This is a genomic window from Sediminibacterium soli, assembly GCF_009939225.1.
Taxonomy (GTDB): Bacteria; Bacteroidota; Bacteroidia; order Chitinophagales; family Chitinophagaceae; genus Sediminibacterium; species Sediminibacterium soli.
In genome coordinates, this window is the sequence record NZ_JAACJR010000008.1 from 693,493 (window position 1) to 751,163 (window position 57,671).

Here is a 57,671-nt window from a genome sequence, read left to right on the forward strand (position 1 = left end):
TCACCACCGATAATGTATTCAGTCAGCTGATCAGGCGGCCGAATATCCGCCAGAAATTCCTTGGCGTGGATGAAATGAAATTCATGATCACCAAAGAATGGAAAAACAAGTTCTCCGTTCAGCCTTTTGTGTTACGTACAAAATACGATACCCATACCCCCCTGCTGCCGCGCAGGCAACTTGTAACACATGCACTGCAGGATGAGATCATCAGCACCGAATTCGGTCTTAAGCTACGGTATGCGCCGGGCGAAAAATCCATCACCACGCACCGCAAGGAAAGAAAGCTGAAAACCAACCACCCGGTGTACGAACTCAGAACCGTACTCGGTGTGCCTGGTGCATGGTCTTCGAATTACCGCTACGAACGTGTTGCGGCAAATATTACGCATAGCTTCCGCATACCCAGGTGGGGAAAGGTCAATTACATGGCGTATGCGGGTAAAGTGTATTCGCAGGAGTCGCTGCCGTTTATGCTGCTGGAAATACATCCCGGCAACGAGATCTATTACTACAACAGACAATCGTTTAACCTGATGAACCGTTTCGAGTACGTCAGCGATCAGTATGCCGGTATCAATATTGAGCATAACCTGGAAAAAAAATTCATTAACCTGCTTCCGTTCATGCGCAAAAGCAATATGCGCCAGTTCTGGAACCTGAAAGCCGTGTGGGGCGATCTTTCCGACGGTAACCGAAAACTCAATATCCAGGATTACTACTATGAATACCGCATGCGCTCTCTGAGAGGCGGTGTATATACCGAACTGGGAACCGGTTTCGAAAATATCTTCAAACTGCTCCGCATCGATCTTGTGTGGCGCTATGCACCCATGCGCAATATTCCTGCAGGACTGCCCCCTTCTCTTTTCAAATCAAAGACCAATGATTTTGGCGTGTTCGGAAGCGTTAGGTTCCAGTTTTAACCGGGCCTCATGCAGTTTGTTAAACAGGGCAAATGAATCATTGTCTTCGTTTCACCGCTCCGTTTCGCAACAGCTGCTTAGTGCTTATCTTTAAGCATGCAAAGAATACTATCCTGTATCTGGCTGCTGTTGTTTGCCGCGGGTGCCGGTACCGCCGGGGCAGCAGATATACGTTTACAACCCGGCATGGTGATCAGGCAATCGGGCAGGGTTGTGCAGGACAGTTACCATCTCAATGCCGACAGCTCGCTTCGCACGGCTTTGATCGAAATTGAAGGACAGGATATCGTGATCGATTTCAACAACGCGGTGCTCCAGGGCTCGGGCGACCGGTGGCGGCCCGATGCATTTTACGGGCTGGCTGTGCGTATCAGGAAGGGATCAAAGAACATCACTGTCAGGAATGCGCGTATCCATGGGTATAAGATCGCCATCCTTGCAGACAGCGTACAGGGACTGGTGATCGATCACTGCGACCTGAGTTATAACTGGCGCCAGGAATTGAAAAGCAACCGCGAACGGGAAGACATCAGCGACTGGATGAGCTACCATAAAAATGAGCAGGATGAGTGGATGCGCTACGGTGCTGCGCTGTACCTCAGGCACACAAACAAAGCCGTAGTATCCAACAATACCGTAACCGGCGGGCAATGCGCGCTGATGATGACGGATTGCGGGAACGCAGAAGTATACGACAACGATTTTTCATTTAACTCGGGTATCGGCATCGGTTTATACAGGAGCAGCGGGAACAGGATCTACCACAACCGGCTCGACTTCAATGTACGCGGTTACAGTCATGGCAAATACCAGCGGGGACAAGACAGCGCCGCCATACTCGTATTTGAGCAATGCAACAACAATGTGTTTGCATTCAATACCGCAACACACAGCGGCGACGGTTTCTTTTTATGGGCGGGTCAGACAACAATGGACAAAGGCACAGGCGGCTGTAACGATAATTTTATTTACGGCAATGATTTTTCGTTTGCCCCCACCAACGGCATCGAAGTTACCTTCAGCCGCAACCTGATCATGAAAAACAGGATACGGAATTGCGATCATGGAATATGGGGCGGATACAGTTTTGATACGGATATCACTGACAACAGTTTTGAAAACAACCGCATCGGCATCGCCATCGAACACGGACAGGGTATCAACATTGCATTGAATGGTTTTAACGGAGATAAAACGGGTATCAAGCTCTGGTCGAGGGAAAAACAGCCGGCCCACTGGGCCTATGCCAGGCTGCACAATACCGAAAGCAGGAATTACTGGATTGCCGCCAACCGTTTTACCAATAACCCCGTTGCGATCGATATCATGGGCACCGATACGGTGGTGCTGCAGGGTAATACCAAACTGAATGTATCTCAAAACCTGGTGGTGGGCGACCGCGCGGAAGACATCGATACCTCGCGCGATGAGGAAATGCTGGATATCGAATACCAGAAAGACGAGCGGCTGCAAACGATCAAAGCCACAGAACTGCCCGCCGCTGTATTGCCTTCGGGTAAAGAACAGATACGCATCACGCCCTGGGGGCCCTATGATTTCCGTTACCCGCTGCTCTGGCTGAAAAACATCGACAGTACCGGCACCTATCATTTCGAGGTATTGGGTGCAAAAGGCAGCTGGGAGATTGCTTCGACAAAAGGTTTCAGCATACAGAGAACGGGAGAAAAAACATTTCCTTCCGGCCTCAGCGCAAAACCGGATTCGGCCCTGGTGAACAGAAGTATCGATCTGCGGTATACAGGGCCCGGCTTTACGGATGCATACGGCCGGCGGCATGACAGCGGCGAAGCCCATGTTTTTTCGTACACCGAATTTGATCCCCATCCGCAATGGAATATCGCCTGGTACAAATGGGATGCAGCATACGACCCGGCAAAAGGATACGATCGTTTTCAGCAGGTAACGGCAACCGAACCGTTTACGACATCGGTTGCAGCAAAACTGGATTATACCTGGTGGGGAGCGGTTTCAAAAGGATTACCTGCCGACTCCTTCGCTACCGTAGCGGCCACTACGGTGTTCCTGCCCGGGGATCTGTACGAAGTGGCGGTTACCGCTGATGACTACGTTAAGGTTTTTATAGACGGGAAAGAAGTGATCGACGCCTGGGATGCGAAATACACACTGCGTGACGAAGACACGCACCACCGCATACAACTGCGGTTACCCGAAGGCGATCATACGATCCGGGTGATACACGCGGAAGACAAAGGACTTGCCACACTGATGTTCTATATACGGCCGGTAAACGATAAGAAGAAGCCCCGGTAAACAGTTACCGGAACTTCTTCTGCATTGCATTTATCGTAAAGTAACAGAACCCACATCGGTTACAGCGCCGTTGGTAACAACCACATTGCTGATGGTTGTATCGCGGTACGAACCTGCTGTAGCTCGGAAACCAAGTTTATAGGTGGCAGCCGGAAGTCCGCGCAACAGGAATGCACCGGTAGCCGCATCGGCAGGCGTTGATGAAATGGTATCTGCTGCATTCTGGATGGCAAACACCCATCCTTTTGCGGCAACAGGAAGCGTAAATCCTTTAATGCCGCCAGAGGTAGCCACGGTAAACGGACGTATCACGGGTTTCAGGATATAAGACCCCGAACCGGTTTGTACGATGGAACGGGCAGCATCAAAATCGATCCATATCTTATAGTCAACACCTGCAATAAGCGTTGCGTTGATATTGAGTTTAAGACCGGATTGCTGGGCAGAAGGCGTGGTCAGCGGGTAAGCAACACCGTTTATCACCACGCTGTTGTTAGTACCCAGTACCAGGCGAAGCTGGCCGACATTGCCGGCGGGCAGGGTAATAGAACCCAACAGGGTATCGATGCCATTTTTAAAATCGAGCAGGTTATAGATGCCCGCACGGCCGAGCTTGAGGGTTTGCCAGCCATCTTCCGAAGCATCTGATGATACTTTCACCTGTACGGATTGAATATCCAGGTATACACGGTCGTAGGCGGCGGGACCGTCAACAAGGTATACTTTCATAGAAGCGGTACCACCAGCCGCACCGGAATTCTCGTTCTTGCTGCATGACCATAACAATACAGACAGGAAACCTGTGAGCACAAAAGCGATCTTTTTCATTTTTCATACGTTTAGACCCCATCCTATCAAAAAATCATGCCGAAACCCGTATATATTGGATTGTTTTTAAAAATACTAAATTTTTTAGTATTTTTACCTGACTGAATCCATTCTATGCAGGTTGCCCAGACAGATATAATCGCCAGGCTGCGAAAAGATATTCTTATCCGTGAGGGTCTGAAAATAAATGCAGCTGCCGCCCTGCCGGATATCGGCCTGGGATCTATGAACCAGGCTTTCCCCGATAAAACCTTCCCTACGGGTTGCATACATGAATGTATTTGTGACGACCGGTCGGGTAAAACAGCCACTGCCGGGTTTATTGCGGGCATTGTATCGGTACTGATGAAAGAAGGAAGTGTATCGGTATGGATAGGACCGGCCAATACCATCTTTCCGCCCGCACTGGCTGCATTTGGCATAGACCCCTGCAAAATCGTTTTTGTTGAACTGCACCGGGAAAAAGACAGGCTCTGGGCCATGGAAGAAGCGCTTGCCTGCGAAGGCCTGTCCGCAGTGGTCGGCGAGATCGCGCAGCTCGATTTCACCGCTTCCCGGAGATTGCAGCTGGCCGTGGAAAAATCGCATGTAACCGGTTTTGTGATCCGGCAAACAGAACGGTTACAGACCACCGCCTGTGTTGCGCGATGGAAGATCCGCTCCGCTGGCAGCAGTTTACCGGAGGGTATGCCTGGCCTGGGTTTTCCGCGCTGGCAGGTTGACCTGCTCAGGATACGCAATGGCCGCCCCGGCTCCTGGCAGTTTGAATGGAACCGGCAGCATTTTATGGAGCAGAAACCATCCTCTTCTGCCATCTATGCCCGAAAAAAGATCGTGTGATGCAGAAACGGTACGTAACAATATGGTTCCCTTACCTGAAAACCGATTGGGTTGTTCTCCGCAACAAAACATTAGCAGAAAAAAATTTTGTGCTTACCGTTAACGACCATGGGCGTAAACTGATCACGGCGGTAAGTCCGGCAGCGCACAGGCAGGGCATATATCCCGGTATGGTGGCAGCCGATGCCTGCGCCTTGTTCCGCGATCTGCTGATCAGGGAGGATGCGCCCGCCGAAGCGGCCAAACTGTTATCCCGTCTTGCAGAATGGTGCATCCGTTTCACACCCTCGGTTACCATCGACGGACAGGACGGGCTGCTGCTCGATGCAACGGGTTGTACCCATCTGTGGGGCGGAGAAGAAAATTATATCGATACATTACAGCAGCGACTGGCAGGTTTCGGTTTACATACCCGCATAAGCATGGCAGATACGATAGGCGCCGCATGGGCGTTAAGCCGGTTTACAACAACACGATCGGTGCTTCCCGGTCAGCAGGTTGAGACGCTCCTGCCCCTGCCGCCGGCCGCTTTGCGTTTGGATACCGTTGTTGTGGAACGACTGGAAAAACTGGGATTACGCAGCATCGGTCATTTTATACATATGCCCCGTTCCGTGCTGCTGCGCAGGTTTGGAAAAGACTGTGTTCAGAAAATCCGGTTCGCACTGGGAGAAGAAGAAGAAATACATGAACCCATTCACCCGCTGCAGCTTTACCAGGAACGGCTGCCCTGTCTCGAACCCATTTTTACACCCGCAGGTATCGATATCGCATTGAGAAAACTGCTCGGTATGCTCTGCGACCGTTTACGCAGCGAAGGCAGGGGATTGCGTACCGCCGTCTTTACAGGTTACCGCATAGACGGCAAAACCGTATCGATCACGATCGGTGCCGGCAGGGCTTTGCATAATGAGATCCACCTGCACAAACTTTTTCTGCTGAAGTTCGGAGCGTTTGAACCGGGACCGGGTATCGAACTGTTTACCCTCGATGCAACAAAAACAGATGAGATCACCATTTCACAGCTACAGTTGTGGGGCGCCGGGGCAGGTTTGCATAATACCGCTTTATCAGAATTACTCGACCGCATGAACAACCGTTTTGGTGAAGGACATATTCACCGTTACCTGCCCGATGAACACCACTGGCCCGAACGCTCGGTAAAAAAAAGTTCATCGCTGCTTGAAAAAACCGCTACCGGCTGGCGGCCGGGCAGGCCAAGACCCCTGCACCTGCTGCCCGTACCTGAACGCATAGAGGTAGCTGCACCCATTCCCGATTACCCGCCCATGCATTTCAGACACAAAGGAGTTTTACACAAAACGATGAAAGCAGACGGTCCCGAACGTATTGAACAGGAATGGTGGCTGCAAACAGGACTGCACCGCGATTACTATTGTGTGGAAGACGAAACGGGTAACCGTTTCTGGCTGTTCCGTCTCGGGCATTACGATGAAGAACAACCGCCAGGCTGGTTTCTGCACGGATATTTTGTGTGATGGAAACGAACGATATGGCATATACAGAACTACAGGTAACCAGTAATTTTTCTTTTCTCCGCGGAGCATCGCACCCCCATGAACTGGTGGAACAGGCGGCCGCCCTGGGTTATACCGCGCTGGCCATAACGGACCGCAATACACTGGCAGGTATCGTTCGGGCGCATGTGGCTGCCCAAAAAAACCAGATCAGGCTGATCGTAGGCTGCAGGCTCGATCTGCAGGATGGCCCCTCCCTTCTCGCCTATCCCACCAACCGGAAAGCATATGCCGCTTTGTGTACGCTGTTGTCAACCGGAAATCTTCGCACGGAAAAAGGAAAATGTATTTTATACAGGACCGATGTATATGCCTGTGCAGACGGTATGAAGCTGATCGTGCTGCCTCCGGCAGAACTCAACGCATCATTCGGTTTTAACGACGACTTTACAGAAGCACTGGCCGAATACCGCCGGCAATTCGGAAACGGCCTGTACATAGCCGCAACACGCTGTTACCAGGGCGATGACATGAAATACCTTTACCAGGCACACCGGCTTTCGCAGCAATATAAAGTGCCGATGGTGGTTACGAATGATGTACACTACCACTCGCACGAACGGCGCGAACTGCAGGACATCATCACCTGCGTTCGTGAAAAATGCACGATACACAACGCCGGTTACAAACTGCATCCCAACGCCGAACGCTTCCTGAAAGAGGAAAAAGAAATGCGGCGTCTGTTCCGGAAATATCCCGAAGCCATAGACCGCACAAAAGAGATCGCAGATGCCTGCCGCTTTTCGCTTGAAGAATTGGCGTATGAATTTCCCGACGAGATCATACCCGACGGACGCAACCCGCAGGAGCAGCTGGCTGCATTGACATGGGAAGGCGCAAGAGAAAAATACAACAATGCCATTCCGAAAAAAATCATCGACAATATTGAATACGAACTGGCATTCATTGAAAAAATGGAGTATGCTCCTTTTTTTCTGGTAGTGGAAGATACCGTACGCGAGGCCAGAAGAAGAAAGATACTCTGCCAGGGACGGGGCTCTGCAGCCAACTCAACGGTTTGCTATTGTTTGGGCATCACCGCGGTGGATCCAACCAAACACGACCTGCTGTTTGAACGTTTTATTTCGGATGCAAGGAATGAACCGCCTGATATCGATGTGGATTTTGAACACGAACGCCGCGAAGAGATCATCCAGTATGTATACCAGAAATATGGCCGCGACCGCGCAGGCATCGTAGCCACCGTAACCCAGCTGCACCAGAAAGGTGCGATACGCGATGTAGGCAAAGCCATGGGATTGTCTGTTGATACCATCAGCGCACTGTCGGGCACTGCATGGGAGTTCACCGACGAATGGCTGGCAGACCGTTCCGTAAAAGACACGGGGCTGAACCTGGCAGACAAACACCTGCAGAAAGTGCTGCAGCTCACAGCCCAGCTTATTTCTTTCCCCCGGCAGCTGGGGCAGCATACTGGAGGTTTTGTGATCACACGTGGCAAGCTGCATGAATTGTGTCCCATACTCAATGCCCGCATGCAGGACAGGACCTGTATCGAATGGAACAAAGACGATATCGATGCATTGCGTTTTCTCAAGGTGGATATACTGGCGCTGGGTATGCTTACCTGTGTGCGTAAGGCATACGACCTCGCAAAAAACCATTATGGCCTGGATCTTACGCTCGACAATATTCCGCAGGAAGACCCCGAAGTGTATAAAATGATTTCCCGGGCAGATACGATCGGTGTTTTTCAGATCGAAAGCCGTGCGCAGCAATCGATGCTGCCCAGACTAAAACCCAAAGAATTTTACGACCTGGTCATAGAAGTGGCCATCGTAAGACCCGGGCCGATACAGGGAGATATGGTGCATCCTTACCTGCGCAGACGCAACGGGCAGGAAAAAGTGGACTATCCTTCTCCTGAACTGGAAGACATACTGAAACGCACCATGGGCGTGCCATTGTTCCAGGAACAGGCAATGAAGATCGCCATTGTTGCCGCAGGCTTTACCCCGGCAGAAGCAGACGAATTAAGAAGGGCCATGGCCACATTCAAGGCCCAGGGACAGGTAACAAAATTTGAGCGGAAACTGGTCAAAGGCATGCTAGCAAAAAACTATACGGAAGAATATGCGCGCCGTATATTTCAGCAGCTGAAAGGTTTTGGCTCGTACGGATTCCCTGAGAGCCATGCGGCAAGTTTTGCCCTGCTTGTATACATCTCTTCCTGGCTCAAATGTTTTTATCCCGATGTATTTGCCTGTTCCCTGCTGAACAGCTGGCCGATGGGTTTTTACCAGCCCGCACAGCTCATTATCGATGCGCAGAAACATGGTGTGCAGGTAAGACCGGTTGACATCAACCATTCTTTCTGGGACAATACGCTGGAAGAAAAAGCAGGCACGCATTGCGCTTTGCGGCTGGGGTTCCGGCAGGTAAAAGGCATACATGAAGAAGATGTAAACAGGTTGCTTGCCGGCCGTAGCTATCCGTATGCCGGTATCAACAGCCTGCGTGAAGCAGGGTTATCTGATAAAACGCTTCACAAACTGGCCGATGCCGATGCATTCCGTTCCATGGGTATCGACCGCCGCCAGGCTTTGTGGGAAATATCCGTGCAGGACAGACCCATCGCCCTGTATGCCGGTCAGACAAACGACCCGGAAAACGAAAAAAAAGTTTCTTTACCGGCCATGTTATTTTCCGAACATGTGATACAGGATTATGCGGCAACGGGTTTTTCTGTAAAAGCGCACCCGGTAAGTTTTTTACGGCAAACCCTTACACAATTGCATACCCTGTCCTGCGCACAGTTAACCACCGCAAAAGACGGGGATTATGTAAAGATCGCCGGACTGGTACTGGTAAGACAAAGACCCGGCACGGCAAAAGGCGTTGTATTCATGACCATTGAAGACGAAACCGGCAACGCGAATGCGGTGATATGGGAATCCGTTTTTGAAAAATTCCGGAAAGAAATACTCGGCGCCAAACTCATCCTGTTAGAGGGGAAATTACAGGTGGAAGGCGAGGTCATACACCTGGTGCTGCACAAATGCTATAATATCTCCCGCCTGTTGCGGAAACTGACGCCCTCCGGAAATGCGGAACTGACACAGCAGCCTGTCTCTTACATGCAGCCACAGACAGCCACAGAGCAGCCCCCTGCAAAAAATGTGTTTCACGGCGGAAGAAATTTCAAATAATACGGCAGACAAAACTGTAACTATTTCTGCCGGCAGCGTTTACCCATAGTACGGGCATCCTTTGCTCGATAGTTAGTAAAACCCGGGGGCAGTGTCTACTGCTCCTTTTGTATAACCGGGTGATGGTAATGGTAAAAAAAAAAACAATTATCCGGTACGATACAAACGCCGTACCTGCCCTGTTCCAACATTGATCTTCATCAGGCCGGCGCTTGTCGGGGGTCATATCCCATGCGCCGGGCGCTGTCTATTTTCGTTTCATGAATCATACCCCGCCGCCCGAACTCATCCACAAATACAACCGGCCCGTACCGCGGTATACCAGCTATCCCACGGTTCCTTTCTGGAAGAACGATCTTCCGGAGAATGCCTGGCAGGCGCGTTTTGTAAACCGGTTCGGGGAAGCCAATACCACCCATGGCCTCAGCCTGTATATTCATCTCCCGTTTTGCGAATCGTTATGTACCTACTGCGGATGCAATAAGAAGATCACCCGCAACCACGAGGTTGAGCCGGTTTATATAGCTGCGGTAAAAAAAGAATGGCAGATGTACCGGGGGCTGATGAACCAGGCGCCAAAGATCAGGAGTATACACCTGGGTGGTGGTACGCCTACTTTTTTTTCGCCCGGGCACCTGGAAGAACTGATCAGTTTTATCATGGAAGACAGCCTGGTTGCCGCCGACCACCAGTTCAGCGTGGAAGGCCACCCGAACAATACCACCGAAACGCACCTGTCTGTACTGGCCAGGCTGGGATTTACCCGCGTCAGCTACGGTGTTCAGGACAACGATCCCGAAGTACAGCATATCATCAACCGCATCCAGCCGCTTGCCAATGTTGCGGCGGCTACCGCCCATGCTCGCAGCAACGGGTTTTCATCGGTAAATTTCGACCTGATCTATGGGTTGCCGAAACAGACACTGCAGAGTATGGAAAAAACCATGAACCAGGTGATCTCGCTGCGCCCGGACCGCATCGCTTTTTACAGTTATGCGCATGTGCCATGGACCAGCAGGGGCCAGCGCTTGTTTGACCAGTCGGACCTGCCCGGCGCTGAAGAAAAAACGGCGCTGTATGCCAAAGGCAAAGAAGTGCTGCTGGCCGGCGGATATGCCGATATCGGTATGGACCATTTTGCCCTGCCATCGGACGAACTCTTCAAAGCACGCCAGGAAGGAAGGCTGCACCGCAATTTTATGGGATATACCGACCAGACACCCGGTCTGTTGCTGGGCCTGGGCGTATCCAGTATCAGCGACAGCGGCGATGCGTTTGCGCAGAACCATAAAACGCTACATGATTACTACGAAGCCATAGCCCGGGAGCGCTTCCCTTTTGCAAAAGGATACCTGCTGACAGAAGAAGACCACTGTTTCCGGAACAACATACTGGATATTATCTGCAAAGGCCGCACAGGTTTTCTGCCATCGCAATACACCAACCTGCAGCAGTACAGTTTTCCGGCACTGGCCGAACTTGAACAGGATGGGTTGGTCAAATGGAACGATACAGGACTAAGTGTTACCGAAGCGGGTCATTATTTCCTGCGCAATATCTGCGCTGCCTTTGATATGCACCTGCAACGGTCAGGGCAAGACGGACAAACACAGCCACAGTTCAGCAAAGCGATCTGAGGATACTATTGCCGGGATTACACAGATGGGCATCCGTGCAATCCCTGGCGATTAAGCTTAGTTGGCGGGTATGGCATAAAGCGCTCCTGCCGGCGGTCTTTATTTTACTGTCAGACTTGTGCTGATGGCAATCCGGTTCCAGCCATTAATGGTTACCACAGCCATAATGATCTGCGCGAGATAGCTTTCATCAAATAATTTTTCAGCCTTCCTGTATGTTTCTTCGCTCAACCCCTGCCGGCTGATCAGCGTAACCTCCTCGGTTATCGCCAGAATGGTGCGCTCTTCCTCTGTAAACAGTTCCGTTTCCCGCCAGGCGTTGAGTAAAAAAATCCGTTGCGAAGTTTCACCCTGTTTCAGGGCGTCCGATGTGTGCATATTGATGCAGAAAGCACATCCATTGATCTGAGATGCGCGGATCTTGATCAGTTCCAGATGGGTTTTAGAAAGCTGGGAATGCTGGAGGTAATTTTCCAAGGCATACATTGCCTTATACGCTTCGGGCTGCAGTTTCTGAATGTTGATTCGATTTTCCATGTTGGTTTTTTATCTGTTTCAGCAAAAGTAAAAACGCCGCCCCGGGAAAATCTTAAACTGGCTTAAGAGCGCCGCTTCTTTTTGATCTCGCTTAAATATTCGGGTGTCATATTCAGATACGATGCCAAAAGCTGCTGCGGAACCCTCCCGGCAAACTCAGGAAAGCTTTCGCTGAAATGATGGTACATCTGTTCCCTCGAAAAATCGTGAAGGTATTTTGTCCGGAGTTGCGTGGCGGCATACGCTCTTTGATAGATAAGTCTGAAATACCGCTCCAGCTGTGGGAATCGCGCGAGCAGTTTTTCCTGGCTGCCATAATCGATCTGTACAACATCTGACTTTTCAACCGCCTGGATTTCGAATGCTGTCACCGTCTGTTTCTCAAATGCCAGATAGTCTGTTATCCACCAGTTTTCAATGGCAAATTGAATCGTTTGCTCCATTCCTTTCTCGTCTATGTAAAACATTCTCAAACAGCCTTTCACGACAAAAAAATGATACCGGCATTTTGTGTTTTGTACTACCAGGCTCTCCTTTTTTGCAAAGGTGCCTGAACGGAAGAAGCTTATCATTTCTGCCTCGTCTTCTGCGTCTACAGGAATGTACTTTCTAAAATGTTTGATCAGCTTTTCAGACATATCTTTACTATTCAGCGCGGTTAGGGCAAACACTATTTTTCAAGACACTAATGGAATTGCATGCTGTATCATCTGATAAATGGTTTTGCCACAGATTACGCAGATTGGCACAGATTATCGGTGTGATTGGTTTCCATACAATGCTTTATTACTGAAATGGGTGTTTGAACTGCGGGTATTTTTTCTTCCGTTCGTTCAATTCCTGCATCCTCAGGTCATCTTCTGCCGGATCGTATACTTTATCCTTCCCAAAGAATACCCGGTTCTCATGAAAGTAGACCAGGCACCAGTTCAGCGTTTTGTCAAAGATCATGACATCACTCCCAAAGAAAATATGGTCTATATACTTGATCATCATTTTCCAGGTCATCATCATCGGAGGCTCAGCATCCATTAAAACAAACACCCAGGTAGAAAACGGGATCCCTCTGTTGAACAACCATTTCTTAAGATCCTGGTTTGATCCCGGCATGCCGTATAATTCATCATATTCTTCAACAGTTTTGAAATTCCCTTTGGCAAAAGGGTCCCAGAAACCGCCGGTGACAAGATGGGCTGCCGACGCAAATTCAAAAATATATTTTTCGGCAGCCTTATCTAAAAACACGATCTGCTCCTGGTGGGTTTCGGGAATCGCCGCAAACGCTGTTGCAGCACCGATAAAGTTCCGGTCGGGCGGTGGGATGCGGAAGTTCTGTATGTTATTGATATCTACCATCCGGTTATAGTTACCTGCAATCTAGTATCTTTTGTCAATTAAGTGTTGATTCATCACCCCCACGGTACCGTGGGGGGGCTACCTCCTCAAAGTCGGACAAATAAAAAAGGACACAATATCTGCGTCCTTTTTTGTGCGGAAGAGGAGATTCGAACTCCCATCCCCACGGTACCGTGGGGACTACCTCCTCAAAGTCGGACAAATAAAAAAAGGACACAATATCTGCGTCCTTTTGTGCGGAAGAGGAGATTCGAACTCCCACGGCTGTTACCCCGCTACCACCTCAAAGTAGTGCGTCTACCAATTTCGCCACCTCCGCGTGCGTAGGGGTGCAAAAATAAGGGAACGGGATATAATCTCAAAAATGGATTATTGCGCTTTTTCCGCACAATTGAACATCCACTGTACGCCGAACTTGTCTGTGCAGCTGCCGAAATAATCGCCCCAGAACATCTCTTCCAGCGCCTGTGTTATCTTACCGCCTTCGGAAAGTTTGGCAAACAGGTCCTGTGTTTCCTTGCGGGTATCGGGCGAGAGATTGATGGAGAGGTTATTACCCATATTCACGGTAAAGCCCATCGACTCGGGGGCATCCGTGCCCATCAGAAAATGACCGGCAAGGATGGGGAGCGCCACATGCATCACCAGGTTCTTATCGGCTTCGGCCATCGGCGGCATGCCTTCCATAGGCGGAATATCGCCCATACGCATGACACCATTACCCCAGAACTCGGTGCCAAAAACGGATTTGTAAAAATTGAATGCTTCCTCTGTATTGCGAGGGAAATTCAGGTAAGTGCTTACGCTTGCCATATGATGAAGTTTTCGTTAGAAATTTTTCTGACAGAAAGAGAATCATCAGCTGCAAATACCAGGCCATCACATGCGTTCCGGCACTGTAATACCCAACACACCCATTCCCGTACTGATTGTCTGTGAAGTTAGCCTGGCCAGTTGTAAACGCAGTGTTTTCTTTTCGTTACTTTCTGCATTCGCAATGGAATGCTCGGTATAGAATGAATTAAAGGTTTTGGCCAGGTTGAATACATAGATCGCCACTTTGGACGGATCGTGTTCGTCTGCCGCATCTCTGAGTACCACAGGGAACATCTCCAGATGGATGGCCAGCGCACGCTCCAGCGGCAGCAATCCCTCACCGGCATCCCCGATGGTATCGCATTCGGCTTTACGCAGGATACTCCGGATCCTTGCATGGGTATATTGCACAAACGGCCCGGTGAAGCCATGAAAATCGATGCTCTCTTCCGGGTTGAACACCATTTTCTTTTTGGGATCCACACGCAACAGGAAAAATTTCAGCGCGCCCAGCCCGATCGTATCATACAGACCGGTAAGTTCCATATCCGTAAAATCCCGCACCTTGCCCAATTCCTCCGTTTTCTGCTTGGCGATCGATACCATTTCATCCACCAGGTCATCCGCATCCACTACGGTTCCCTCGCGGCTTTTCATTTTACCGGTGGGCAACTCCACCATGCCATAGCTGAGGTGGTAAATGCCGTCGGCAGATGGCAGACCCAGTTTCTGACAGATCAGCTTCAATACTTTGAAATGATAGTTTTGCTCATCACCCACCACGTAAATGCTCTGGTCTGCGTGAAACTCCTGCTGTTTCTGCTCTGCCAGACCAATATCCTGTGTTATATAAACAGACGTGCCGTCTTTTCTTCTCACCAGTTTTTCATCCAGTCCATCGGCGGTAAGATCGATCCATACACTGCCATCGTCTTTCTGGTAAAACACGCCTTTTTCGAGACCCATATTCACCAGGTCTTTTCCCAGCAGGTACGTATTGCTTTCGTAATAGGTTTTGTTGAAATCGCTGCCGATGCGCTGGTAAGTGGCCTGAAACCCTTCGTATACCCAGCCGTTCATATCCCTCCACAACTGCATTACCTCGGGTTTGCCCGCTTCCCAGTCGAGCAGCATCTGCTGCGCCGCCCGCATAACCGGGGCTTCCTTCTCGGCTTCCTCGGTGGTTTTGCCGGCCGCCTTCAACGCATCCACCTGTTTTTTATACTCGTCGTTGAACCGCACATAGTAGTCGCCCACAAAATGATCGCCTTTTGTATGCGTTGTTGCCGGTGTGGTGCCGTTGGCAAACAGCTGCCAGGCGATCATGCTTTTGCAGATATGTATGCCCCTGTCGTTCACAATACAGGTTTTCACCACTTCATGCCCCGTTGCCTTCAATATTTCGGCAATGCTTCTTCCGAGAAAATTATTACGGAGATGCCCGAGGTGCAGCGGTTTATTGGTATTGGGTGAGGAATACTCCACCATCACTTTTTTCCCGGTCGGCTGTGCAATACCGTATTGCTCGTCGGCTGCATGCCGCTGTAGAAAATCGAGCCAGTATTTTTCCGTGATGACCAGGTTCAGGAATCCTTTGATCAGGTTAAAGCCGCTGAACAGCGCGGGGTTCTTTTCCAACAGTTCCGTACCAAGTTGCTGGCCAAGCGCGTCGGGCGACAGCTTCAGCTGCTTTACCAGTGCAAACAATACCACGGTGTAATCGCCTTCGAATTCGGGTTTGGTGGCATTTACGAGTATTTCGGAGGGGAACAGGTCCAATCCGTACAAATCCTTGATTGCCTGTGAAGTAGCCTGTTTGACCTGTGCAACAACGCTCATTATTAACATTTTCGGCTGGCAAAAATAGCTAATTACGACTACCTTCGCAACGCAAATGCGCAAGCTGCATGAATCCATACAAAAACTGATCCTGGGCGTGATAGATATGTTCTATCCCCTGTTCAGCAAATTCATGCCGCAGCAAACCTTCCGGTATGCAGCCTGTGGCGGCGGTAATACGATGCTTGATATCACCCTGTTTTTTATCTCGTACAATTTTATCCTGCAGAAACAGCCGGTGCATCTTCCGTTTCTTACCATCGGCGCGCATATCGCCGCGTTCCTGATCGGTTTTGCAGTCACTTTTCCCGTGGGTTTTTACCTGAGCCGTTACGTGGTATTCCAGGAAACAACGGCCGGCAAGCGCGAGCAGCTGACAAAATATTTTACCGTGGTGCTGGGTTGCCTGTTATTAAACTATGTATTCCTGAAACTGTTCGTGGATTTTTTCCACTGGTACCCCACCCCTTCCAAAATTGCCACCACCTTGTTCGTGGTAACCTTCAGCTATCTCTCCCAGAAAAACTATACGTTCAAACCGGCTGTCAGCCTGGTGGATCCGGTGGAAGAAACGCGGTAGCGGATCACGCCCAGCCCGAATTGCGGTTACCGATTCAGCGGGTCCCGTTTCATTTTGTCCGACCAATACGGCCCGGATACCATTTTTAATAAACGCTTACCAAATTCCGGCAGGCTACTTGTGGCATCAGGGATAAAAAGAAGTATATGAAACCTGTTGCACTCATCCTTGCGGCGGTTCTATTGTTTACCGGCATCCACCCGGCTGCGGCACAGCATCCGGATGAACCGACGGTCAGCCAGAAAATCGGCCGGAAGCAATTTGTATTTGTTGCGCAGACGGTGCTGCCCTTACGCAGTATGGTGCGGCAGATAAGCGGTTTGTACGAGCTGCGCATTTCGGGAGACAGCGTGCTGGCCGACCTGCCCTATTTTGGCAGGGCCTATTCGGCGCCGATGGATATGACGGGCGGCGGTATCCGTTTTACCTCGGTAAAAAACGCTTATACGGTTAAAAACCGGAAAAAAGGAGGCTGGGATATCGCCATCCGCATCAACGAACCCAATGATGTGCGCGAACTGAACCTGAGTGTTTTTCCCAACGGAACCGCTTCGCTGCGGGTAACCAGCACCAACAGGGATCCTATTTCCTTTAACGGCTTTATTGCAACCGGCCGGTAACCGGCATCATCATCCCGGGCATTGAAAAACAAAATCGTGGTGCTCCTGCCCGAACGCCATCCGTTTGTTGCATAGTTCTGCTTACTTTGTAAAAAAAACGGAATGGCCGATTTTATCATAACCTGTCCCAGCTGCAATACCCAGTTCGAACCCGGTGATTCCATACGGGAGGAAGTGGAGAAAAAACTGCGCGGACAAATGCGCGACTGGCAGAAGACCAAGGACGAGGAGTTCAGGCAAAAAGAAGCTTTACTGCAGCAGCAGATCAGATTAAAAGACGAGGAAACCGAAAAACGCATTGAAGCGGAGAAAAAGAAATTACAGGAAGAAATACAGGTTTCCATACGGCAGTCGATCAGCAAAGAATACGAGAACCAGCTGATCCTGCTTCGGCAGAATGCGGCTGACAGTGAAGAAAAGCTGAAAGATGCCAGGAAGAAAGAACTCGAATTCCTGCAGAAAGAACAGTCGCTGAAAGCACGCGAGGAAGAGCTGCAGATCACGCTGCAGCGGCAGCTGCTGGAAGAAAGGGAAAAACTCAAGGAACAGATACAGACAGAGGAAAAAGAAAGATCGGGCCTGAAGGAGCAGGAGTTTCAGCTGAGGATGCGGGAAAAGGACAAACAGCTCGAAGACCAGAAAAAACTCGTTGAAGAAATGCGCCGCAAGGCCGAACAGGGCAGTACGCAGATGCAGGGCGAGGTGCTGGAACTGATGCTGGAAGAATTGCTGCAGGCCACTTTTCCTTTTGACAAAGTGGAAGAAGTGGGCAAAGGCGTTCGCGGTGCAGACTGCATACAGACCGTGCGCAACCAGTTTGGCAATGAAGCGGGGCGCATCATCTACGAGAGCAAACGAACCAAGGATTTTTCGCACGACTGGATTGAAAAACTGAAAGCGGATATGCGTACGCTGGGCGCAGATATTGCGGTGATCGTAACACAGGCATTGCCGAAAGATATGGAACGCTTTGGAGAGAGAGACGGCGTTTATATCTGCACATTCACAGAAGTAAAAAGCGTGGCGCTGCTGCTGCGCAATGCCATACTGCGGGTACACGATGCCAAAAAAGGACAGGAAAACAAAGGCGATAAAATGGCGATGCTGTACGACTACCTGATCGGCACCGAATTCAGCGAACAGTGGAAAGCGATACGCGAAGGGTTCCTGAGTATGAAGCTGAGTATACAGCGCGAAAGGGATGCCATGGAAAAACTCTGGAAAGCAAGAGAGAAACAGCTGGAAAAGGTATTGCTCAATGCAGCCGCCATCAAGGGCTCGGTGGAAGGCATCGCCGGGAACGATGTAAACCTGAGCCTGCTGGAAGACAACGATCCATTATTGCTTGAATAACCTGTTTGACAATATCGAACCGAACGAACAACCCGACCGGCCGTCGAAAAAGAAACCTATTTTCCCGGTCAATGAGCAGCTGCGCCAGTACCTGGTTCAGTATGGCCGCGAGGTAACCCTTCCGGTAAGTTACCAGGACCTGCAGCGGTACCGCTATACCACCTCCTTAAAAGATAAGCGCGGCAACGAAACCGCCTGGGAGAAAGCTTCCTATGATATGAACGACTGGGAATGGCTGCGCACCAACCTGGTGCGCATATACGCCATCCTGAAAACGGAAGGCGATATGAGCTTTATCAACCACCTCGATGTGGCGCGCATCGATTTCTGTTATTTTGGCAACAGCCAGCCTTTCCGCATCCGTATCGTTAATAAATTCAACGATAATTACGACCACTATTACATCAAACAGGCCGATGCCAACCGTGTGTATGGACTGGAGCTGGAGCACCTGCTATCGCCCAACCGCATGACCTATTTTACGGATAAGAATACGCTTATAGAAGAGCATATACCCGGTGTACCCGGCGATGTGTTCATCACGGATTACCTGGATAATCCCAACACCAACCTGATCCGTTTGGCAAAAGAGTTTGTTAAGTTCAACGAACGGTGTTTTGTGCACCTGCTGGGTGATATGCGTTCGTATAATTTTGTTGTGAACGTGATCCCGGATATCGAAGATTTTCAGTACAGGATACGCGCCATCGATTTCGACCAGCAATCCTACGAGGGAAGAAAAAATCTTTACCTGCCGCAGTTCTTCAAAGAAAACAAACCCCTGGTCGACATCGTGCTGAAACACCTCGACAAAGAATCCATTGCCCAATACCAGGCAGAAGAAAGAACGATGATGACCTTCAGGCTGGTTTCCTCACGCTACCGCGTAAAAGAACTGCTCGACATCATGAGCACGGATGCTATTTCCAAAGACGAAAAGATAGAACAGCTGAAACTCGAACTGAGCACCCATTTTTCAGGCCCCGCTTTTCTGAAAGTAAGAACCATGGGACAGCTGGTAAAAACACAGCTCAAGCAATCCCTTCGCAAAAGCCTGCTCCTCGTTAATAAAACCAAGAGCCGTATTGCGGATTGATTGGTGTAAGCAATGGCTTATTGTTATACTGTTTAATGGTCTCAAGGGCATAATGACACAGCTCTTTAATCCTCACCTAACCGCTCACCACCCAGCAAAGACTCATTTCGGGGTACATGATATAGGATAATTGCACGGGGATTTTTCTGCCGGCGCGTATAAAAAATGCGTCGATGAGCCCCTGGCCGCCAAATACAAACGGTTCCAGGCGCAGCATTTCGCTGAAGTCCACATCGCCCCGGCTCCACCATTTGTACATGGCTTCCTTGGCGCTCCAGAGCAGGGTAAGCAAGGCGATCTGTTTACCGGGCGGGCAGGTATGAACCAAATGCAGCTCCTCGGGGTGCAGGAATTTGTGTTGTATATGCTGCACGCGGGGCGTCAGCATTTCAATATCGATACCAACCCTTTGCGTAGGACTGGCGATGGCCGCCGCAAAACCGCCGCAATGCGAAATGGAAAAATGGTACTGTTCGTCGCGCAGAAAAGGTTTGCGTGTATCGGCCACCTCGATCTCCGCATGCGGGAAATCGGGGAACAGGAAAGGCAGTAAATACCGGCCCGCCAGGTGCTGTAACCGCTTATGCGGGTGGGTGATGGCCCTGGTGAGTGCCACGCTGCGGAGGAAAAAATCTTCCGGCTCCTCGATCTTCCAAACGGCCAGGCGTGTATGTCCGTTGATATTTTGTTGATAAAACAGCGGCACGAGCAGATGAATTAGATTGCAGATTTAAGATTTATTTGCATTTCTACCTAAACGTCCGTTATGATCCTCACCGATACACGCATACTCGAAGAAATGGCCAAAGGAACGATCAAGATCGAGCCGTACAAACGGGAAGACCTGGGCAGCAACAGTTACGATGTGCACCTGGGCAAATGGCTGGCCACCTATATTGATGCGGAACTGGACGCCAAAAAGCACAACAGGATCGATTATTTTGAAATACCCGATGAGGGCTATGTGCTGCAGCCGCATGCTTTTTACCTCGGTGTAACCGAAGAATATACCGAAACCCATGCGCATGTTCCTTTTCTCGAGGGAAAATCGTCCACCGGCCGCCTCGGCATCGATATCCATGCCACTGCGGGCAAAGGCGATGTGGGTTTCTGCGGCAACTGGACGCTGGAGATTTCCTGCAAGCAACCGGTGCGTATTTACAAGGGCATGCCCATTGGCCAGCTTATCTATTTCCCCGTTGAAGGAGAGATCGAGGTAAAATACAACCAGAAAAGCAACGCCAAATACTCCGGTCAGCCCAATAAGCCCGTGGAGAGCATGATGTGGAAGAACAGGTTTTAACTGCCGGTGCCGGCCGGGTTTCGTATCCGCATCCAGCTTCAAAACCGATCTCAACGGCTCCCTATCGGTTAAGCCACCAGATGGTGCCGTTGAGAATTTTGGCAAAACTTACCCAGGCAATATAAGGCGCTAACAGCCAGGCCGCCGCAAGCGATACACGGCTGAACTGCACGATGGTGAAAATGAGCAGCACCCATAAGGCCACGATGTCGGCAAACGCCAGCCCGATGTTATGCAGTTTGAAAAACAGAAAAGACCAGATAAAGTTCAGCGCATACTGGATGATGAACAAAAGAAGCGCCCTGTCTCTGTCCCTGCCCGCGGGCTGCTTCCATACCAGGTAAACGCTGATGCCCATCAGCGTATATAAAAAAGTCCATACCGGGGCAAATAACCAGTTGGGTGGGTTGAACGAGGGTTTCTCGATGCCGGCATACCAGCCACCGATCTCCCCCGCGTTGAACAAAAGACCTCCCAGCGCACCCAGCCCTACGGTAAGCGTAACGGAGATAATGAGTTTTACATAGGGAGAGCGCATATATTTTCTGGTTGGTGTTAAAAAAAATATGCCGTTATGCACCGCTACAATTTGCCATACTTACGCTGGTAAGCCAGCAGCAGACCGATCACCTCATCATAACTGCGGATACCTTCGAACTGTTTATTCATCTTCAGGTACTGGTCGTACAGGCCGGATACTGCGGGCGATACGCGGTTACGTCGTTTGTCGAAAAACGCACGGATCTCGCGCCGGTCTTTTTTTACCAGCGTATCCAGCCGCTGCCGGTTCCATTTGATGGTGGAATCAAATTCCGTTCTGTCTTTTTCCTTTGCCAGCAACGCCAGCTCTTCTGCCTGCGCATAAGAAAAAAGATCCAGGTACACCGAATAGCGGAAATAGGCGTTCTCCGATCTGGCGGCTGCAAGGTACCCTACAAAATTCGCCTCGCTCTCGCTTGCATAGCCCAGCTGATGGGCCATCTCGTGGCATACGATATAGGGTATCAATATACGCGGTATATCAGCCCGCACCTGTGCTTCACCGGTAAAGGGGTTATAGTAACCGGAGAATCCCATATAATCGCCCAAACGCGTGAACAGGCTTTTTTTAACAGACCGGTTACGGTAATTCAGGAATTCGTATTCGAGCGAGGCAAGCTGGTAAGCCCTGAAAGCATCGCGGAAAAGCGCATCCAGTTCCGGCCGGGGCAGTACCGTATCGGGCAACTGCCTGCGCGCTTCGTTCACTTTATCGATCAGCCGGTTGGTCAGGTTCACCAGATCGCCTTTGTTATAGGCCATTTTTTTAATGGCAAGCTGGTGAGCCACACCCAGCCTGTCGTAATTCAGTCCCCATAAACATTTGAATACGATATATGCCCAAAGCAGAAAATGAAGGCTCCGGTATACCGACCGCGCAAACCAGCCCGGCCGGAGCTTTTTCCGGTACAGTTCCACAAAAAAACGGGCAAGACCGATCAGAACGCGTAAGGAAAAAACGATATATATCAGATCTCCCAGGCTGAATGGCATCCACCGGGTGCATAACCGCAGCAGTACAGAAATGGCAGGATACAGTGTTTGGGAATAGGCGTTCTCCACAAATAAGGGAAAGAAACCCAGCACGGTGACCCCGACAGCCAGCAAAGCAATGGGGAGCAGCCGCAGCCAGTACGGTTTTTCCGGCTTATTTTTGGGGATCATACAACAAATGTAACTGAGTACCACCATTCTACCTGTTAACATGGTATTTGCTTTGGTATTTCCGTTGTTTTGAACTACCTTTGCAAGCCCTTAAAAAACGGTTATGAATCAGCGCCGGGAATTTGAGATAGCTTTTGTGGGTCTGAAACCGGGGATTCATGTATACGAGTACCGAATTGAGGACAAGTTCTTTGCACCCTATGGCAAGCAGGATTTTGAACACTGCGGGGCCGATGTAAAGCTGACGCTTGATAAAAAGACGGGCTTTATGCAGCTCCGGTTCGATGTGGGCGGAAGCGTGGAAGTAACCTGCGACCGCTGCGGAAACCCGCTGCCGGTTCAGCTCTGGGACGAGTTCAACATTCTGGTAAAGATGGTTGACAATCCCGATGAGATGAATGCGCAGGAAGACGATCCGGATGTATATTATATCAGCCGCGGCGAAAGCCACCTGTATGTGTCAGACTGGATCTACGAATTCATCAACCTGAGCATACCGTTGCAGAAGATGTGCCTGGAAGAAGAAAAAGGCGGACCGGGATGCAACAAGGAAGTGCTGGAGAAACTGAAGGAAATGGAGGCGGGGACAAAACAACCGGAATCGACCAATACCGTTTGGAAGGGACTGGATAAATTTAAAAACCTGGATTGATTTTTTGATACTATAAACTTTGAGATATGCCGAATCCAAAACGCAGACACTCACAACAGCGTAGCGCAAAGAGAAGAACGCATTACGTAGCGCAGGAAGTGACCCTGAGCAAAGACAACACAACAGGCGAAACACATGTACGCCACCGTGCACATGTGAGCGAAGGTAAATTGTACTATAAAGGAAAGCTGGTAGCTGAGAAAGCTCCCCTGAAAGCGTAACCTTTTCTGTACAAATTAGCTTAGTTTGCCGTTATGAACATTGGCTTAGACATGATGGGAGGAGATTTTGCACCGCTGGAAGCGGTGAAGGGTCTGCAACTGTACATGCAAGGCAATGATCATGCGGCTTCTGTGTTTTGTATCGGCGACGAAGCCATCGTAAACCCACTGCTGGAAGAGTATGGGTTATCGGCATCCCCCAATCTCCGGGTGGTACATGCGCCGGAAACCATCGGTTACCATGAGCCGCCCACCAAAGCGCTGAAAGAAAAACAGCGTTCCTCCATCGCCATCGGTTTTTACCTGCTTGCCACCGGCAAAATAGATGCTTTTATCAGTGCGGGCAATACCGGCGCCATGCTGGTGGGTGCCATGTTCAATATCAAGGTCACCGAAGGCGTGCTCCGCCCCACCATTGCCACCATCATCCCCAAACTGGATGGCAGTACGGGTCTGTTACTGGATGTGGGTCTTAATTCTGACTGCAAGCCCGAACAGCTGAACCAGTTTGCCATACTCGGCAGCCTGTACGCAAAGCATATGCTGGGCGTTGCGCAGCCAAAAGTGGGGTTGGTAAACATGGGAGAAGAAGAAGGTAAGGGTAATATGCTGGCCCAGGCCACCTATCCCCTGCTTGCCGAAAACTCGCATATCTATTTTATCGGCAATATAGAAGGGCGCGATATACTGAACGAGAAAGCAGATGTTATGGTCTGCGACGGTTTCACCGGCAATATTATCCTGAAATTAGCCGAAACCTTTTACGATATTACCCGCGAACGCGGTTATGGCAACGACGGCTACTTCAGTCGCTTCCATTACGAGAATTATGGCGGCACGCCCGTGCTCGGCGTGAACAAGCCGGTGGTTATCGGCCATGGTATCAGTACCGCCAAAGCCTTCCAAAACATGATCCACGAAGCCGAAAAAATGATCCAGAGCGATCTTTGCGGTAAGATGGCGAATGAATTTAAAAGCTAGCTTTTTTCGGGGTTGATTGAGTCAGCGTGAGTTGCGAGGATTTCATGGACCTGGCTGGCGGCAGGCAGGTAAAAGATTGTTCTGTTGTCTTTTCTCTCAGCTAGCTGATCGGTTTTTTTCTGCAGCTGCTCTTTCTCTCTCTGCGATAAAAAGAGAGCTGCCAACGAACAACCACAACTGCTCCATCCAGACCCTTTCCATCCTCGGCTATTACCGCTCATCACATTGCTATCTTTTTCTTATCAGGTAAAATTTCATTTAATTATTTGACTGTCAATTATTTATTGTATAACATGATATTATGCAGTAAAAACTACCACCCTTTAGATGGTACTATATATTGCATAGTACTAAGAAAGATAGTATCTTTGACTTATCAAAATCAACCAAAAAACCTTTTACTATGAAAAAGTTCCTCTTCCCCGCAAACGTGATAGCAGTACTGATCCTGGTTCCCGCCCTTGTTTTTGGTTACCTGCATTACCAGGCCAAAGCCGAAAAAGAGGCCACCGAAACCGCCGCCGAACCCCTGAACCACGAAAGCAGTTCCATCATCACACTCGTTAAAAGTTTCTGAGGATTACGGATTAGTGGATTAGGGGGCAGCGCATGGGAATTTGCCTGATCGATCAGGGCTTCATCTCGGAAAAAATCCGGAATCCGATAATCCGCCAATCCACTAATCCATCGTTCCCATCGTCCGCAAACGCCTTCCCTCCCCACAATACTTTACCTTTGCCAAAAAGGTTCGTCATGTGGCTTAATAATATCCTCGAAACGATAGGCAATACTCCGCTGATCAGGCTCAACAAAATCACCAAAGATCTTCCCTGTACCGTACTTGCAAAAGTGGATTATTTCAATCCGGGCAATTCCATCAAAGACCGCATGGCGCTGAAAATGGTGGAAGTGGCCGAGCAGCAGGGCAAACTCAAACCCGGCGGCACCATCATCGAAGGCACCAGCGGCAACACCGGTATGGGACTTGCCCTTGCCGCCTGCGTTAAAGGATACAAATGCCTGTTTGTGACCACCGATAAACAGTCGAAGGAAAAAGCCGATATCCTCAAAGCGGTGGGCGCCGAGGTAATCGTTTGTCCTACGAACGTGCTGCCCGACGATCCCAAAAGCTATTACAGCGTAGCCAAACGCCTGGCAAAAGAGATACCCAATTCCATGTACATGAACCAGTACGATAACCTGGCCAACCGGCAGGCGCATTACGAAAGTACCGGTCCGGAAATTTGGGAACAGACAGAAGGCAGGATCACGCACCTGGTGTGCACAGCCGGAACCGGCGGCACCATTACGGGCACTGCCATGTACCTGAAAGAAAAAAATCCCAACATACAGATATGGGCCATCGATGTATACGGTTCCCTGCTTACCAAATATTACAGAACAGGTGAGATCGATATGAACGAAGTGCATCCGTATATCTCCGAGGGATTTGGGGAAGATTTTGTTCCGGAGAACTACGATATGGGCGTGATAGACGCGTTTGAACAGGTTACGGATAAAGACGGCGCCATTATGGCAAGAAGGATCGCGAAAGAAGAAGGACTTTTCTGCGGTTACAGTGCGGGCAGTTGCCTGCAGGGTTTGATGCAACTGAAAGATTCACTCAAAAAAGACGACCTGGTGGTATGCATCTTCCACGACCACGGCAGCCGTTACGTAGGCAAGATCTATAACGACCAGTGGATGATGGAACGCGGGTTTCTTGATGTAAAAACATTCAAGGACATCGTAAACGGCCGCGCGGCAAAAAGACTGGTGACCATTTCTCCGGACTGCCTGGTATCGGATGCAGCGGAACTGATGAAGAAATACGATATTGAACAATTGCCTGTGATGAAAGACAATGCGCTGATCGGCGCCGTAAGCGAGAACGGGTTGTTCCAGAAATTATTCGGTGACCAGGAACTCAAAAATGCAACCGTACAGAGTGTGCTCGAACCTGCTTACCCGGTGGTTGATTTTGATACGCCGGTGGAAAGACTGGGCAACCTGATCACCAGGGAGAACGGCGCGGTACTGGCCAAAGATGAAAAAGGCGAATTCCATATCGTGACGAAGTATGATGTGATACAAAGTCTTGCGAAATAGTTTGCATTGTCACATGGCTGCATTGTTACACTGTAAATGACCGACTGGTCTTCCGGCAATGTAACAATGCAGCCATAACAATATACCCATTTAACCGCTCAGCCATCACCTCCCTATGATCTCAACAAGGCATAATGTTTTCATGGCGGTGGCGCAACACAAAAGTTTTTCCAAAGCCAGCCAGGCGATGTACATCTCGCAGCCTGCCATCAGCAAGCATATTAAATCGCTGGAAGAATATTACAAAACCAAACTCTTCGACCGCAAAGGTATACAGATAGAACTGACCGCAGCTGGCAAGCTATTGTATGAACGCCTGCTGGAAATGAAGAAACTGCAGGAGCAGGCTGAGTTCGAAATATCCACCATCAACGACCGGCAGCAGGCCAAAGGCATGCTGAAACTGGGTGCAAGCACAACAGTTGCGCTTTATATACTTCCGAAAGTATTGTCGGCCTTTAACCAGCTGTACCCGCAAACCGAGATCAGTTTGCTGAACCGCAATTCGGAGATCGTACTCGATGCGCTGCTGAATGAAGAGATCAACCTCGGCATCATAGAAGGAAGAAGCAAACTGACCCAGGTGGATTACCAGCCGTTCCTGAGCGATAACGTACTGGCCGTTTGCAGCCGGAAAAGTCCGCTGGCAAAAAGAAAAACATACCAGCTCAGCGAGATCACGCATATGCCGGTAGCCATACGCGAAAGAGGCAGCGGTACACTGGCGGCGCTCAAATATTCACTCGAAAAGAAAAAGATCAAACTCAGCGATCTCGATATCAGGGTAAGGCTCGGCGGAACAGAAGCGCTGAAAAATTTTCTGCTCGAATCCGACTCGCTTGGTTTCTTACCCGAGAGATCGGTGCACAGGGAATTATCCAACGGCGAATTATCGGAGATCTATTTCGAAGGCTTCAGTATACAGCGCAATTTCTACTTTATACAGCGCAAGGGCGAGACCAGCGAGCTGAACAAGAATTTTATCGGACTGGCCAAAAAGATATATAACTTTTAGTTATAGACTATCACCACAAAGATTTATACAGGTTATAACTGCCCGGTAACTTTGCAGTATGAAATCTTTTGATATCAATACACTCCAGGAAGGCATACAACAGATAAGGACTACCACGGTTCAGCTGATAGATGAAGGGTATAACAGGATCGCATCCTATATTCTCTATCCACAGTCTTTTGCCGGTTTTACCGGTCTGAAAAAGCTGATCGAAAAAGATTACAGCGAATCCGAACCGCAGGAACAGCTTGCCGGTTCCCTGGTGAGTTCCTGATCACCATTTCCGTAACTGGTCTTTTTTGAAGAGCCAGGTAGGTGTGGGTATGTCTTTGTCTGCATCCAGCACATACCAGGGGCCAAGTGCCGGATCGTATGTATTCAGTACGATGTGTATGTCCTGCGCGGGCATATATCCTTCGGCCAGCATAAACAGCTTTTTTCCCGTTACGCGGCTGACGGCCATATCGACAACCATTTCGGCATGTCCGGGTGAGCCACCCCTGATCAGTATATCTCCCGGTTTCATTTCCGCGAGACCTGTTCTGTGCAATTGTTTTTCCAGTGAATAGGTGCCGCAGCTTGCGAACACGGTTTCCATAAAGCTGAGAAAACAGCCGCGCAGTCCGGTACGGCAGGTTTTCATCCGCTCAGGAAACCGGTAGGCCTTGCCACTGCCGTCGTAAAATACAATGCTGTCGTATTGCTTCTTTACGTAAAAATATTCCGCGCGTAAACGCATGGCGGCATCGGCGCATTGCTGCAGGTCTTTTTTGCCGGTGGATACAGCTATCACCGCGTAATGCAGGTCCTGCCGCTGTTTGGGCCGGCCATCGAAAAGGTAAACGGTTTTGTCTTTACGCAACGGAAGATCGCGCAGGTAAGCCGCAAAAGAACCGGGTGTAACGGCTGCCCTTTCGTACCCGGCAGGCAGGGGTATGGCCGCTACGGTGGTCATATGGACCGCAAAATTTCCAACCTGGGCTTCGGATATATTTTGCAGGAAACAGAACAGGAAAAGAAAAAAGAGCTTTCTCATAAGTTGTTTTGACGGAGATGCCGGTCCGCCTGTTTTTCATACGGCCAACTGTTAATACTGAACTATTTTTACCGTATGCCATCCTACACCGACCAGTTGGGAAATACCCTTGTTCTTACCGCGAAACCACAGCGCATCATTTCGCTGGTGCCCTCGCAAACAGAGTTGCTGTACGACCTGGGGCTGGATAAGGAAGTGATCGGCATCACCAAATTCTGTGTGCACCCGGAGCAGTGGTTCCGGAACAAGACAAGGATCGGCGGCACAAAAAACATCGATATAGAAAAGATCCGCCGCCTGCAACCCGACCTGGTGATTGCCAACAAGGAAGAAAACCTGCGGGAACAGGTAGCAGCCCTTACCGGTATTGCGCCTGTATGGACAAGCGATATCGCCAAGCTGGATGATGCCATCGGTATGATACGCCAGCTGGGCACGATCACCGGAACAGCGACAAAAGCCATGGAAATCGGCCGGCAGCTGCAGGCCGATTTTGCTGCGATCGGACTAAGAGCCGCTAACCGCCGTGCAGTCCGCACTGCCTACCTGATCTGGAAAGATCCCTGGATGAGTGCCGGTGGCGATACCTTTATCAGCGATATGCTGCAAAGAGCAGGGTTCAGGAATGTATTTGCGGATCGAACCCGCTACCCCGAGATTACGATCGACGATATCAGGCAGCGGGGTGCGGAGCTGGTATTGCTCTCGTCCGAACCCTACCCTTTTAAACAATCCCATCTGAAAGAAATGACTGTTGCCCTGCCAGGTGTGGAGATAAGACTTGCTGACGGGGAGATGTTCAGCTGGTATGGCAGCAGGTTGCTGCACTTTAAAAAATACCTTGAAGAATAGTTTATTTGCGGCGGGCTGGGATTTTTTTTAACACAGAGGCGCAGAGATACAGAGAAACACAGGCAAAACCTCCGTGACTCTGTGTTAAAAAAACCTCCGCTACCCGGGGAGATTGTTTTTATGGGCCACCCTGCCATGCTTCGCCCGTCAACCCGCCAAATGCTAATGACTGTTTGTGATAACTAACCTATCTTGCCGGTCCCAAACCTCAATTAAAAACAAAAAGCCAAACCATGAAGAAATACAGGGCCGGCGTCCTTTTCGGTAAGGAACTGGAAGAATTGTACAATGATGCCAAAGCGAATGAATTTGCGTTACCCGCGGTGAATACCATCGGCACAAACACCATCAACGCCACGCTGGAAACCGCCGCAAAAGTGAACTCACCGGTGATCATCCAGTTCTCCAATGGCGGTGCGCAGTTTATTGCAGGAAAGAGCATGCCCAACGACAATCTCCAGGGAAATATCGCCGGTGCCATTTCCGGTGCGTTGCATATTCACAATGTTGCCAAATATTATGGCGTACCGGTGGTACTGCATACCGATCATGCCGCCAAGAAATGGCTGCCCTGGATCAGTGGCCTGATCGATGCAGGCGAGCAATTCCATAAAGAAAAAGGACAGCCTTTGTTCAGCTCTCATATGCTGGATCTGTCAGAAGAGCCTATCGAAGAAAACATCCATACTTCCGTTGAATTCTTCAAACGCATGGCCCCGCTGGGTATGGGTATAGAGATCGAACTGGGTGTTACCGGCGGTGAAGAAGACGGTGTTGACAACAGCGGTATCGAGAACGATAAATTATATACCCAACCACAGCATGTGGCCTATGCTTTTACCGAGTTAAGCAAGGTGGGCAACCTGTTCACCGTTGCAGCTGCCTTTGGCAATGTGCACGGCGTATACAGTCCGGGTAATGTGGAACTGCGTCCCGTGATCCTCAAGAACAGCCAGGATCATATCGAGCAAGAACTGAAAGCAGGCCCAAAACCTGTGTATTTTGTTTTCCATGGCGGCAGCGGTTCTCCGCAACACCAGATCCGCGAAGCGATCAGCTATGGCGCCATCAAAATGAACATCGATACCGACCTGCAATGGGCTTTCTGGGAAGGCATCCAGCAGTTCTACCAGAAAAACGAAGGTTACCTGCAGGCACAGCTCGGCAATCCCGAAGGAGCGGATAAACCGAATAAAAAATACTACGATCCCCGCGTATGGCTGCGTAAGGGAGAAGAAAACTTTGTGAAAAGACTGGAAGTGGCGTTTGAGGATCTGAATTGTATTAACAGGAACGCATAGGTACAGAATATCGGATTGGTGGATGTTGAATTTTCGGATTCTATTCTCCGGGGTAAAGAACAGATTACCGCAGCGGCGCGGAGGGGCGGAGTTTTGCAGAGGGAGAGGAAAAAATTCCGGAAAATTTTAGGTTGATAAATAACGATTTGGAAGAAAAGCCATCCTGTAATAGGGATGGCTTTCTGTTTTGGTGAGGCTATCAGATTTTGGGGTTCCTGCGTCTCTGCGCTAGAGAATAGATTACCGCAGCGGCGCGGAGGGGCGGAGTTTCGCAGAGAGAAATATCTGCCGGTCCGAAATCCTTTTATTGTCCCGGAACTAACGGTCTGCCCGTATAATACTTTTGTTTCAGTAAATTGCAATAGCCAGGGGTGTTACTCAGGTCATGGATTTTTTCTCTGCGGAACGCTGCGGTTTCTCTGCGTCTCTGCGGTAAAGAACAGATCACCGCAGAGGGGGCGGAGTTTCGCAGAGAAAAAATCCGCTAATCCACAATCCGTTAATCCGGAATCCCTAAACAGCCCCCAGTATTGCTCATCCTCAAAAAAACATGCTATGGCCAACCAGAAGATCATCGACCTCTTAGGAGATAAGGCATCCTATTTACTGGAACACAGATCGACCACGGTAGATAAAGCAGGCCTGCACCTTCCCTCCCCCGATCATGTAGAGAAGATCTGGATCAACAGCAACCGGAGTAACCAGACATTGCGGAGCTTACAGACTTTATTGGGCACGGGGCGTTTGGCCAACACCGGTTACTGCAGCATCTTCCCGGTTGACCAGGGCATCGAGCACAGCGCCGGATCTGCTTTTGCGCCCAATCCGGTTTATTTCGATCCGGAGAATATCATCAAACTGGCTATCGAGAGCGGATGTAACGGTGTGGCCTCAACTTTTGGCGTATTGGGCATCATGAGCCGGAAATATGCGCACCGGATACCCTTTATCGTAAAGATCAATCACAATGAATTTCTGAGTATGCCCAACCGCTACGATCAGACCATGTTCGGTACGATCAGGAGCGCCTGGAACATGGGCGCGGTTGCTGTTGGCGCCACCATTTACTGGGGCAGCGAAGAAAGCAACCGCCAGCTGAAAGAAGTTTCCGAAGCATTCGAGCTGGCACATGAACTGGGTATGGCTACCATTCTCTGGTGCTATACACGCAATGCCGGGTTTAAAGTGAATGGGGTGGACTACCACACTTCCGCCGATCTTACCGGCCAGGCCAACCACCTGGGCGTAACCATACAGGCAGATATCATCAAACAGAAACTGCCAACCAATAACGGGGGATACCTTGCCACCAAGCACGGCAAAACAAGTCCGCTGGTGTATGAAAAACTTACTTCCGATCACCCCATCGATCTCTGCCGCTACCAGGTACTGAACTGTTACAGCGGAAGGGTTGGGCTGATCAATTCGGGCGGCGAGAGCAAGGGAGCCAGCGACCTGGCGGAATCCGTAGCCACCGCGGTGATCAATAAGCGGGCGGGCGGTATGGGACTGATACTTGGCCGCAAAGCTTTTCAGCGGCCCATGAGCGAAGGGGTGGAACTGCTGAATATGATCCAGGATGTGTATCTTGACGACGACATCACCATCGCCTAATCATTTGATTCATAGGAAGTAGCACCCCCCGCACCCGGGTGCGTAATAATTCCTATCTTCGATGCCCCCAATTTGACAGGAACATATGAAAAAAGAACGTGAAGAAGATTTTGAAGCTAACCTGACTGGCGAAGAAGGACAAGGCGGCGAACAGGAAAAATCTCGTTGGTTCAAACGCATCAGCAGGGGTATCCTTACCTCCACTGCCGATAAGAAAGAAACACCCGAAGGCCTCTGGAACAAATGCCCCGAGTGCAATTATATCTGCACCACCACGGAACTGAAAGAGAACCTGTTCGTGTGCCCCAAATGCAACTACCACCACCGTATCGGCAGCGAGGAATATTTTGATGTATTATTCGATAACAAGGAGTATGCCGAACTGTTCGACAATATCCAGAGCAAGGATGCGCTTGGCTTTACCGACCTGAAATCGTACCAGAAACGCCTGGATGATATCCATTCCAAAACAGACCTAAAAGATTCGATGCGTGTTGCCGCCGGCAAAGTAAACGGCGAGGGCGTGGTGATTGCCTGTATGGATTTTGAATTCATCGGAGGATCTCTCGGAAGCGTGATGGGCGAAAAATTCAGTCGCGCAGTCGATTACTGCATCCTGCACAAACTGGCCTACCTGGTTATCAGCAAAAGCGGCGGTGCACGGATGATGGAAAGCGCATTCAGCCTGATGCAGCTGGCCAAAACAAGCGGCAAACTGTCCGAACTCAGCGATGCCCGTTTACCCTATATCTCTTTACTGACGGATCCCACTTTCGGAGGCATCTCCGCCAGCTTTGGTATGCTCGGCGATCTCAATATCGCAGAACCGGGCGCACTGATCGGGTTCGCCGGTCCGCGCGTGATCAAAGAAACCATCAAAAAAGACCTGCCCGAAGGATTCCAGCGCAGCGAGTTCCTGCTCGAACACGGCTTCCTCGATTTTATCGTTGACAGGAAAGACCTGAAAAACAAACTTGCACAGCTGGTGCTGCTTTTCAGAAACTGACAATTGAGAATTTGAAAATTTGAAAATGGGGGTTAGGATGCATGGTTGAATGATTAAATGGTTAAACTGTTAATTGTTCGAACTCCCTGAAGCCATTGAACAATCCAGCTATAAAACAATCCCAACCATTTTCAAATTGTCAAATCTTCAAATTGTCTAATTAATTACCATGGAACTCAACAACCGACAGGCTTATTACAACTACTACATAGATGATAAATATGTGGCGGGTATCGTATTGCTTGGAACGGAGGTGAAGTCTATCCGCAGCGGAAAGGTAAGTTTTAACGATGCCTTCTGTTTGTTTGACGAAGGTGAGTTATGGGTGCGCGGCTTATATGTTGCCGAGTATTCACATGGCACCGCCAACAACCATATCGCGGTTCATGACCGCAAACTGTTGCTCACCAAACGCGAGTTAAAACGATTGCAGACCAGTCTCAAAGAAAAAGGGTTTACGATCGTTCCGCTTCGTGTTTTCCTTAACGATAAAAACCTGGTTAAAGTAGAGATTGGTCTTGGCCGGGGTAAAAAACTTCACGACAAACGCGAAACCATCAAGAACCGCGATGTGGAGAAGGAGATCAAACGTTATTTAAAATAATATCGATATTCGATATTCCTTGTTCAATATTCGATATTCCTTACCCGATATACTTTCTCTTTTTTTCTTCTTTATACTCCATCTGTTCCAGCAGCGCTTCGGGTGTGGGGTTTTTGGTGATGATAACGGCCATCTGGAATAAAACCAGCAGCAGGATCACCGATACCAGCACCTCCTGCCAGCGCAGCCAGTACCCCCAGAAAGCGAATACGGCGGCCTGCGAAACCGCTTCCTTTTCAAAGATCACGGTTAGCTTTTTTCCCTCTGGCAGGCTGCGGAAAACATAGCGCGCATCAATGGCATAATTTTTTGAATTGTAGCGGAACAATGCCTTGGGAATTGTTCTTTGGGAACGGCTGTCGTACATCCAGTGCACCATTGCCGGTGATGTTTCACCATCAAAAAAATCGGGCACCCGGGTGTAGAGAATATAACAACCGAAGCAAACCAGGTACAATATGATCAAAAGACTGCGCAGGATGCAAAATTAAGGCTATGAACAGAGGAGAAAAGAAAAAACTGATCATCGTTGGTGCAGGCGCATCGGGACTGATGGCGGCATCCCTGCTGGCGGATACCTATGATGTAACGATACTCGAAGCGCTGTCGCGGATCGGTGGCAGGATACATACCCTGGAGGACCGCAGCGAAGCCGGGGCAGAATTCGTTCACGGCGATCCGCCGCTGACAACGGAACTGGTTCAGCAATCGGGAGCCACACTCGAAAAGATCGAGGCGCAGCGCTTTTCGGTGGACCGGTGCAGCTGGACAAAAGAGGAGAACATGATCGAAGGATGGGATCTTCTGCTGGATAAAATGCGGCAGCTCTCAAACGATATCACCCTCGATGCTTTTCTCGAAACAGGTTTTACAGAACCTGCCTATGAAAAACTCCGCCACGAAACCCGCGCCTATGCTTCAGGATTTGATCTGGCAGACCCCGTTCACGCCAGTACAATGGCTTTGTACAGGGAATGGTCGGCCGATACGGGAAACCTATACCGCATAAAAGAGGGATACCATCGGCTTACCGGACACCTGGCAGAAGTATGCCAGGCAAAAGGTGTGCGCATATTATTGCAGCAAACGGTAACAGAAGTGAACTGGGCTATGGGCCAGGTGGTACTGCTGACCGCCTCCGATGAAACATACACTGCCGACAAACTGGTTGTTACCATTGCTGCGGGCGTGCACCGACAGCCATTCTCTCCCTGCCATATACGGTTTCAGCCGGTATTGCCGGGTTACCAGGAAGCCTGGAGACAGATCGGTTACGGATCGGTCATGAAACTGCTGCTGTTATTTCGCCGCCCGTTCTGGAAACCTGCCGGCGAGGATGGCTTTATCGTTTCCAACGAGGCGATCCCTACCTGGTGGATCAAAAAAAACCTGCTGACGGGATGGACAGGCGGACCTTCGGCGCTGCAGTGGGACCTGATAGACGACCAGCAGATCATTGAACAGGCGGTGCATTCGCTTTCGCGGATCTTCAGGGTCAGCGGCGCTGCGATCATCGATAGCCTCATTGAGCACCATATTTTCCGCTGGCATACCTACCCTTCCATGATGGGCGGCTACAGCTATGAAACGCCTTATTCCGGAGAGGCTAAAACACGGCTCCGCCAACCCGTACAGCATACGATCTATTTTGCGGGAGAAGCCCTGTACAACGGCGTATTCACCGGTACCGTTGAAGCGGCCCTGCAATCGGGCGCAGCTATCGCCCGCACCATACTGGAAAAATAATCGCTGTCTGAGGTAGGTATCGGTAACGATAACCAGGGCATTCCCTATGCAAGAATCCCCGGCGATTGCCAGGGATCCAGATGCTTTGTATAATCAGCGGGGTTAGTTAGAAAGACTTCTGAAATCAACCGGTACCAGTTTGCTTACACCCGGCTCCTGCATGGTTACGCCATAGATCACATCCACCGCGCCCATGGTTTGTTTGTTGTGTGTTACGATGATGAACTGCGAGTTATCGCTGAATTTCTTGATCATCTGCGTAAACTTGCCTACGTTGGCATCATCCAGCGGCGCGTCCACCTCATCGAGGATACAGAACGGAGCCGGTTTGATCAGGTAGATCGAGAACAGCAGCGCCGTTGCGGTCAATGTTTTTTCACCACCGCTCAGCTGGGTGATGGACGAAGGTCGTTTGCCTTTGGGTTTTGCAATGATCTCGATACCCGTTTCTGCCAGGTTCTCGGGGTTTACAAGAACCATATCGGCCGTATCCTCCTCGGTAAACAATGCCTTGAACACTTTCTGGAAATTTTCACGCACCTGGTTAAAAGTGTCGAGGAACTGCTGGTTGGCAGTGGCTTCCACTTCCTGGATGGTTTGCAACAGGCTTTCCTTGGCCGAAACCAGGTCGTTTTTCTGCTCGAGGATGAACTCGTAACGCTTTTTCATTTCCGTAAAAGCCTCGATGGCCGTCGGGTTCACTTCACCCATATTCTCGAGACGTTTCTTCATCCTGTCCGAGCTGGCCTGCAACTCTTCCAGCGTGGTATCCGTGGTTCTTTCCTGGTCCAGGATTTCATCCAGCTCTACCTTGAATTCAACACTCAGCCGCTCCTTCATACCGGCCAGCTGCAGCTTCAGTTCATTCAGACGGTCTTTGATCTCCGTTACCAGGTGATCGATCATCTCCTTGCTCTTCACTTTGTGACGCAGCTCGCTTTCTTTTTCCTGCAGTGCATTGCGGAAATTATAGTAGGCCTGATCGGCTTCGTTGAGTTTTTTCTCTTCTTCGTCTTTCTTACGCATCAGTCCCAGCAGCAGTTCTTCCGACTCGATCAACGCCTTCTCTCCTTCCTCGATATTGGCCGAAGCCTCGGTTAGCTGCGTGGCATTGCTTCCTATCTGCACATGCAATTCGTCGAGCTGCTTTTCCTTGAACACCATTTCCTGTTTCAGCGCGGTGATCTTGCTTTGCTGACGGGTAAGCTGCAGGTTGATCTCGTTGTATTGCACCGATGCCAGGTTATAGGCCTGTTCGGCAGACTGGTAATCCTGCTCAATGGTTTTCAGTTCCTCTGCGGTGGCCGCCAGCGCTTCGTTCAGCTGGTGAAAAGACTCGCGGGTTTCGGCGATCGCATCGTGTTCCGATTGCAGACGCTGCTCCAGGTCTTCCAGTCGCTGCAAACCGTTTTGCTGTGCTACCTGCAGGTTTTCAATTTTGTTTTTGGCGGCAAACACCTGGTTGGTCAGCTGGTTGATCTCGTTCTCCGTTTGCCTGATCAGGTTCTCTTTCAGCTGGTCGTTGAACGCGATCACTTCATTGTGCTTGGCCTGAATATCGGATTTCAGCAGGTTCACGATCGATTCCTGGTCGGAAATATCTTCTGCCAGTTTCTCCAGGTTTTTGGCACGGCCTATCTTTTTTCCCTCAAAAAGCCCAACGCTGCCGCCGGTGAGGGTATATTTTCCTTTTACATACCTGCCGTGTTTTTCGAGCACCACTGCGCCGTTGCTGTTGGCGATGGCTTCTTCGTTCTCAGCGATATATACGTTACCCAGCAGGTATTGCGCCAGCTTCCTGTATTGCGCATCCACTTCAATCACGTCCATCGCAGGAATGGTACCAGCGGGCTGATGGGTATCGATACGCAGGTCAGCAAATTTCTCCAGCATGAAAAAATTGGCCTTGCCTTTCTTATGCGCATCCAGCAACTGCACGGCCTGTAAACCTTCGCCCAGATTGTTCACCACATAATAGTTCAGGTAGGGTTCCAGTACATTCTCAACCGCGGTACGGAATTCTTCTTTTACGTAAATGATATCGGACAGGATGGGCGCCTGGTGATTCCATTCCGGGTTCTTGTGCAGGAACTTGATACTCTCGGGGTATCCTTCCATCGAATCGATCAGGCTCTTCAGCAGGTTGTACTCGTTGCGTTTTGCATCGAGTTTCCTGTTCTCTTCGTTCAGCTCGTTACGAAGTACCTCAAGCTGTGCCTGTGTTTCAAAAATATGATCTTTGGTGCGCTGCTGGTGTTCCTGCAGATCGCGCAATTCCACCCTTTTCGCTTCGAGTGTGGATTCTTTGTCTTCGAGTTCAACAGATACCTGCTGCAGCTGCTGCTCCCTGTTCTGCTTTTCTTCGTTCAGCTGCAGTTGCGCTCTTTGCAGGTTCTGGATAGAGGTATCGGCAACCGCCACTTTTTTCTCCGCATCAAACTGGTTACGCTGTATCTGCTGGTAACGGCTACGCGAAGCATCCACGCCGCTGCGCTTCTCGTCAAAACTGCGGCGTTTGTCCTCCACTTCCATTTTGGTGTTTTCAACAGACGACTGCAGATCGGCCAGTTTGCTTTCTTCTTCGCCTACCTGTATCTGGGTATACTGAATGGAATCGCCCAGGTTCTTCAGCTGTCCTTCGGCCTTGGCCAGGAAATCTTTCAGTCCTGTCTCCTTTTCTTTCAGGTAATGCAGTTTCTGCGTGGCCAGGTTCTTTTCATTTTCCTTGGTGCGCAGCTGCTGCAGGAACCCGTTGTATTCGTACTGCATGCTCTGCAAAGCCCTTTCCTTTTCGATAAAACCCACTTTCTCCTGTTCCACGGCGGCTTCTTCCGTAGCGATCTCGGCTTCGAGCTGGATCTTTTTATTGGTCTCCAGTTCCTGCTGCTCGTTCAGATCCCTATAGGTGATGTTGAACCCTTCGAGCGCCGCTTTGGCAAGCTCTATGGCCACTTCCTTGTATTCCTTGCGGATCTCGTAGAATTTTTCCGCTTTCTTAGCCTGGTTCTCGAGCGTTTTCAACTGGTTGTTGATCTCGAACAGCAGGTCTTCGATACGTGCCAGGTCCTGTTCGGTGGCATCGAGTTTATTCTTGGCCTCTTTTTTACGTGTTTTGTAAATGGTGATACCCGCAGCCTGCTCCAGCATCCTTCTGCGGCTGTTCTCTTTGTCCTTGATGATATCGTCCACCATACCCAGTTCGATGATGGCATAGCTGTCGGTGCTTACACCGGTATCGAGGAAAAGATTATGGATATCTTTCAGCCGGCAGGTAACATCGTTGAGACGGTATTCACTCTCCCCATTTTTGTAAAAGCGGCGGGTAACGGTAACGGTATTGAATTCTGTGGGAAGCAGGTTCTTGGTGTTCTCAAAAGTGAGGCTTACTTCTGCCAGACCGCTGGCGCTCCTGGTTTTGCTGCCGTTAAAAACAAGTGCTTCCAGGTTTTCGCTGCGAAGCGCGGATATTTTCTGTTCACCGATTACCCAGCGTATGCTATCGATGATATTACTTTTGCCACAGCCGTTAGGTCCGATAATACCGGTGATGCCTTCGTCGAAGCTCACCACGGTTTTATCAGCAAAACTTTTGAATCCTTTGATTTCTAATGACTTTAATCTCACAAAATTTCCGTTTAGTACCTGCGAACATACTGTAAAAACAGCAGGATATCCCAGCAAAAAAAATGCCTGTGTATAATCGGTGGAGAATTTGAAAACGATTTTTCTGATACATCCTCAACATACTGGCAATCATTCATATAGATACATTTTAGTTCTATAAAATTTTCATGTTTTCACGGGTTATATTTGTTGACAAACCTTCCATTTGAACAGGATCATTCTCACCGTCACCAATGACCTCAATTACGACCAGCGGATGCATCGTATCTGCGGCAGTCTGTTCAATGCGGGGTACGATGTGTGGCTGGTTGGCAGAAAAATGCGGGGATCGGTGCCCGTTATCAAACGGAATTTTCGGCAGAAACGGTTGCATTGCTTTTTTTCGCGAAGCTTTTTGTTCTATGCAGAATACAATCTAAGGCTTTTCTGTTTTCTTCTTTTTGCGCCCAAAGCAATCCTTTGTGCCATAGATCTGGATACGATACTGCCGGTGTATTTCACAAGCGTCCTCAGGAAAACCAAAAGGGTGTATGATGCGCATGAATTATTCACTGAGCAAAAAGAAGTGGTCAGCCGCAAACGCATACATGCTTTCTGGCTGGCGGTGGAGAGGTTTGCCGTACCCAGATTCCCGAAGGGGTATACCGTAAATGCAATGCTGGCGGGTATTTTTCGGGAAAGATATGGGGTGGTCTACGCGGTTATTCCCAACTATCCGCTCTTAACAGATGCGGCGGCGCCCGACCGGCAGCACCGGGAACCCTGTTTTATTTACCAGGGCGCCGTGAACGAAGGAAGGTGTTTTGAAACCCTGATACCCGCCATGAAGCAGGTACCCGCAGGTTTACTGATCTGCGGCACGGGAAACTTTCTGGCCCAGGCGATGGAACTGGTGAAACTTCATGGCCTTGAGGAGAAAATACGGTTCGGGGGGAACAGATTGCCCGGGGATTTACCGGAACTGACGGCGCAGGCCTATGCCGGCATCACGCTGTTTGAAGCAGCAGGGCTCAACCAGTATTATTCCTTATCGAACCGGTTCTTTGATTATATCATGGCCGGTATTCCACAGCTTTGTGTGAACTATCCGTTGTACAAAGCGATCAATGATCAATATGATATCATGTATCCAATTAACAATACCGATAGCGAAAGCATTGCCAACGGACTGAATAAATTATTGAATGATCATGCACTGTATAAAAGATTGCGCGAACATTGCCAATTGGCAAGAGAGGGCCTGAACTGGCTAAAGGTTGCGCCAAAATTGATCAGCTTCTATCAACAGTTATAGTGATTAAACAGCTTCATATCATTTGTTTCACCGTTCCCTACCCTGTTGACTACGGAGGTGTTTATGATCTTTTCTATAAACTGTCTTCTTTGCAGAAACAGGGCGTTCAGATACATTTGCATTGCTTTGATTACGGCCGCGGAAAACAAGCCAACCTCGAAAAATATTGTGCATCGGTTCACTATTATGAACGATTTACCGGACATACAAGCATCACAAACAAACTTCCCTATATCGTTTCAAGCAGGCGCAATGAGTCATTGCTGGCGAGGTTATTGCAGGATGATCACCCGATATTAATGGAAGGCATTCATTGTACGTACCTGCTGAATGATCCAAGGTTTATTGGGCGAAAATGTTTTGTGCGGCTGCATAATGTAGAATACCAATATTATCGCGAATTATCCCGCAATGCATCTCTTTCATTCAGAAAATTATACTATGGGATAGAAAGCTGGTTGTTGCGCAGGTATGAAAAAAAGATCGCGAACAAAGCTGTCTTCTTTTCTGTAACAACAGCAGATGCCATAAAATACAGTACCAGCCTGCATTGCGGCGATATCAGTACCATACCCGTTTTTCTTCCCGATTGGAAACTAGTTTCTAAAGAAGGGCCCGGCAATTATTGTCTTTACCAGGGTGATCTCGGTGTGGATACAAATGAAAAAGCGGCGATATGGTTGTTGCAAAAAGTATTTTCAAAAATCGAATTACCACTGGTGATTGCGGGAAAAAATCCTTCAGTAAAACTGGAAACGCTTGTCAAAGAGAACCCACGTGCAGTATTGATCGGCAACCCTTCGCAGGAACAGATGCAAACACTTATCGCCGATGCTCAAATACATCTTCTGCCCTCTTATACAACGACAGGCATCAAGTTAAAATTGCTGAATGCATTGTTTAATGGAAGACATTGCGTGGTTACGCCTGAAACTGTTGAAGGAACGGAATTGGAGAGTACTTGTCATATCGCAGCTTCTGCAAACAATTTTGCGGAGATTATTGAACTACTATATCATCAGCGATTTATGGAAAATGATATTCTGGTTCGCAAAGAATTATTACAGAACAGGTTCGATAACTGCAGGAATGCGGAACTAATAGTCAAAAAGATATGGGGTTAAAAGACTTAACTGTGCATACGCTGCACTCAGCTTTCTTTGTTTTTTTTAATTTGCCTTTTTCGTAAATGAAAACCCATAGTTTTTGTAGCTTTTGATCGTAAATAGTTGTTTCACCCGTGTATGTGCTAAACAGGCCATTTTTTATACAAAGCAGCGTCGTACTCAGAATTGAATTTACCATTCATTAGTCGAAAGCCAACCTCCGGTGCATCAAATATTTGAGTCTTTGCAGAGAAAATGCGTCCATATTCATTGCGCGCACTAAACACCTGCTATCGAATCTTAAGCTACAATCTCTGCGCTGTCTACTAATCTATTGTTTTCTGTTTTGAGCATACGCGATGGATAACGATTGATCACAATAAAATCATGAGTAGCCATCAACACAGTAGTTCCGTAATCCCGGGCAATGTGAATAAGCAGTTGCATGATCTCGTCACTTGTTTCGGGATCAAGATTCCCGGTGGGCTCGTCGGCCAGTATCAGTTTGGGAGAATTGAGAAGTGCGCGGGCAATGTCTACACGTTGCTGCTCTCCTCCACTCATTTCAAAAGGCATTTTAAAACCTTTGCTGCGGAGACCCACTTTATCCAGCACATCGTTGATCTTTTCTTCCATCAGCCGTTCATCTTTCCAGCCGGTGGCTTTCAGGACAAAACGAAGATTTTCCTGTACGTTACGATCGGTCAGCAACTGAAAGTCCTGGAACACCACACCCAGGTTACGCCGCAGAAATGGCACTTTTTTCCAGTCCATGGAACGCAGATCGAATCCTACCACAGATGCCTGTCCCTCTCTCAGCGTCAGTTCTCCATACAATGTTTTCAGCAGGCTGCTTTTACCCGTACCGGTTTTACCAACCAGGTAAACAAATTCTCCCCTGTTGACGGTGAAATTGACATCCTGGAGCACCAGGCTGTCGCCCTGGTAAATATTGGCATTGTGTATGGATACTACGGTGTCTGACATAATACTAAGTTACGGAAATGTCAAAAGTGAATCGTTAAAACTTGTGCGCGGAAGTCCGCCCCGGGTTCAGGCATAGACGATTTCGCCGAATGGTCCGCTGAGCGTCAGTTTTGCTTCTGCTGCAGGTGCTACCCTGCCTACGATACGCGCTTCGATACCGAATGTTCCGGCAATCTCGATCATACTTTGTGCCGCGGCCTCGCCGGTAAATATTTCCAGCCTGTGACCCATATTGAACACCTGGAACATTTCCCTGAAGTCCGCGCCCGAGTTTTCCCGGATCAGCTGAAACACCGGCGGTATGGGAAACAGGTTGTCTTTGATGATATGCAAAGGTTTCGGCAGGTATTTCATGCATTTGGTCTGACCGCCGCCGCTGCAATGGATCATCCCGTTGATATCGCCGAAATGCTTATCCAGCAGGGTTTTCACCAGGGGTGCATAGGTTCGGGTGGGCGACAGCAGCAGCTTGCCGACACTGATCTGGCGGTCGCCGATCAGGAGGGTATCGGTCATTTTGTTCTTTCCGATATAAACCACCTCAGGGGGCAGCGTTGACTCAAATGTTTCCGGATACTGTTCTGCGTAGTATTTGCTCAGTACATCGTGCCTGGCGCTGGTAAGTCCGTTGCTGCCAAGACCGCTGTTGTATTCGTTTTCGTAATTCGCCTGGCCATAGCTGCTGAACCCTACGATCACATTTCCTTCAGTAATCTTTTCGTTGGTGATGAGCCGCGATTTGGGCCAGCGTGCCGTCATGGTGCCGTTCACGGCAATCGTTCTTACCACATCACCCACATCCGCCGTTTCGCCGCCGAGGTAGTGGATATGCACGCCATAGACAGCCAGCTGGTCAAAAAATTCCTGGGTGCCGTTGATCACCGCCTGCAGCACTTCGCCGTTGATCCGTAATTTATTCCGGTCTATCGTGGAAGAGAACAACAGGTTATCGGTAACACCCACGCAGAGCAGGTCATCGAGGTTCATCGCCACGGCATCCTGCGCAATACCTTTCCATGCGGTGATATCGCCGGTCTCTTTCCAGTAGAGATAGGCCAGGATGCTCTTGGTGCCCGCACCATCGGCATGCATGATGTTTACCCAGTCTTTATCACCACAAAGATGGTCTGCATAGATCTTACAGAAGGCAAAAGGATACAGGCCCTGGTCGAGTTTCTGAATGGCTGCATGCACTTCCTCTTTCTGTGCGGAAACACCACGTTGCGCGTAAAGAGACATGGGAATGGGGAATTTTGGAATTGTGAAATCGGGAAATTGCGGCAAATGTACTGATTTGTGGCAAGGGATTGGATGTTGGAATCGGGAAATTGGAGACAGGCTGTCAAACAGCCGGATACCGTTCCCAATCTGCAATTTCCAATTTCCCGATTCCAACATCCAAAATCCAAATACATTTGCCCCATGCAAGTGCATCGTGAACTCATTGACTCGCTGCCCGTATTCAGGAATGCCGTGGTTACCATCGGTTCTTTTGACGGTGTTCATATCGGGCACAGGCAGATCATACAGCAGTTGAAACAGGAAGCCCGGCGTATCGGCGGCGAAACGGTGATCATCACTTTTCATCCGCATCCGCGGAAAGTGGTGTCCTCTGTTCCGGGCGATGTGAAACTGCTTACCACGCTCCCGGAAAAAATACAGCTGCTCGAGGAAGCCGGCATCGATCACCTGGTGATCGTTCCTTTTGACCATGTGTTCTCCGACCAGACGGCCGAGCAGTATATCGGCGATTTTCTGCACCGTTATTTCAGACCGCATACCGTTATCATCGGTTACGACCACCGTTTCGGGAAGGGACGCGAGGGAGATTACCAGCTGATGGAGACCTATGGCAGCCGGCTGGGTTTTGAGGTAAAGGAAATACCGGCCGAGGTACTGCATGAACTGGTGATCAGTTCCACGCGTATCCGGGAGGCACTCGGAGAAGCCGATATTGTTACGGCCAACGAATTCCTGGGCTATCCTTATTTTTTCGAGGGGAAAGTGGTAAAAGGCAACCAGCTGGGCCGAACGCTGGGCTATCCAACCGCCAACCTGCATATTGCCAGCGAAGAAAAGCTGGTACCCTCCAACGGCGTGTATGCCGTGACCGTGAAAACCGAAGACGGGCACCAGCACGGGGGCATGATGAATATCGGTATCCGCCCCACCATTGATGGCAGCACCCGTGTGATAGAAGTGAACATCTTCGATTTTGACCGCGATATCTATGGGCAGGAACTGGTGGTAAGCCTGCACCGGTATATCCGCGGAGAGGTAAAATTCAGCGGGCTCGATGCCCTGAAACAGCAGCTGTCGGAGGACAGGATCGATGCCATGCGTTTCCTCGCCGGTCAATGAGGTCTGTTCATCGCGGGTCTTTTTTCCGGAACAGGGATTCCGGGTCAAAATCAATGATCTGCCGGTAATCATCCAGTCCGAATACTGTTGCCAGCCGGATCAGCGTCTCGATCCGTACTTCCGTAACACCGTTTTCCCAGGTGGATAAGGTAGAGCGCGCCACCTGCATGGCTGCGGCCACATGCCGCTGATCGTAGTTCCGCAATTCACGTATCAACCTGATATTACGGGCAATCCGCAGTCTTTCCGCACTGATCTGGTACATAAGCTATTGTTTGATGCAATACTACGGTACCCCGCATTGCCGGGTTAGCGTGGAAACACCCGGTCTAAAAACCCGGACTGCCGGGTATTTGCCACGGGGTTCTGTTACCGGCGCAAAAAATCAGGTATAAATACGCTATGACAAATGAGTGCAACACGGTAATTTTCACCCGGTAAAGGATTGTCGGCCTGGCTGACATAGTTCCAGGCTTATTTGTTGATGAAACCGTTGCGGGTACTGAATTTTACGCATCATCGGCCGATGAGATGGGCTATCCAATCCTCCGCTACCCATGCCTGTTGCCAAACAGCGGGGGAAAACCAAAATTCAATGATATGAAAACGTTGGAATTAAAAACAACCGGTTTTGTTGAATTAAATGAACCTGATTCAATAGAAACAGCCGGCGGAAGTACCTCATTTGTTTACGACCTGGCCACAGCGTTGAGAGCAAATTTTCAGGCAACGACCGGAAACGTCAATGGTCTGGTCAAGACGGCCTTCACCTGGTTCGCACAACAATAATATTTCACAAAAAAAATCCTTATGAAAAAACAATCACTGAACATCGAAAACATGATGCTTTCAGAACTTTCCGAAAGCGAAACAGTAAACCGGTCCGGTGGAACCTTTCCCTGGTTTGTAACAGGAGCTGGCGGTCTTCTCGCATTCCTTGCAAAGAAATGCATTGACGATTGGCAGTGTTTCAAAGATGGCCTGTCAGGCAACCTTTGTACGCACGGCACCACGCACAGTAAGTAACATGGGATGAAGCTGACTGAAAGACATGGATGCTTCATTGATCCGTACTCTTTCGTCAGCTTCACTTCAAACAAAATAGATCCATAATGAAAAAAACAATCTCGTACCTCCTGGGTGGCATCTGCGGCGTTTTGCTGGTAGACCTGCTTGTCAGCAACCGGCAGTCGATAAAGGATTTTTTCCTTACGCACTAACCCGGGACCAGATCGTTCAGTCACAACAACATCGTATGAAAAAACACATCCCGACCATACTTGGTTTCCTGGGCGGCGTGCTGGTGGGTTTTCTGCTGGAGCATAACTGGCAGGCCATCAAGGACCTGTTTCTCCGCAAATAAACCCAGGCTTTCTTCAGCAACTTCCGGTACCGCATCGGCGCCGGCAGGTAACCTATTGCCTATCCATGCTGCCTTCATTCGACGATATCAGCTATTTCAGCCAGCTCAGGCCCCCAAGGGCCGCGGGAAATGCATATCTGGTGCTGCTGGTGATCGTGTTTTCCGCCTTGTTGGCATTGCCATTTATCTATACGGATATTTCCATCAAAGCAGGGGGTATAACCCGGCCCGGTCATGAACGCACCGAAACAAAGGCCGCCGCAAGCGGCATCATCGATTCGGTATTTGTCAGAGAAGGACAGTTTGTTGAAAAAAACCAGCTCATCCTCCGGATCAGGGACCTGGCATCGGGCAACAGGCTGCTGCAAACCGGCACCGAGATAGACCAGTACCGGGCTTTTATCCAGGACCTTTCCGCACTCACCACCCGCCCGTTGCAGGAATCCCTGTTGCCCGTACTTCGCTCGGCAGTGTACACGGAACAGCTTAACCATTTTTTACAGCAGCAGAACGAACTCCAGTTACAGCTGTTACGGGCCGAAAAAGAGGTAACCATCAACAGCAGCCTGTACAAAGACAGGGTGATCTCATCCAAGGAATTTTTTGATACGGAGAACAACCGCGACAAAATACTGGCTTCCCTCCGTGTTCAGCTGGGCGCAAGGCTCAGTACCTGGCAACAGGAGCTGGCGCGCTACCGGGCGGATCTCTCGCGGCTCCGCGAACAAAACAGGGATATTCATATCCAGGCAGACCAATACCTGGTCAGGGCACCGGTGGCGGGTATCGTGCAGGGCGTGCATACACGTTATTCGGGAGGACTGATACAAACCGGCGACCCTGTCTGCCATATTTCGCCCGAAGAAACACTGATCGGGGAATGCCTGGTTGCAGCAAAAGATGTGGGGCTTTTACAAATCGGTCAGCCCGCCCGTTACCAGGTGGAGGCATTTAACCATACTTATTTCGGCTCGCTTACCGGCGCCATCATGCAGATCGATAACGACTATACGCCGGTTGACAACCAGCCTTTTTTCAGGGTGCAATGCAGTTTTGACAGCCTGCAGTTAGGGCTAAAGAACGGGTTCAGCGGGCGACTGAAAAAAGGGCTGAATTTTCAGGCGGCCTTTCTCGTTGCACGAAGAAGCCTCTGGCAGTTACTGTTCGATAAAATCGACGACTGGTTAAATCCTTCCGCCCCTGTATTCAAGAGAAAAAACACTTGAGAAGACCCACCCAGATAAAACAAAGAGACATTACCGACTGCGGCGCAGCCTGTCTGTGTTCCGTGGCGGCCTATTACCGTTTGCGTGTACCGGTAAGCCGTATCAGGCAACATGCCGGCACAGACCAGCAGGGAACCAATGTACTGGGCATGCTGCAGGCGGCAGAAAAAATCGGGTTACGCGCAAAAGCGGCCAAAGGACCTGCGGAAAGCCTGCAGAAGATACCCCTGCCGGCCATAGCGCATGTGGTGCTTCCCAACCAGTTGCATCACTATGTGGTGATCTACCGCGTTCGGGGAAAAAAACTTTGCATCATGGACCCCGCCGACGGAAAGCTTCATCGAAAAACAACAGAACGGTTCAATAAAGAATGGACGGGCGTAATCCTGCTATGCATTCCCGGCGAGGATTTTACCGAGGGCAACCAGGTGCAGTCCAATGCCCTGCGTTTCTGGCAACTGGTTAAACCGCATTCGGGTATTCTTCTGCAGGCATTGACCGGGGCCGTTGTATATACCCTGCTCGGACTGAGTACATCGCTGTACCTGCAAAAGATCATTGATTTTGTGCTGACAGACGGCAATACAAGACTGCTCAACCTGTTAAGCGCACTCATGCTGCTGCTGCTGGGAGTGCAGCTGTACATAGGGGTTTTCAAAACCCTGCTGGGGCTGCAGACCGGTCAAAGCATCGACGCAAAGCTGATCCTCGGCTATTACAAACACCTGCTGCAGCTGCCGCAGCGTTTTTTCGATACCATGCGTGTAGGCGAGATCATCAGCAGGGTGAACGACGCGGTAAAGATCAGGGAGTTTATCAACGATACGGCACTGAACATGATCGTGAACTGCCTGATGATCGTTTTCTCCGCCGCCTGTATGTTTCTGTATTACTGGAAACTGGCGGCACTTACCTTACTGATCGTTCCGTTGTATAGCCTTATTTATTTTATCGGCAACCGCATCCACAAAAAATGGCAGCGTATGCTGATGGAAAGCAGTGCGGAACTGGAAACCCAGTTTGTGGAAAGCCTGACGGCTGCGGGAACCATCAAACGTTTTGGCCTGGAACAGTATGCCGGCACACGTACAGAGAAAAAGTTCGCGGATCTTTTAGACCGCATCCGGCAAAGCAGCACAAAAGGAATTTACCTGAACACATCCACCGAGTTCTGCACCAGGCTGTTCACGATCCTTTTGCTCTGGGCCGGGAGTTATTTTGTGATCAGCCGTGAACTGAGTCCCGGTGAGCTGCTTTCCTTCTATGCACTGCTGGGTTACCTCACCGCGCCGCTGGGTTCCCTGCTATCGGCCAATAAAAACATACAGGAAGCGCTGATCGCCGCAGACAGGCTGTTTGAGATCATCGACCTGGAAACGGAAGCATCACCTGCCGCCCAGCTGGTGCTCAGTGCCGGCCTGGTAGGCGATATTCATTTTTCGGCGGTATGCTTCCGGTATGGAAGCCGCACAAATGTTTTTGAGAATTTCACGGCAACCATTCAAAAAGGAAAGGCCACCGCCATCGTGGGAGAAAGCGGCAGCGGAAAGTCCACGCTGCTCTCCCTGCTGCAGAACCTGTATCCCTTGCAGAAAGGGCATATCCGCATCGGCGATGCCGATATACGGTACATCGATAAACAAAGCCTGCGCAAACTGGTATCGGTGGTACCGCAGCACATTGAATTATTCAGCGGCAGTATTGCCGAAAATATCGCCATCGGCGACGAACAGATGGATATGAGTCGCATACTGCAACTGGCGCGGCTGCTGGGTATTGATGATTTTGCCAATGATCTCCCGGCGGGTTACCATACCTTGCTGCACGAACAGGGCGTAAACCTCTCCGGCGGCCAAAGACAGAGAATTGCCATTGCACGCGCTTTGTACCGCAACCCGGAGATACTGATCCTGGATGAAGCCACTTCCTCGCTGGACCCTTTCAGTGAGCAGAAAGTGCAGGAAACGCTTCGCTGGTTCGCCTCATCCGGCAAAACCATTATCGTGATCGCTCACCGGCTGAGTACCATCCGTAACTGCGATACCATTCTGGTGCTAAAACAGGGAAAGCTGATCGAAGAAGGGGATCACGAAAAACTGCTGGCAACCGGGGGGGAATACCATGCACTCTGGCAACACCATGCGGGTTTGGTTAACGGGTAGGGTCACGCCATTATCTTCACCACCATCTCCTTCATCAGCCCCGCATCCGAAGTGCCCCCGTCGTGCACGCCAATGCTCCTGAGGTTATAATGGTGCAGCAGCAGCAATACTTTTTCCACGCCGGCAGAATCGTATTTGCGTGCAGTTGATAAATAATCCTTTACAAAATAGGGATTGACACCCAGCGCCGAGGCCACCGTTTTTTCATCAGGAGCGGGCAAACCATGTATCATAAATACTTTGCTGAAAAAATTATAGAGGGCGGGCAGGATCAGCTGGATAGGCGCCGCTTTGGGATTGGCTTCAAAATACTGGATGATACGGATGGCTTTGGACAGGTCTTTCTGCGCAATTGCCGACTGCAGCTCGAATACGTTGAACTCCTTGCTTACCCCGATATAATTTTCGATATCGTCTTCGGTGATGTTTTTCCGTGCGCCAAGGTTTACCGCCAGTTTTTCAACCTCGTTCTGCATGCGACCCAGGTCGTTGCCAATATGATCCACCAGCAGGAACAGCGCTTTCTGCGAAATGGCAAGTCCATGCTGCTGTATCATATTCGATGCCCATTCCGGCAACTGGCTCTCGTACATTTTTTTGGTGGTGAGCAGTTCCCCTTTTTGCTTCAGCAATTTCGCGAGTTTGGAGCGGCCATCCACTTTCTTTTCCTTGTAGCTGACCACGAATACGGTGGAAGCCAGCGGGTGATCGATATACGCTTCCAGTTTTTCGATATCGCGCATCTGCTGTGCTTCTTTCAGCAGTACCACCTGTCTTTCTGCGAACATAGGATAGCGCATACAGGCATTTACCACGGCAGACCATTCCGCGTCCTTTCCGTAAAAGACAGACAGGTTAAAACCTGCTTCCGACTCGTTGAGTATTTTGTGTTCGGCATAATTGACCACCTGGTCAATAAAAAAGCTTTCCTCGCCTTCTAACCAGTAAACGGGTTTGAACACGCCTTTTTTCCATTCCGCTATGATCTTTTCGGCCGACATGGTTGCAAAGATGCTTTCCGGTATACGAATGATAAAAAATAAACCGCTAAAGTTTTGAACATACTTTAAATGACCACCACCTGCTCCGCCGTGAGCATTGGCATGGAAAGGAACCGCAATACGATGTTTGCCGTCACCACCACATCTTTCTGGCAGTAATCCACGATACGGGGTACATTCTTTTCCCGGTAATACACTTCCTGCACCCTGCTGCCGTCCATATCGGTTTTGGAGGTAGGAATACCCAGTACACTTGCCAGTAAATGAAGGGATATATAGTTCTTATGATCGCCGAATTTCCACCAATTCAGCGTGTCGAACATCTTTACTTCCCAGGGTTTTCTGTCGTGCAACTGCAGGCAGGCCGGCAGGGGCAGGCGGTTGATCAGCAGCCTGCGGCAGATATAGGGTATATCGAATTCCCGGATATTATGCCCCGCAAACTGGAATTGCGGGCGCAGCTGGTCGATCCTTTCACATAAATCAGCGAAATTACGTAGTATTTCTACCTCATCATCCCCGCTGAAACTGTGCAGCCGGAGGGTGGTGGCGCCGGATTCATCGGTATGAAAAAATGCGGCGGAAATACAGACGATCCTGCCGAATTCGGCCAGTATCCCTGCTTTTTCCCTGTATTTTTCCGCCGGATCATAGGGTTCTGGCACGGTTTTCGATATTTTCTCGCAAAAAAGTAGTTGCCAGGCCGGTTCAAGCTGATCATAAGAGGCAGATTGTGGAACTGTTTCAATATCCAGTAATAAAAGATCTGAGAGTAGCATATATTTTTGAATTAATATCAACCAATAAAAACCCCTTTTACAAATGAGTTATACTCCTTCAGCCGGATCTGGTTCCACACCGGGTTATCAGCAGCCCAAAGACAATCGTAAACTAATATACGGCATTCTCATAGCCGCCCTGGTAGGCACATGGGGCTACATTATTTTTGACAAAAGCAAAAACAAGGAAGCCGTAACGCAGCTCGAAACCCGTATCACCAATATCGACAGTGCCAGAAACGCTATCCAGCAGGAATTCCTGATCGTTTCTTCCAAAGCGGATTCGCTTACGCAGTCAAATATCCAGCTGCAGGGCGATCTGGGGGACAAGAACAATTCCATCCAGAAACTGAAAGGCAATATCGCCAGCATCCTGAAAAAGAAAAATGCAAGCGAAGGCGAACTGGCACAGGCCAAACAAATGATCGGTGAGCTGAACGGAAAAGTGGACGGTCTGCTGGCGGAAGTGCAGAAACTGCAGGGCGAGAACCAGCAGTTAACCGTATCCAACCAGCAGCTCAATACCGAAAAAACGCAGCTGACCGCCGATAAACAAAGCCTGGAAGATAACCTGAGCTCAACACGCACCGAAAAGAAAGTGCTGGAAGACAAAGTGGATGTAGCGTCTACGCTGCACGCTTCCAATATCGGTATCGCTGCGGTTAACCTGACCAGCAGTGGCAAGGAAAAAGTAACCAATACAGCCAAAAGGGCCGATCTGATGCGGGTATCTTTTAACCTGGACGAAAACAAGATCACACCCAGCGGCACCAAAGATCTGTACGTGATCGTTACCGCTCCCGACGGCAAAGTGATCAGCGAAGGGTCCACTTTCACCGCGCGTGAAGAAGGCACCAAACCCTATACCAGCAAAGTGAGTGTTAATTACGAGCAGGGTAAGAATATTCCGGTGAGCTACGATATTCGTCAGTCAGACAAATACCTCCAGGGCGATTACAAAATCGAGATATACAATAACGGATTCAAGATAGGCCAGGGAATTAAGACCCTCAAAAAGGGCGGCTGGTTCAGTTAGATTTCAATACCCTATGATCAAAGGCAGCTTCCAAAGAAGCTGCTTTTTTATTGTCATCCAATCAACCCCTCAAACGGCAAAAGTTGGCTATTTTAGTTGTATGATACCTTCCTGGTTTAACTGGAAACTGGTGCTTGTCTGCATTGCCATTTTACTGGTAAGCGGCACTATTATTTACTCACAGTATCTGGCCGGCAAGATCGCCAGGGAAGAACGGAAGAATGTGGAAGCCTGGGTGGAAGCACAGCGAACGATCCTGAACTCCTCCGACAGTGCAAGCATCAATCTGGCCAGCAAGATATCCACCGAGAACAGCGAGATACCGATCATCGAAACCAATGAGCGGGACAGTATCACGGGTAATTACCTCAACCTTGACACGGCAAGGGTAAATGCAGACAAACAATACCTCCATACCAAACTGCTCGAATTCAAGGCCTACAACAACCGGCCGATCACCGTGGTGCTGAAAGACAGTCCCTTTACCGCCAACCGGTACTATTACGGCGAAAGCAAGCTGCTGAAAGAGATCAGGCTGTACCCCATCATACAACTGATCATCGTGGCGTTGTTTATTATGATAGCCATTACGGCTTTGCAGACCTCGTACCGCAGTGCGCAAAACCAGCTCTGGGCCTCCATGGCCAAGGAAACCGCGCACCAGCTGGGCACACCGGTATCGAGTTTACAGGGATGGCTGGAGATACTGAAAGAAGAAAAAAACAACGAGCGGATCGTACCGGAAATAGCCAAGGATGTGGACAGGTTATTGCTGGTAACCGACCGTTTTGGCAAGATCGGCAGCGAGCCGCAGTTTGTTTTGAAAAAGCCCGCCGAACAGATCGAACATATGGTGGATTACATGAAGAAAAGAACCGGGGGCCATGTGGCGTTTGCGCTGGACAATTCGCAGATAGAAGAGATACAGGTGCAGCTATCTCCCACCCTGTTCGACTGGGTGCTCGAAAACCTGATCAAGAATGCACTGGATGCAATTGAAGGCAACGGTACCATCAGTATCCATTCCGGCATACAGGAAGGCTACCTGCTGATCGATGTAACCGATACCGGAAAAGGTATTGCCAAAATACATGTGAAAGATGTCTTCCGCCCCGGTTTCACAACCAAGAAACGGGGATGGGGATTGGGGCTTTCTCTCAGTAAACGGATAATTGAGCAGTATCACAAAGGAAAACTCTTTGTGAAATGGAGCGAACCCGGCAAAGGCAGCACGTTCCGAATTATTCTGCCTCTTCAGAAACCGATTCCGGCAAGCGGCCAAAACAACTCATAGCCGTGACCCATTGCTGCAAAGACTGCGGTGTGGCGGTCTCAACAAACAGGTTGGCTTCTCCGCAAAGACTCAGGAATTCTGTTTCAACGGCTGCTTCCGGTTTGCCTGCCGATTCTCCGATGCGACGCAGACAGCTGTGCATCCTTGACAATTTCTCGTCCGATAAATGATCAAATGCGTGCTGCTGCATCAATTGTCCGGCGGCATTCACCAGCAACTGGTAGGATGTCGTTTTCATACTATGTCCATTTTAATCGTTAGCAATTACGTATATAGACAACAAAAACATGCCACCCTGCTGTTAGCGAATTGTTACCACCCCCCGGCGGTGGATAAGATGGGGATATTGGGAACAGAGGAGCAAGGAACAGAGGAACAGAGGAACAAGGAATAGCGAATATCGAATGAGGTGGGCTGCCTCGAAATTATTACTCACGATAACTCGCGACTGACGTCGCTTCACGACCTTCTTTGCTGAGCCGGCTGGAAGAACAGAGGAGCAAGGAGCAAGGAACAATTGAACAGAGGAACAAGGAATATCGAATATCGAATGTGACGGGCTGCCTCGAAATTATTACTCACGTCAACTCACGATAACTCACGACTGACGTCTCACGACCCTCTTTTCACCGAGCCACCGCTGTTTACATTGATGTCGCGGATCAGTCCTTCGCCTTTGAAACGTACAAAGCCGCCGCTGTTGGCTTTGGCTGATATTTCTTTGGACACATTTACCTGGATGCCTGCACCGCTACCTGCTTCTGCTTTACAAACACTGGAAAGAAGTTCATACCCATGAAACTGGGCGCCGCTATCGCCATCTACATCAAGATTTTGCACCGAACCGGATAAACGGATGCTTCCGCCGCTATTGAGTTTTGCACTCAGTGTTTCCAGCTTAACATCTTTTCCATTGATCGATGCTCCGCTGTTGGCTTTGACTGCTGCAAGTTTTGTGTAGGACACATATACTTTGATCTTCCAGTTCTTCCATTGGCGCCAGAGTTTCCAGTCGTTGCTCCTATATATTTTCAATACACCCCCCTGCACAACAGTTTTTACTTCGTTGAGATAGTCTTTGTTGTTGGCAGTTACTGTTAACTCTTCTTTATCGCCCTTACTGATGATCACCTGTATACCTGCCGATGCTTCGATTGCGGAAAAATCAGCGATACTTCGCTTTTCTACATTATCGCCGTATTCTGTTTCCTGGGCCTTTAATGATGCCGCTGCAAATAGGGTAATAAACAGGCAGGCAATGATTTGTTTCATAAGAGATGTTTGAGGTATAACGGATCAGCATCTGTAAAGGTTACAAAACAGTTTTTTGTTTTAATAAAAATTGTTACATCCAATAAGTATGAGTATCTACCGCTCATATAAGGCTAATTAAGCCTAAATACTGTATCCAGGCTCAGAAGATACGTCTGATATCTAATGAGTTGTCCATTTTTGTATCCGTAATTATTAGGGTTTATCCAAATTATCATTCTATGAAAAAAATCTGCTTATTAGGGTCATTATTCTTCATATTAACGTCGACTTTCGCCCAGTTAAATAAAACGGTGTTTACTTGCCCTTACAGTCAATATGTTCCATTTCGTCAAGTGGAAATCAAGCAACTTTAACAAAGATTGCCGATGGAAGTGTAACTCTGAACGCTACGATCACCAATTGCGATGGAGTAATTCAATATTCGCAGAAATCTGTAACATTCGGTGTTCCAGAACTTTATGGAAATGCTTCATGGTATGAGAGCAACATTTATAATATACAACCTCTTGGAGGAAGCGCAACTTATGTGACCGTTCCATCGTTATATATAACACTGGAGTCATCTGGTTACAACTCGTATATATGGGAGTTCATAGGTAGTAGTTCCAATGCAAGTTACTACACTTCGCACCCTGCAACTTTTGGATATATATCTTGGAATTCCCCACTCAACCTATACGACTGGATAGGTTTTAGCATGCATACCACTAACACATGCGGTACTCGCAATGACCCGATGTACTTCTACTATGAAGGGGAAGTAATGTATTATAGTATCGCGCCTAATCCAATCCAATCCTCCTTTACAGTTAATATTAGGTCAATAAGAAATAATAAGATTCCCCCTGGGCGTAGGCCAAAAGATTTGTCAATTCGTCGGATACAAGTATTTGATAACATGGGCAATCTTGTTCTGGAACGGACTGGAATGGGAATAACAAAACAAATGAGCGTTACAAATATCAATCTCAAATCCGGCTTATACACTGTTAAGATATTCGGCAAAGACGTGCAGGAATCTCATTCAATAATAGTTCGGCCTTAATATTAGCATCAAAAGATATATTTCATAAAGCATCCTTATTTAGCAAATAGGGTGCTTTATGAATATTTTGCAATGTCAGTGGTTATTGAAAAAAGCCCCTGCTATTTAAGCACAATCGCCCCCAGTGCAGGGAGTTGAAGTTTCAATTTATACCATTCAGCCCCCTTCTCCACCCGTGTAGCAACGATCAAAGGATTGAACACATCGCCTGTTCCCCAGAATACCTTGTCATCGCTGTTGAATATCTCTTTCCATTCGGGTTTACCATGCACATGCACTTCCCAGTCGTTGCGCACAACCGGTGTAAGGTTGAGCACCACAAGCACATTGTCCTTTTCTTTCTTCCCCTTGCGCATATATACGATCACGGATTCGCTCCTGTGGTTAAGGTCGATCCATTCAAAACCATCCTGTTCAAATTGTTTTTCGTAAAGAGCCGGTTCCGAACGGTACAGTTCGTTCAGCTTCTGTACGCAGTGTTTCAGTCCGCCGTGACTCACAAATCCCAGCAGGTCCCACTGAAGTTCACTTTTATAATTCCATTCACTGGTAGCGCCGAATTCGTTGCCCATGAACAGCAGTTTGGCGCCCGGATGCGTGAACATATAGGTGTACAGCGAACGGAGATTGGCGAATTTCTGCCATTCATCGCCCGGCATCTTGTATAGCATAGGACTTTTGCCATGCACCACTTCGTCATGGCTTAACGGCAGCATAAAGTTCTCATCGTAGAAATACATCATGCTGAACGAGAATTTATCCTGGTGAAACTGCCGGTAGTAGGCGTCCATCTTGAAATAATCGAGTGTATCATGCATCCAGCCCATCATCCATTTCATGCCAAAACCCAGTCCTCCTTCAAAAGTGGGTTTGCTGATGCCCGGCCAGTCGGTGGCTTCTTCTGCAATGGTCTGTATATCCGGAAAATCGCGGTACAGGGTTTCGTTGAGGTCTTTGATAAAGGCGATGGCTTCGAGATTGCCATTGCCCCCGTATTCGTTCGGCTCCCACTGGCCCGTATTGCGGCTGTAATCGAGCCGCAGCATCGAACTCACCGCATCCACGCGTAACCCATCAATATGAAACTGTTCGCACCAGAAACGCGCGCTGCTGATCAGGAACGATTTCACTTCGCCTCTCTTGTAATTGAAGATGTACGAGTTCCAGTCGGGGTGATAGCCTTTGCGCATATCGGCGTATTCGTAGGTATGCGTTCCGTCGAACATGAACAGGCCATGCGCATCGTAAGGAAAATGTGAGGGAACCCAATCGAGTATCACACCGATGCCTGCCTGGTGCAGCGCATCCACCATCGCCGCAAATTCCTGCGGCGATCCAAAACGGGACGTGGGTGCAAAATAACCCGTGCCTTGGTAGCCCCAACTTCCGTCAAAGGGATGTTCCATTACGGGCATGAACTCCACATGGGTAAAACCCATTTCCTTTACATAGGGAACCAGCCGCTCCGTAAGCTGTGTATAGCTGTTGTACAGTTCTTCGTTGTGTCTGTCGGGCCGCATCCAGCTGGCCAGGTGCACTTCGTATA

The 57,671-nt window shown here is 49.3% G+C and carries 54 protein-coding genes and 1 tRNA gene (2 of these 55 only partly in view); 34 read left to right on the top strand and 21 right to left on the bottom strand.

What is annotated here, in order from left to right:
• Both GWC94_RS10145 and GWC94_RS10150 read left to right on the top strand, forming a co-directional pair.
• Positions 1-926: the final stretch of a DUF5686 and carboxypeptidase-like regulatory domain-containing protein gene (locus GWC94_RS10145; protein WP_161834917.1), read on the top strand. 1,612 nt of this gene lie to the left of the window's left edge; only the last 926 of its 2,538 coding nucleotides appear in the window; its start codon lies beyond the left edge, outside the window; its stop codon occupies positions 924-926.
• Positions 927-1,022: 96 nt separating this feature from the next.
• Positions 1,023-3,218: a right-handed parallel beta-helix repeat-containing protein gene (locus GWC94_RS10150; protein WP_161834918.1), complete on the top strand. Its 2,196-nt coding sequence runs from the start codon at positions 1,023-1,025 to the stop codon at positions 3,216-3,218.
• Positions 3,219-3,248: 30 nt separating this feature from the next.
• Here GWC94_RS10150 and GWC94_RS10155 read toward each other — a convergent pair whose 3' ends face one another.
• A complete protein-coding gene (locus GWC94_RS10155; RefSeq protein ID WP_161834919.1) occupies positions 3,249-4,046 on the bottom strand; it encodes a DUF4382 domain-containing protein in 798 nt (265 codons plus the stop codon).
• A 114-nt stretch (positions 4,047-4,160) separates the two neighbouring features.
• Between GWC94_RS10155 and GWC94_RS10160 the strand changes: the two genes are divergently transcribed.
• The 4 genes from GWC94_RS10160 to hemN all read left to right on the top strand — a co-directional run bounded on the left by GWC94_RS10160 (position 4,161) and on the right by hemN (position 11,231).
• Positions 4,161-4,886 (top strand): ImuA family protein, encoded by a 726-nt coding sequence (locus tag GWC94_RS10160; protein ID WP_161834920.1) that lies wholly within the window; start codon positions 4,161-4,163, stop codon positions 4,884-4,886.
• Positions 4,886-6,385 (top strand): Y-family DNA polymerase, encoded by a 1,500-nt coding sequence (locus GWC94_RS10165; RefSeq protein ID WP_161835800.1) that lies wholly within the window; start codon positions 4,886-4,888, stop codon positions 6,383-6,385. The genes GWC94_RS10160 and GWC94_RS10165 overlap by 1 nt, the downstream gene beginning before the upstream one ends.
• A gap of 14 nt (positions 6,386-6,399) precedes the next feature.
• Positions 6,400-9,594, top strand: a complete 3,195-nt coding sequence (locus GWC94_RS10170; RefSeq protein WP_161834921.1) for an error-prone DNA polymerase — start codon at positions 6,400-6,402, stop codon at positions 9,592-9,594.
• A 260-nt stretch (positions 9,595-9,854) separates the two neighbouring features.
• Entirely contained in the window at positions 9,855-11,231 is a 1,377-nt protein-coding gene (gene hemN / locus GWC94_RS10175; protein WP_161834922.1) for an oxygen-independent coproporphyrinogen III oxidase, read from the top strand.
• 99 nt (positions 11,232-11,330) lie between these two features.
• Here hemN and GWC94_RS10180 read toward each other — a convergent pair whose 3' ends face one another.
• From GWC94_RS10180 to argS, 6 genes are all read right to left on the bottom strand, one after another.
• Complete coding sequence (locus GWC94_RS10180) at positions 11,331-11,768, bottom strand: carboxymuconolactone decarboxylase family protein (protein ID WP_161834923.1); 438 nt, start codon at positions 11,766-11,768, stop codon at positions 11,331-11,333.
• 62 nt (positions 11,769-11,830) lie between these two features.
• On the bottom strand, positions 11,831-12,406 hold the full coding sequence (locus GWC94_RS10185; protein ID WP_161834924.1) for a Crp/Fnr family transcriptional regulator: 576 nt from the start codon (positions 12,404-12,406) through the stop codon (positions 11,831-11,833).
• Between the two features lie 148 nt (positions 12,407-12,554).
• Positions 12,555-13,124, bottom strand: a complete 570-nt coding sequence (locus GWC94_RS10190; RefSeq protein WP_161834925.1) for a hypothetical protein — start codon at positions 13,122-13,124, stop codon at positions 12,555-12,557.
• A 235-nt stretch (positions 13,125-13,359) separates the two neighbouring features.
• Positions 13,360-13,443: transfer RNA gene (locus tag GWC94_RS10195), tRNA-Leu, on the bottom strand.
• 50 nt (positions 13,444-13,493) lie between these two features.
• A complete protein-coding gene (locus tag GWC94_RS10200; RefSeq protein WP_161834926.1) occupies positions 13,494-13,937 on the bottom strand; it encodes a VOC family protein in 444 nt (147 codons plus the stop codon).
• 66 nt (positions 13,938-14,003) lie between these two features.
• A complete protein-coding gene (gene argS, locus GWC94_RS10205; RefSeq protein ID WP_161834927.1) occupies positions 14,004-15,779 on the bottom strand; it encodes an arginine--tRNA ligase in 1,776 nt (591 codons plus the stop codon).
• A gap of 55 nt (positions 15,780-15,834) precedes the next feature.
• On the opposite strand from argS, the gene GWC94_RS10210 reads away from it, so the two are divergent.
• The 4 genes from GWC94_RS10210 (at position 15,835) to GWC94_RS10225 (ending at position 19,428) form a co-directional block, all read left to right on the top strand.
• A complete protein-coding gene (locus GWC94_RS10210; RefSeq protein WP_161834928.1) occupies positions 15,835-16,359 on the top strand; it encodes a GtrA family protein in 525 nt (174 codons plus the stop codon).
• A gap of 146 nt (positions 16,360-16,505) precedes the next feature.
• Positions 16,506-16,979: a DUF4251 domain-containing protein gene (locus GWC94_RS10215; RefSeq protein ID WP_161834929.1), complete on the top strand. Its 474-nt coding sequence runs from the start codon at positions 16,506-16,508 to the stop codon at positions 16,977-16,979.
• 102 nt (positions 16,980-17,081) lie between these two features.
• Positions 17,082-18,332, top strand: coding sequence for a DUF2130 domain-containing protein (locus tag GWC94_RS10220; protein WP_161834930.1), 1,251 nt, complete (start codon positions 17,082-17,084; stop codon positions 18,330-18,332).
• Positions 18,325-19,428 carry a hypothetical protein gene (locus tag GWC94_RS10225; RefSeq protein WP_161834931.1) on the top strand — a complete coding sequence of 368 codons (1,104 nt, stop codon included), beginning with the start codon at positions 18,325-18,327 and terminating at the stop codon, positions 19,426-19,428. Before GWC94_RS10220 ends, GWC94_RS10225 begins: the two co-directional genes overlap by 8 nt.
• 76 nt (positions 19,429-19,504) lie before the next feature.
• On the opposite strand, the gene GWC94_RS10230 is transcribed toward GWC94_RS10225, so the two are convergent.
• Positions 19,505-20,134 carry a 4'-phosphopantetheinyl transferase family protein gene (locus tag GWC94_RS10230; protein WP_161834932.1) on the bottom strand — a complete coding sequence of 210 codons (630 nt, stop codon included), beginning with the start codon at positions 20,132-20,134 and terminating at the stop codon, positions 19,505-19,507.
• Between the two features lie 60 nt (positions 20,135-20,194).
• Here GWC94_RS10230 and dcd point away from each other — a divergent pair, with 60 nt between their 5' ends.
• Complete coding sequence (gene dcd, locus GWC94_RS10235) at positions 20,195-20,731, top strand: dCTP deaminase (protein ID WP_161834933.1); 537 nt, start codon at positions 20,195-20,197, stop codon at positions 20,729-20,731.
• 61 nt (positions 20,732-20,792) lie between these two features.
• Here the strand turns inward: dcd and GWC94_RS10240 are convergent, their stop codons facing one another.
• Together GWC94_RS10240 and GWC94_RS10245 are read right to left on the bottom strand one after the other, a co-directional pair.
• Positions 20,793-21,269, bottom strand: coding sequence for a TspO/MBR family protein (locus GWC94_RS10240; RefSeq protein WP_161834934.1), 477 nt, complete (start codon positions 21,267-21,269; stop codon positions 20,793-20,795).
• 44 nt (positions 21,270-21,313) lie between these two features.
• Entirely contained in the window at positions 21,314-22,435 is a 1,122-nt protein-coding gene (locus GWC94_RS10245; protein WP_161834935.1) for a DUF3810 domain-containing protein, read from the bottom strand.
• A gap of 103 nt (positions 22,436-22,538) precedes the next feature.
• On the opposite strand from GWC94_RS10245, the gene GWC94_RS10250 reads away from it, so the two are divergent.
• From GWC94_RS10250 to GWC94_RS10280, 7 genes are all read left to right on the top strand, one after another.
• Positions 22,539-23,087 (top strand): YceD family protein, encoded by a 549-nt coding sequence (locus GWC94_RS10250; protein WP_161834936.1) that lies wholly within the window; start codon positions 22,539-22,541, stop codon positions 23,085-23,087.
• A gap of 26 nt (positions 23,088-23,113) precedes the next feature.
• Positions 23,114-23,308, top strand: coding sequence for a 50S ribosomal protein L32 (rpmF, locus tag GWC94_RS10255; RefSeq protein ID WP_161834937.1), 195 nt, complete (start codon positions 23,114-23,116; stop codon positions 23,306-23,308).
• A 33-nt stretch (positions 23,309-23,341) separates the two neighbouring features.
• Positions 23,342-24,289, top strand: coding sequence for a phosphate acyltransferase (locus GWC94_RS10260; protein WP_161834938.1), 948 nt, complete (start codon positions 23,342-23,344; stop codon positions 24,287-24,289).
• Positions 24,290-24,692: 403 nt separating this feature from the next.
• Positions 24,693-24,866, top strand: coding sequence for a hypothetical protein (locus GWC94_RS10265; protein ID WP_161834939.1), 174 nt, complete (start codon positions 24,693-24,695; stop codon positions 24,864-24,866).
• A 176-nt stretch (positions 24,867-25,042) separates the two neighbouring features.
• A complete protein-coding gene (locus tag GWC94_RS10270) occupies positions 25,043-26,398 on the top strand; it encodes a pyridoxal-phosphate dependent enzyme (RefSeq protein ID WP_161834940.1) in 1,356 nt (451 codons plus the stop codon).
• Between the two features lie 115 nt (positions 26,399-26,513).
• Positions 26,514-27,413, top strand: a complete 900-nt coding sequence (locus tag GWC94_RS10275) for a LysR family transcriptional regulator (RefSeq protein ID WP_161834941.1) — start codon at positions 26,514-26,516, stop codon at positions 27,411-27,413.
• Between the two features lie 58 nt (positions 27,414-27,471).
• Positions 27,472-27,687, top strand: a complete 216-nt coding sequence (locus tag GWC94_RS10280) for a hypothetical protein (RefSeq protein WP_161834942.1) — start codon at positions 27,472-27,474, stop codon at positions 27,685-27,687.
• Here the strand turns inward: GWC94_RS10280 and GWC94_RS10285 are convergent, their stop codons facing one another.
• The gene (locus tag GWC94_RS10285) at positions 27,688-28,449 is read right to left on the bottom strand and encodes a DUF4846 domain-containing protein (protein WP_161834943.1); all 762 of its coding nucleotides are present in this window, start codon (positions 28,447-28,449) and stop codon (positions 27,688-27,690) included.
• Positions 28,450-28,524: 75 nt separating this feature from the next.
• On the opposite strand from GWC94_RS10285, the gene GWC94_RS10290 reads away from it, so the two are divergent.
• From GWC94_RS10290 to smpB, 5 genes are all read left to right on the top strand, one after another.
• Complete coding sequence (locus tag GWC94_RS10290; RefSeq protein ID WP_161834944.1) at positions 28,525-29,301, top strand: helical backbone metal receptor; 777 nt, start codon at positions 28,525-28,527, stop codon at positions 29,299-29,301.
• 233 nt (positions 29,302-29,534) lie between these two features.
• Entirely contained in the window at positions 29,535-30,602 is a 1,068-nt protein-coding gene (gene fbaA / locus GWC94_RS10295; protein WP_161834945.1) for a class II fructose-bisphosphate aldolase, read from the top strand.
• Between the two features lie 555 nt (positions 30,603-31,157).
• Entirely contained in the window at positions 31,158-32,216 is a 1,059-nt protein-coding gene (locus GWC94_RS10300) for a class I fructose-bisphosphate aldolase (RefSeq protein WP_161834946.1), read from the top strand.
• Between the two features lie 85 nt (positions 32,217-32,301).
• Positions 32,302-33,222, top strand: coding sequence for an acetyl-CoA carboxylase, carboxyltransferase subunit beta (accD, locus tag GWC94_RS10305; RefSeq protein ID WP_161834947.1), 921 nt, complete (start codon positions 32,302-32,304; stop codon positions 33,220-33,222).
• Between the two features lie 169 nt (positions 33,223-33,391).
• Positions 33,392-33,826, top strand: coding sequence for an SsrA-binding protein (gene smpB / locus GWC94_RS10310; RefSeq protein ID WP_161834948.1), 435 nt, complete (start codon positions 33,392-33,394; stop codon positions 33,824-33,826).
• Positions 33,827-33,866: 40 nt separating this feature from the next.
• Here the strand turns inward: smpB and GWC94_RS10315 are convergent, their stop codons facing one another.
• Entirely contained in the window at positions 33,867-34,292 is a 426-nt protein-coding gene (locus GWC94_RS10315) for a hypothetical protein (protein WP_161834949.1), read from the bottom strand.
• 29 nt (positions 34,293-34,321) lie between these two features.
• On the opposite strand from GWC94_RS10315, the gene GWC94_RS10320 reads away from it, so the two are divergent.
• Complete coding sequence (locus tag GWC94_RS10320) at positions 34,322-35,572, top strand: flavin monoamine oxidase family protein (protein ID WP_161834950.1); 1,251 nt, start codon at positions 34,322-34,324, stop codon at positions 35,570-35,572.
• Between the two features lie 102 nt (positions 35,573-35,674).
• Here the strand turns inward: GWC94_RS10320 and smc are convergent, their stop codons facing one another.
• Complete coding sequence (gene smc, locus GWC94_RS10325; RefSeq protein ID WP_161834951.1) at positions 35,675-39,196, bottom strand: chromosome segregation protein SMC; 3,522 nt, start codon at positions 39,194-39,196, stop codon at positions 35,675-35,677.
• Positions 39,197-39,401: 205 nt separating this feature from the next.
• Between smc and GWC94_RS10330 the strand changes: the two genes are divergently transcribed.
• Positions 39,402-40,490 carry a glycosyltransferase gene (locus tag GWC94_RS10330; RefSeq protein WP_235918509.1) on the top strand — a complete coding sequence of 363 codons (1,089 nt, stop codon included), beginning with the start codon at positions 39,402-39,404 and terminating at the stop codon, positions 40,488-40,490.
• A gap of 89 nt (positions 40,491-40,579) precedes the next feature.
• Positions 40,580-41,614, top strand: a complete 1,035-nt coding sequence (locus GWC94_RS10335; protein WP_235918510.1) for a glycosyltransferase — start codon at positions 40,580-40,582, stop codon at positions 41,612-41,614.
• A 282-nt stretch (positions 41,615-41,896) separates the two neighbouring features.
• Here GWC94_RS10335 and GWC94_RS10340 read toward each other — a convergent pair whose 3' ends face one another.
• On the bottom strand, positions 41,897-42,583 hold the full coding sequence (locus GWC94_RS10340) for a cell division ATP-binding protein FtsE (protein WP_161834953.1): 687 nt from the start codon (positions 42,581-42,583) through the stop codon (positions 41,897-41,899).
• Positions 42,584-42,649: 66 nt separating this feature from the next.
• A complete protein-coding gene (locus tag GWC94_RS10345; protein ID WP_161834954.1) occupies positions 42,650-43,822 on the bottom strand; it encodes an AIR synthase related protein in 1,173 nt (390 codons plus the stop codon).
• A 183-nt stretch (positions 43,823-44,005) separates the two neighbouring features.
• Here GWC94_RS10345 and GWC94_RS10350 point away from each other — a divergent pair, with 183 nt between their 5' ends.
• The gene (locus GWC94_RS10350; RefSeq protein WP_161834955.1) at positions 44,006-44,944 is read left to right on the top strand and encodes a bifunctional riboflavin kinase/FAD synthetase; all 939 of its coding nucleotides are present in this window, start codon (positions 44,006-44,008) and stop codon (positions 44,942-44,944) included.
• Between the two features lie 7 nt (positions 44,945-44,951).
• Here the strand turns inward: GWC94_RS10350 and GWC94_RS10355 are convergent, their stop codons facing one another.
• The gene (locus tag GWC94_RS10355) at positions 44,952-45,209 is read right to left on the bottom strand and encodes a helix-turn-helix domain-containing protein (protein ID WP_161834956.1); all 258 of its coding nucleotides are present in this window, start codon (positions 45,207-45,209) and stop codon (positions 44,952-44,954) included.
• Between the two features lie 335 nt (positions 45,210-45,544).
• On the opposite strand from GWC94_RS10355, the gene GWC94_RS10360 reads away from it, so the two are divergent.
• From GWC94_RS10360 to GWC94_RS10375, 4 genes are all read left to right on the top strand, one after another.
• On the top strand, positions 45,545-45,733 hold the full coding sequence (locus GWC94_RS10360) for a hypothetical protein (RefSeq protein WP_161834957.1): 189 nt from the start codon (positions 45,545-45,547) through the stop codon (positions 45,731-45,733).
• 21 nt (positions 45,734-45,754) lie between these two features.
• A complete protein-coding gene (locus GWC94_RS10365) occupies positions 45,755-45,970 on the top strand; it encodes a hypothetical protein (protein WP_161834958.1) in 216 nt (71 codons plus the stop codon).
• Positions 45,971-46,372: 402 nt separating this feature from the next.
• The gene (locus GWC94_RS10370; RefSeq protein WP_161834959.1) at positions 46,373-47,533 is read left to right on the top strand and encodes an HlyD family secretion protein; all 1,161 of its coding nucleotides are present in this window, start codon (positions 46,373-46,375) and stop codon (positions 47,531-47,533) included.
• Positions 47,530-49,695: a peptidase domain-containing ABC transporter gene (locus GWC94_RS10375; RefSeq protein ID WP_161834960.1), complete on the top strand. Its 2,166-nt coding sequence runs from the start codon at positions 47,530-47,532 to the stop codon at positions 49,693-49,695. The genes GWC94_RS10370 and GWC94_RS10375 overlap by 4 nt, the downstream gene beginning before the upstream one ends.
• 2 nt (positions 49,696-49,697) lie before the next feature.
• Here the strand turns inward: GWC94_RS10375 and holA are convergent, their stop codons facing one another.
• Positions 49,698-50,696 carry a DNA polymerase III subunit delta gene (holA, locus tag GWC94_RS10380; protein WP_161834961.1) on the bottom strand — a complete coding sequence of 333 codons (999 nt, stop codon included), beginning with the start codon at positions 50,694-50,696 and terminating at the stop codon, positions 49,698-49,700.
• Between the two features lie 65 nt (positions 50,697-50,761).
• Positions 50,762-51,361 carry a ribonuclease H-like domain-containing protein gene (locus GWC94_RS10385; protein ID WP_317163462.1) on the bottom strand — a complete coding sequence of 200 codons (600 nt, stop codon included), beginning with the start codon at positions 51,359-51,361 and terminating at the stop codon, positions 50,762-50,764.
• A 157-nt stretch (positions 51,362-51,518) separates the two neighbouring features.
• Here GWC94_RS10385 and GWC94_RS10390 point away from each other — a divergent pair, with 157 nt between their 5' ends.
• Together GWC94_RS10390 and GWC94_RS10395 are read left to right on the top strand one after the other, a co-directional pair.
• Positions 51,519-52,511: a hypothetical protein gene (locus tag GWC94_RS10390; RefSeq protein ID WP_161834963.1), complete on the top strand. Its 993-nt coding sequence runs from the start codon at positions 51,519-51,521 to the stop codon at positions 52,509-52,511.
• Positions 52,512-52,611: 100 nt separating this feature from the next.
• Positions 52,612-53,805 (top strand): sensor histidine kinase, encoded by a 1,194-nt coding sequence (locus tag GWC94_RS10395; protein WP_161834964.1) that lies wholly within the window; start codon positions 52,612-52,614, stop codon positions 53,803-53,805.
• Here the strand turns inward: GWC94_RS10395 and GWC94_RS10400 are convergent.
• Together GWC94_RS10400 and GWC94_RS10405 are read right to left on the bottom strand one after the other, a co-directional pair.
• Positions 53,753-54,043 (bottom strand): hypothetical protein, encoded by a 291-nt coding sequence (locus tag GWC94_RS10400; RefSeq protein WP_161834965.1) that lies wholly within the window; start codon positions 54,041-54,043, stop codon positions 53,753-53,755. The genes GWC94_RS10395 and GWC94_RS10400 overlap by 53 nt on opposite strands.
• A 374-nt stretch (positions 54,044-54,417) precedes the next feature.
• Positions 54,418-55,077, bottom strand: a complete 660-nt coding sequence (locus GWC94_RS10405; RefSeq protein WP_161834966.1) for a head GIN domain-containing protein — start codon at positions 55,075-55,077, stop codon at positions 54,418-54,420.
• Positions 55,078-55,843: 766 nt separating this feature from the next.
• Between GWC94_RS10405 and GWC94_RS17120 the strand changes: the two genes are divergently transcribed.
• Positions 55,844-56,125: a T9SS type A sorting domain-containing protein gene (locus tag GWC94_RS17120; RefSeq protein WP_394367115.1), complete on the top strand. Its 282-nt coding sequence runs from the start codon at positions 55,844-55,846 to the stop codon at positions 56,123-56,125.
• 101 nt (positions 56,126-56,226) lie between these two features.
• Here GWC94_RS17120 and glgB read toward each other — a convergent pair whose 3' ends face one another.
• Positions 56,227-57,671, bottom strand: partial view of a 1,4-alpha-glucan branching protein GlgB gene (gene glgB, locus GWC94_RS10415; protein WP_161834968.1) — the 3' portion only. Its footprint extends 556 nt past the window's final position; only the last 1,445 of its 2,001 coding nucleotides appear in the window; its start codon lies off the right edge, out of view; its stop codon occupies positions 56,227-56,229.

Bases quoted from the DNA above. Each gene is read 5' to 3' on its own strand.
- GWC94_RS10220 (WP_161834930.1), top strand. From the start codon at position 17,082: ATGGCCGATTTTATCATAACCTGTCCCAGCTGCAATACCCAGTTCGAA.
- GWC94_RS10300 (WP_161834946.1), top strand. From the start codon at position 31,158: ATGGCCAACCAGAAGATCATCGACCTCTTAGGAGATAAGGCATCCTAT.
- GWC94_RS10340 (WP_161834953.1), bottom strand. From the start codon at position 42,583: ATGTCAGACACCGTAGTATCCATACACAATGCCAATATTTACCAGGGC.
- GWC94_RS10200 (WP_161834926.1), bottom strand. From the start codon at position 13,937: ATGGCAAGCGTAAGCACTTACCTGAATTTCCCTCGCAATACAGAGGAA.
- GWC94_RS10245 (WP_161834935.1), bottom strand. From the start codon at position 22,435: ATGATCCCCAAAAATAAGCCGGAAAAACCGTACTGGCTGCGGCTGCTC.
- GWC94_RS10155 (WP_161834919.1), bottom strand. From the start codon at position 4,046: ATGAAAAAGATCGCTTTTGTGCTCACAGGTTTCCTGTCTGTATTGTTA.
- GWC94_RS10290 (WP_161834944.1), top strand. From the start codon at position 28,525: ATGCCATCCTACACCGACCAGTTGGGAAATACCCTTGTTCTTACCGCG.
- fbaA (WP_161834945.1), top strand. From the start codon at position 29,535: ATGAAGAAATACAGGGCCGGCGTCCTTTTCGGTAAGGAACTGGAAGAA.
- GWC94_RS10180 (WP_161834923.1), bottom strand. From the start codon at position 11,768: ATGGAAAATCGAATCAACATTCAGAAACTGCAGCCCGAAGCGTATAAG.
- GWC94_RS10405 (WP_161834966.1), bottom strand. From the start codon at position 55,077: ATGAAACAAATCATTGCCTGCCTGTTTATTACCCTATTTGCAGCGGCA.
- smpB (WP_161834948.1), top strand. From the start codon at position 33,392: ATGGAACTCAACAACCGACAGGCTTATTACAACTACTACATAGATGAT.
- GWC94_RS10265 (WP_161834939.1), top strand. From the start codon at position 24,693: ATGAAAAAGTTCCTCTTCCCCGCAAACGTGATAGCAGTACTGATCCTG.
- rpmF (WP_161834937.1), top strand. From the start codon at position 23,114: ATGCCGAATCCAAAACGCAGACACTCACAACAGCGTAGCGCAAAGAGA.
- GWC94_RS10260 (WP_161834938.1), top strand. From the start codon at position 23,342: ATGAACATTGGCTTAGACATGATGGGAGGAGATTTTGCACCGCTGGAA.
- accD (WP_161834947.1), top strand. From the start codon at position 32,302: ATGAAAAAAGAACGTGAAGAAGATTTTGAAGCTAACCTGACTGGCGAA.
- GWC94_RS10390 (WP_161834963.1), top strand. From the start codon at position 51,519: ATGAGTTATACTCCTTCAGCCGGATCTGGTTCCACACCGGGTTATCAG.
- dcd (WP_161834933.1), top strand. From the start codon at position 20,195: ATGATCCTCACCGATACACGCATACTCGAAGAAATGGCCAAAGGAACG.
- GWC94_RS10395 (WP_161834964.1), top strand. From the start codon at position 52,612: ATGATACCTTCCTGGTTTAACTGGAAACTGGTGCTTGTCTGCATTGCC.
- GWC94_RS10165 (WP_161835800.1), top strand. From the start codon at position 4,886: ATGCAGAAACGGTACGTAACAATATGGTTCCCTTACCTGAAAACCGAT.
- GWC94_RS10370 (WP_161834959.1), top strand. From the start codon at position 46,373: ATGCTGCCTTCATTCGACGATATCAGCTATTTCAGCCAGCTCAGGCCC.
- argS (WP_161834927.1), bottom strand. From the start codon at position 15,779: ATGAGCGTTGTTGCACAGGTCAAACAGGCTACTTCACAGGCAATCAAG.
- GWC94_RS10190 (WP_161834925.1), bottom strand. From the start codon at position 13,124: ATGGTAGATATCAATAACATACAGAACTTCCGCATCCCACCGCCCGAC.
- GWC94_RS10275 (WP_161834941.1), top strand. From the start codon at position 26,514: ATGATCTCAACAAGGCATAATGTTTTCATGGCGGTGGCGCAACACAAA.
- GWC94_RS10160 (WP_161834920.1), top strand. From the start codon at position 4,161: ATGCAGGTTGCCCAGACAGATATAATCGCCAGGCTGCGAAAAGATATT.
- GWC94_RS10320 (WP_161834950.1), top strand. From the start codon at position 34,322: ATGAACAGAGGAGAAAAGAAAAAACTGATCATCGTTGGTGCAGGCGCA.
- GWC94_RS10350 (WP_161834955.1), top strand. From the start codon at position 44,006: ATGCAAGTGCATCGTGAACTCATTGACTCGCTGCCCGTATTCAGGAAT.
- GWC94_RS10285 (WP_161834943.1), bottom strand. From the start codon at position 28,449: ATGAGAAAGCTCTTTTTTCTTTTCCTGTTCTGTTTCCTGCAAAATATA.
- holA (WP_161834961.1), bottom strand. From the start codon at position 50,696: ATGTCGGCCGAAAAGATCATAGCGGAATGGAAAAAAGGCGTGTTCAAA.
- GWC94_RS10185 (WP_161834924.1), bottom strand. From the start codon at position 12,406: ATGTCTGAAAAGCTGATCAAACATTTTAGAAAGTACATTCCTGTAGAC.
- GWC94_RS10270 (WP_161834940.1), top strand. From the start codon at position 25,043: ATGTGGCTTAATAATATCCTCGAAACGATAGGCAATACTCCGCTGATC.
- GWC94_RS10250 (WP_161834936.1), top strand. From the start codon at position 22,539: ATGAATCAGCGCCGGGAATTTGAGATAGCTTTTGTGGGTCTGAAACCG.
- GWC94_RS10240 (WP_161834934.1), bottom strand. From the start codon at position 21,269: ATGCGCTCTCCCTATGTAAAACTCATTATCTCCGTTACGCTTACCGTA.
- GWC94_RS10150 (WP_161834918.1), top strand. From the start codon at position 1,023: ATGCAAAGAATACTATCCTGTATCTGGCTGCTGTTGTTTGCCGCGGGT.
- GWC94_RS10345 (WP_161834954.1), bottom strand. From the start codon at position 43,822: ATGTCTCTTTACGCGCAACGTGGTGTTTCCGCACAGAAAGAGGAAGTG.
- GWC94_RS10365 (WP_161834958.1), top strand. From the start codon at position 45,755: ATGAAAAAACAATCACTGAACATCGAAAACATGATGCTTTCAGAACTT.
- GWC94_RS10355 (WP_161834956.1), bottom strand. From the start codon at position 45,209: ATGTACCAGATCAGTGCGGAAAGACTGCGGATTGCCCGTAATATCAGG.
- GWC94_RS10360 (WP_161834957.1), top strand. From the start codon at position 45,545: ATGAAAACGTTGGAATTAAAAACAACCGGTTTTGTTGAATTAAATGAA.
- hemN (WP_161834922.1), top strand. From the start codon at position 9,855: ATGAATCATACCCCGCCGCCCGAACTCATCCACAAATACAACCGGCCC.
- GWC94_RS10400 (WP_161834965.1), bottom strand. From the start codon at position 54,043: ATGAAAACGACATCCTACCAGTTGCTGGTGAATGCCGCCGGACAATTG.
- GWC94_RS10170 (WP_161834921.1), top strand. From the start codon at position 6,400: ATGGCATATACAGAACTACAGGTAACCAGTAATTTTTCTTTTCTCCGC.
- GWC94_RS10210 (WP_161834928.1), top strand. From the start codon at position 15,835: ATGCGCAAGCTGCATGAATCCATACAAAAACTGATCCTGGGCGTGATA.
- GWC94_RS10215 (WP_161834929.1), top strand. From the start codon at position 16,506: ATGAAACCTGTTGCACTCATCCTTGCGGCGGTTCTATTGTTTACCGGC.
- GWC94_RS17120 (WP_394367115.1), top strand. From the start codon at position 55,844: ATGTATTATAGTATCGCGCCTAATCCAATCCAATCCTCCTTTACAGTT.
- GWC94_RS10280 (WP_161834942.1), top strand. From the start codon at position 27,472: ATGAAATCTTTTGATATCAATACACTCCAGGAAGGCATACAACAGATA.